54 protein-coding genes and 1 pseudogene (1 of these 55 only partly in view) are annotated in these 56769 nt (G+C 59.2%); 26 read left to right on the top strand and 29 right to left on the bottom strand.

Going from position 1 to position 56769, the window contains the following annotated elements:
• Positions 1-772, bottom strand: the 5' portion of a protein-coding gene (gene gabT, locus FB555_RS09870; protein WP_182485346.1) for a 4-aminobutyrate--2-oxoglutarate transaminase. The gene continues 578 nt to the left of window position 1, outside the view; 772 of the gene's 1350 nt are visible here — the first part of the coding sequence; it begins with the start codon at positions 770-772; the stop codon falls past the left edge of the window.
• Positions 773-922: 150 nt separating this feature from the next.
• Between gabT and FB555_RS09865 the strand changes: the two genes are divergently transcribed.
• The gene (locus tag FB555_RS09865; protein WP_182485312.1) at positions 923-2467 is read left to right on the top strand and encodes a PucR family transcriptional regulator; all 1545 of its coding nucleotides are present in this window, start codon (positions 923-925) and stop codon (positions 2465-2467) included.
• A gap of 11 nt (positions 2468-2478) precedes the next feature.
• Here FB555_RS09865 and FB555_RS09860 read toward each other — a convergent pair whose 3' ends face one another.
• From FB555_RS09860 to FB555_RS09840, 5 genes are read right to left on the bottom strand one after another with little or no spacing between them, the layout of a single operon-like run.
• The gene (locus FB555_RS09860; RefSeq protein WP_182485311.1) at positions 2479-3711 is read right to left on the bottom strand and encodes an NAD(P)/FAD-dependent oxidoreductase; all 1233 of its coding nucleotides are present in this window, start codon (positions 3709-3711) and stop codon (positions 2479-2481) included.
• Positions 3712-3723: 12 nt separating this feature from the next.
• Entirely contained in the window at positions 3724-3915 is a 192-nt protein-coding gene (locus tag FB555_RS09855; RefSeq protein ID WP_220475957.1) for a ferredoxin, read from the bottom strand.
• A 2-nt stretch (positions 3916-3917) separates the two neighbouring features.
• Positions 3918-4793, bottom strand: a complete 876-nt coding sequence (locus FB555_RS09850; RefSeq protein WP_182485310.1) for a fumarylacetoacetate hydrolase family protein — start codon at positions 4791-4793, stop codon at positions 3918-3920.
• Positions 4786-5694, bottom strand: coding sequence for a DODA-type extradiol aromatic ring-opening family dioxygenase (locus tag FB555_RS09845; protein ID WP_182485309.1), 909 nt, complete (start codon positions 5692-5694; stop codon positions 4786-4788). Before FB555_RS09845 ends, FB555_RS09850 begins: the two co-directional genes overlap by 8 nt.
• 2 nt (positions 5695-5696) lie before the next feature.
• Entirely contained in the window at positions 5697-7160 is a 1464-nt protein-coding gene (locus tag FB555_RS09840; protein WP_182485308.1) for an aldehyde dehydrogenase, read from the bottom strand.
• A 115-nt stretch (positions 7161-7275) separates the two neighbouring features.
• Here FB555_RS09840 and FB555_RS09835 point away from each other — a divergent pair, with 115 nt between their 5' ends.
• Entirely contained in the window at positions 7276-7968 is a 693-nt protein-coding gene (locus FB555_RS09835) for a gamma-glutamyl-gamma-aminobutyrate hydrolase family protein (RefSeq protein ID WP_182485307.1), read from the top strand.
• Here FB555_RS09835 and FB555_RS09830 read toward each other — a convergent pair.
• Positions 7950-8447, bottom strand: a complete 498-nt coding sequence (locus tag FB555_RS09830; RefSeq protein ID WP_182485306.1) for a MarR family winged helix-turn-helix transcriptional regulator — start codon at positions 8445-8447, stop codon at positions 7950-7952. The two genes, FB555_RS09835 and FB555_RS09830, sit on opposite strands and share 19 nt — an antisense overlap.
• A 181-nt stretch (positions 8448-8628) precedes the next feature.
• Between FB555_RS09830 and FB555_RS09825 the strand changes: the two genes are divergently transcribed.
• On the top strand, positions 8629-9876 hold the full coding sequence (locus FB555_RS09825) for a cytochrome P450 (RefSeq protein ID WP_182485305.1): 1248 nt from the start codon (positions 8629-8631) through the stop codon (positions 9874-9876).
• Positions 9873-10364, top strand: coding sequence for an HtaA domain-containing protein (locus FB555_RS09820; RefSeq protein WP_182485304.1), 492 nt, complete (start codon positions 9873-9875; stop codon positions 10362-10364). The genes FB555_RS09825 and FB555_RS09820 overlap by 4 nt, the downstream gene beginning before the upstream one ends.
• On the opposite strand, the gene FB555_RS09815 is transcribed toward FB555_RS09820, so the two are convergent.
• Complete coding sequence (locus FB555_RS09815; protein ID WP_182485303.1) at positions 10339-11046, bottom strand: type 1 glutamine amidotransferase; 708 nt, start codon at positions 11044-11046, stop codon at positions 10339-10341. The two genes, FB555_RS09820 and FB555_RS09815, sit on opposite strands and share 26 nt — an antisense overlap.
• Positions 11047-11180: 134 nt before the next feature.
• Between FB555_RS09815 and FB555_RS09810 the strand changes: the two genes are divergently transcribed.
• Positions 11181-12533 carry a glutamine synthetase family protein gene (locus tag FB555_RS09810; RefSeq protein ID WP_182485302.1) on the top strand — a complete coding sequence of 451 codons (1353 nt, stop codon included), beginning with the start codon at positions 11181-11183 and terminating at the stop codon, positions 12531-12533.
• Between the two features lie 71 nt (positions 12534-12604).
• On the opposite strand, the gene FB555_RS09805 is transcribed toward FB555_RS09810, so the two are convergent.
• Positions 12605-13417: an acetoacetate decarboxylase family protein gene (locus tag FB555_RS09805; protein ID WP_182485301.1), complete on the bottom strand. Its 813-nt coding sequence runs from the start codon at positions 13415-13417 to the stop codon at positions 12605-12607.
• Positions 13418-13586: 169 nt separating this feature from the next.
• Here FB555_RS09805 and FB555_RS09800 point away from each other — a divergent pair, with 169 nt between their 5' ends.
• Positions 13587-15098 (top strand): APC family permease, encoded by a 1512-nt coding sequence (locus FB555_RS09800; RefSeq protein ID WP_182485300.1) that lies wholly within the window; start codon positions 13587-13589, stop codon positions 15096-15098.
• A 66-nt stretch (positions 15099-15164) separates the two neighbouring features.
• On the opposite strand, the gene FB555_RS09795 is transcribed toward FB555_RS09800, so the two are convergent.
• Together FB555_RS09795 and FB555_RS09790 are read right to left on the bottom strand one after the other, a co-directional pair.
• Positions 15165-16673, bottom strand: coding sequence for an aldehyde dehydrogenase family protein (locus FB555_RS09795; protein WP_220475956.1), 1509 nt, complete (start codon positions 16671-16673; stop codon positions 15165-15167).
• 8 nt (positions 16674-16681) lie between these two features.
• A complete protein-coding gene (locus FB555_RS09790) occupies positions 16682-17665 on the bottom strand; it encodes a zinc-binding dehydrogenase (RefSeq protein ID WP_182485299.1) in 984 nt (327 codons plus the stop codon).
• A gap of 113 nt (positions 17666-17778) precedes the next feature.
• Here FB555_RS09790 and FB555_RS09785 point away from each other — a divergent pair, with 113 nt between their 5' ends.
• Positions 17779-19125, top strand: coding sequence for a glutamine synthetase family protein (locus tag FB555_RS09785; RefSeq protein ID WP_182485298.1), 1347 nt, complete (start codon positions 17779-17781; stop codon positions 19123-19125).
• A gap of 36 nt (positions 19126-19161) precedes the next feature.
• Positions 19162-19878, top strand: a complete 717-nt coding sequence (locus FB555_RS09780) for a glutamine amidotransferase-related protein (protein ID WP_182485297.1) — start codon at positions 19162-19164, stop codon at positions 19876-19878.
• Here FB555_RS09780 and FB555_RS09775 read toward each other — a convergent pair.
• Positions 19875-21353, bottom strand: a complete 1479-nt coding sequence (locus tag FB555_RS09775; protein ID WP_182485296.1) for an NAD-dependent succinate-semialdehyde dehydrogenase — start codon at positions 21351-21353, stop codon at positions 19875-19877. The two genes, FB555_RS09780 and FB555_RS09775, sit on opposite strands and share 4 nt — an antisense overlap.
• Positions 21354-21369: 16 nt before the next feature.
• Positions 21370-22524, bottom strand: a complete 1155-nt coding sequence (locus FB555_RS09770) for an acyl-CoA dehydrogenase family protein (protein ID WP_182485295.1) — start codon at positions 22522-22524, stop codon at positions 21370-21372.
• Between the two features lie 201 nt (positions 22525-22725).
• Here FB555_RS09770 and FB555_RS09765 point away from each other — a divergent pair, with 201 nt between their 5' ends.
• The 4 genes from FB555_RS09765 to FB555_RS09750 all read left to right on the top strand — a co-directional run bounded on the left by FB555_RS09765 (position 22726) and on the right by FB555_RS09750 (position 26190).
• Positions 22726-23397: a GntR family transcriptional regulator gene (locus FB555_RS09765; protein WP_182485294.1), complete on the top strand. Its 672-nt coding sequence runs from the start codon at positions 22726-22728 to the stop codon at positions 23395-23397.
• 95 nt (positions 23398-23492) lie between these two features.
• Complete coding sequence (locus tag FB555_RS09760) at positions 23493-24260, top strand: electron transfer flavoprotein subunit beta/FixA family protein (RefSeq protein ID WP_182485293.1); 768 nt, start codon at positions 23493-23495, stop codon at positions 24258-24260.
• Between the two features lie 17 nt (positions 24261-24277).
• Positions 24278-25258: an electron transfer flavoprotein subunit alpha/FixB family protein gene (locus FB555_RS09755; RefSeq protein WP_182485292.1), complete on the top strand. Its 981-nt coding sequence runs from the start codon at positions 24278-24280 to the stop codon at positions 25256-25258.
• On the top strand, positions 25255-26190 hold the full coding sequence (locus FB555_RS09750; RefSeq protein ID WP_182485291.1) for a cytochrome b/b6 domain-containing protein: 936 nt from the start codon (positions 25255-25257) through the stop codon (positions 26188-26190). Before FB555_RS09755 ends, FB555_RS09750 begins: the two co-directional genes overlap by 4 nt.
• Positions 26191-26202: 12 nt before the next feature.
• Here the strand turns inward: FB555_RS09750 and FB555_RS09745 are convergent, their stop codons facing one another.
• The 8 genes from FB555_RS09745 to FB555_RS09710 form a co-directional block, all read right to left on the bottom strand.
• Positions 26203-27342: a CaiB/BaiF CoA transferase family protein gene (locus FB555_RS09745; RefSeq protein ID WP_182485290.1), complete on the bottom strand. Its 1140-nt coding sequence runs from the start codon at positions 27340-27342 to the stop codon at positions 26203-26205.
• A complete protein-coding gene (locus tag FB555_RS09740; RefSeq protein ID WP_343046451.1) occupies positions 27339-28232 on the bottom strand; it encodes an HpcH/HpaI aldolase/citrate lyase family protein in 894 nt (297 codons plus the stop codon). Before FB555_RS09740 ends, FB555_RS09745 begins: the two co-directional genes overlap by 4 nt.
• A 32-nt stretch (positions 28233-28264) precedes the next feature.
• Positions 28265-28807 (bottom strand): MaoC family dehydratase, encoded by a 543-nt coding sequence (locus FB555_RS09735; RefSeq protein ID WP_182485288.1) that lies wholly within the window; start codon positions 28805-28807, stop codon positions 28265-28267.
• 73 nt (positions 28808-28880) lie between these two features.
• On the bottom strand, positions 28881-30539 hold the full coding sequence (locus FB555_RS09730; RefSeq protein ID WP_182485287.1) for a FumA C-terminus/TtdB family hydratase beta subunit: 1659 nt from the start codon (positions 30537-30539) through the stop codon (positions 28881-28883).
• Positions 30540-30602: 63 nt separating this feature from the next.
• Complete coding sequence (locus FB555_RS09725; protein WP_182485286.1) at positions 30603-32012, bottom strand: pyridoxal phosphate-dependent decarboxylase family protein; 1410 nt, start codon at positions 32010-32012, stop codon at positions 30603-30605.
• Between the two features lie 79 nt (positions 32013-32091).
• Positions 32092-32466, bottom strand: coding sequence for a rhodanese-like domain-containing protein (locus FB555_RS09720; protein ID WP_182485285.1), 375 nt, complete (start codon positions 32464-32466; stop codon positions 32092-32094).
• An 8-nt stretch (positions 32467-32474) separates the two neighbouring features.
• The gene (locus FB555_RS09715) at positions 32475-33536 is read right to left on the bottom strand and encodes an NAD(P)-dependent alcohol dehydrogenase (protein ID WP_182485284.1); all 1062 of its coding nucleotides are present in this window, start codon (positions 33534-33536) and stop codon (positions 32475-32477) included.
• 2 nt (positions 33537-33538) lie between these two features.
• Entirely contained in the window at positions 33539-35323 is a 1785-nt protein-coding gene (locus FB555_RS09710; RefSeq protein WP_182485283.1) for a glycoside hydrolase family 15 protein, read from the bottom strand.
• Positions 35324-35442: 119 nt separating this feature from the next.
• Here FB555_RS09710 and FB555_RS09705 point away from each other — a divergent pair, with 119 nt between their 5' ends.
• Together FB555_RS09705 and otsB are read left to right on the top strand one after the other, a co-directional pair.
• Complete coding sequence (locus FB555_RS09705) at positions 35443-36888, top strand: alpha,alpha-trehalose-phosphate synthase (UDP-forming) (RefSeq protein ID WP_182485282.1); 1446 nt, start codon at positions 35443-35445, stop codon at positions 36886-36888.
• The gene (otsB, locus tag FB555_RS09700; RefSeq protein WP_182485281.1) at positions 36885-37670 is read left to right on the top strand and encodes a trehalose-phosphatase; all 786 of its coding nucleotides are present in this window, start codon (positions 36885-36887) and stop codon (positions 37668-37670) included. The genes FB555_RS09705 and otsB overlap by 4 nt, the downstream gene beginning before the upstream one ends.
• Here the strand turns inward: otsB and FB555_RS09695 are convergent.
• Positions 37667-38677 carry a diacylglycerol/lipid kinase family protein gene (locus FB555_RS09695; protein ID WP_182485280.1) on the bottom strand — a complete coding sequence of 337 codons (1011 nt, stop codon included), beginning with the start codon at positions 38675-38677 and terminating at the stop codon, positions 37667-37669. The genes otsB and FB555_RS09695 overlap by 4 nt on opposite strands.
• 78 nt (positions 38678-38755) lie before the next feature.
• Between FB555_RS09695 and FB555_RS09690 the strand changes: the two genes are divergently transcribed.
• From FB555_RS09690 to FB555_RS09680, 3 genes are all read left to right on the top strand, one after another.
• Complete coding sequence (locus FB555_RS09690) at positions 38756-39541, top strand: DUF554 domain-containing protein (RefSeq protein WP_343046450.1); 786 nt, start codon at positions 38756-38758, stop codon at positions 39539-39541.
• Positions 39542-39639: 98 nt separating this feature from the next.
• The gene (locus FB555_RS09685; RefSeq protein WP_182485279.1) at positions 39640-41058 is read left to right on the top strand and encodes an NAD(P)/FAD-dependent oxidoreductase; all 1419 of its coding nucleotides are present in this window, start codon (positions 39640-39642) and stop codon (positions 41056-41058) included.
• Positions 41059-41075: 17 nt separating this feature from the next.
• Positions 41076-41420, top strand: a complete 345-nt coding sequence (locus FB555_RS09680) for a cupin domain-containing protein (protein WP_182485278.1) — start codon at positions 41076-41078, stop codon at positions 41418-41420.
• Positions 41421-41752: 332 nt separating this feature from the next.
• Here the strand turns inward: FB555_RS09680 and FB555_RS09675 are convergent.
• Positions 41753-43441, bottom strand: a pseudogene (locus tag FB555_RS09675) (amidase); the annotation flags it as partial.
• A 188-nt stretch (positions 43442-43629) separates the two neighbouring features.
• Here FB555_RS09675 and FB555_RS09670 point away from each other — a divergent pair.
• Entirely contained in the window at positions 43630-43773 is a 144-nt protein-coding gene (locus FB555_RS09670; RefSeq protein ID WP_182485276.1) for a hypothetical protein, read from the top strand.
• Between the two features lie 30 nt (positions 43774-43803).
• Here FB555_RS09670 and FB555_RS09665 read toward each other — a convergent pair whose 3' ends face one another.
• Both FB555_RS09665 and FB555_RS09660 read right to left on the bottom strand, forming a co-directional pair.
• Positions 43804-45084: an APC family permease gene (locus FB555_RS09665; RefSeq protein ID WP_182485275.1), complete on the bottom strand. Its 1281-nt coding sequence runs from the start codon at positions 45082-45084 to the stop codon at positions 43804-43806.
• Positions 45085-45132: 48 nt separating this feature from the next.
• Positions 45133-45609 carry a hypothetical protein gene (locus FB555_RS09660; protein WP_182485274.1) on the bottom strand — a complete coding sequence of 159 codons (477 nt, stop codon included), beginning with the start codon at positions 45607-45609 and terminating at the stop codon, positions 45133-45135.
• A gap of 65 nt (positions 45610-45674) precedes the next feature.
• On the opposite strand from FB555_RS09660, the gene FB555_RS09655 reads away from it, so the two are divergent.
• Together FB555_RS09655 and FB555_RS09650 are read left to right on the top strand one after the other, a co-directional pair.
• Positions 45675-46049 carry a hypothetical protein gene (locus FB555_RS09655; protein ID WP_182485273.1) on the top strand — a complete coding sequence of 125 codons (375 nt, stop codon included), beginning with the start codon at positions 45675-45677 and terminating at the stop codon, positions 46047-46049.
• A gap of 255 nt (positions 46050-46304) precedes the next feature.
• Positions 46305-47000, top strand: a complete 696-nt coding sequence (locus FB555_RS09650) for a DUF3800 domain-containing protein (RefSeq protein WP_182485272.1) — start codon at positions 46305-46307, stop codon at positions 46998-47000.
• 499 nt (positions 47001-47499) lie between these two features.
• Here FB555_RS09650 and FB555_RS09645 read toward each other — a convergent pair whose 3' ends face one another.
• Complete coding sequence (locus FB555_RS09645) at positions 47500-48306, bottom strand: class I SAM-dependent methyltransferase (protein ID WP_182485271.1); 807 nt, start codon at positions 48304-48306, stop codon at positions 47500-47502.
• A 125-nt stretch (positions 48307-48431) separates the two neighbouring features.
• On the opposite strand from FB555_RS09645, the gene FB555_RS09640 reads away from it, so the two are divergent.
• Entirely contained in the window at positions 48432-49205 is a 774-nt protein-coding gene (locus FB555_RS09640; protein WP_182485270.1) for a helix-turn-helix domain-containing protein, read from the top strand.
• A 252-nt stretch (positions 49206-49457) separates the two neighbouring features.
• On the opposite strand, the gene FB555_RS09635 is transcribed toward FB555_RS09640, so the two are convergent.
• Positions 49458-50045, bottom strand: coding sequence for a helix-turn-helix domain-containing protein (locus FB555_RS09635; protein WP_182485269.1), 588 nt, complete (start codon positions 50043-50045; stop codon positions 49458-49460).
• 90 nt (positions 50046-50135) lie between these two features.
• Between FB555_RS09635 and FB555_RS09630 the strand changes: the two genes are divergently transcribed.
• On the top strand, positions 50136-51080 hold the full coding sequence (locus FB555_RS09630; RefSeq protein ID WP_220475954.1) for an FAD-dependent oxidoreductase: 945 nt from the start codon (positions 50136-50138) through the stop codon (positions 51078-51080).
• 37 nt (positions 51081-51117) lie between these two features.
• Positions 51118-51378: a putative antibiotic biosynthesis monooxygenase gene (locus tag FB555_RS09625; RefSeq protein WP_182485268.1), complete on the top strand. Its 261-nt coding sequence runs from the start codon at positions 51118-51120 to the stop codon at positions 51376-51378.
• Between the two features lie 953 nt (positions 51379-52331).
• On the opposite strand, the gene FB555_RS09620 is transcribed toward FB555_RS09625, so the two are convergent.
• A complete protein-coding gene (locus FB555_RS09620) occupies positions 52332-53159 on the bottom strand; it encodes a helix-turn-helix domain-containing protein (protein ID WP_343046449.1) in 828 nt (275 codons plus the stop codon).
• Positions 53160-53237: 78 nt separating this feature from the next.
• On the opposite strand from FB555_RS09620, the gene FB555_RS09615 reads away from it, so the two are divergent.
• Positions 53238-53756, top strand: a complete 519-nt coding sequence (locus FB555_RS09615) for a VOC family protein (RefSeq protein WP_182485266.1) — start codon at positions 53238-53240, stop codon at positions 53754-53756.
• A 347-nt stretch (positions 53757-54103) separates the two neighbouring features.
• Here FB555_RS09615 and FB555_RS09610 read toward each other — a convergent pair whose 3' ends face one another.
• The gene (locus tag FB555_RS09610; protein WP_182485265.1) at positions 54104-54736 is read right to left on the bottom strand and encodes a TetR/AcrR family transcriptional regulator; all 633 of its coding nucleotides are present in this window, start codon (positions 54734-54736) and stop codon (positions 54104-54106) included.
• A gap of 127 nt (positions 54737-54863) precedes the next feature.
• On the opposite strand from FB555_RS09610, the gene FB555_RS09605 reads away from it, so the two are divergent.
• Together FB555_RS09605 and FB555_RS09600 are read left to right on the top strand one after the other, a co-directional pair.
• Entirely contained in the window at positions 54864-56321 is a 1458-nt protein-coding gene (locus tag FB555_RS09605) for an MFS transporter (RefSeq protein WP_182485264.1), read from the top strand.
• Positions 56322-56394: 73 nt separating this feature from the next.
• Positions 56395-56769 (top strand): hypothetical protein (locus FB555_RS09600; protein WP_220475953.1); only part of this gene is annotated, 375 nt, incomplete at its 3' end.

The following is a 56769-nucleotide window of genomic DNA, read 5'->3' as shown; positions in this document are numbered from 1 at the left end:
TTTCCGTCGCCCACTCGGCAAGCCTGCACAGGAATCCTGGCGCTGGGACAATGAACCCGCCTTCTCCCTGAATCGGCTCGATGACGATCGCGGCCAGGTTGCTCCCCCCAATCTGCTTCTCGATCTGGGTGATCGCAATCTCCGCGGCCGCCGGGCCCGAGAGGTTTCCGTCGCGGTAGGGGTAGGACATGGGCATGCGATAAATATCGGAGGCGAAGGGGCCAAAACCGCTCTTGTAGGGCATTGACTTGGCCGTGAGTGCCATCGTGAGGTTCGTGCGACCGTGATACGCGTGATCGAACGCCACGACACCTTGGCGGCCCGTGAAGTAGCGCGCCACCTTGATGGCATTTTCGATGGCCTCAGCACCGGAGTTGAACAAGGCGCTCTTCTTCGGGTGCGTTCCCGGGGTGATTCGGTTGAGAGCTTCCGATACGGCAACATACCCTTCGTAACCCGTCACCGAGAAGCACGTGTGAGTGAAAAGTTCTGCCTGGTCGGTGATGGCCCGTACGATCTCGGGGGCGGCATTGCCCACGGTGGTCACAGCGATACCAGAGCCAAGGTCGATGAGCGAGTTTCCATCAATATCGACCAGGATTCCACCCCCAGCGGCGGCCACGAAAACGGGCATCACCATGCCGACACCACTTGAAATTGCGGACTGCTTGCGCTCCAACATCGCCAGCGATGCGGGGCCAGGAATCGCTGTCTTGAGGACGCGTTCTTGCACGATGGCGGAGGTCCGAACGGGGGCAAGTTGAGGAGACATTTCCACAGGCAGCTTTCTCTATATTTTATACAATCGAATTACTCTCAAGGATAGAAATGATGCTGCGATTCCACGTCTGCCAAATTGGCAAATATCCTGCTGTTATCTCCGAATTGGCAGTTGCGTAGCGCACCGAATATGCTCGGTGAAATGGACCCAACGTTGCAGTCCCTCGTCCTTCACCGGCCACTCTCGCTTCGCGTGTTGCACCCCGGGTTATCACTGAGGCAGGACATCAGCTGGGTCGCGAACTCCGACCTCGCCGATCCGCGGCCATTCCTCTCCCCCGGTCAGGTGCTGCTGACCACGGGGCGGCAGTTTGCCGACTGGACCGGCCAACAGCCCTTCGATGAGTACGTCGCCAATCTCGCGGCGGATGGAATTGTGGGGATTGGATTCGGCACCGAAATCTTTGTGACCGGCACGCCCCCCGAACTCATCACGGCCTGCCAAACCGCCGACATGAGCCTGATCGAGGTGCCCTATGACACTCCCTTCATCGCGATTATCCGCTGGATTTCCGATGCCATCGCGAGCAAGGCAAAAGCCCGAGCGGAGTGGGGCCGCAACGCCCAAAGTTCCATTTCGCTCACGGTCATCAAGGGCAATGGAGTCGATGGCGTTTTGGCGGAGCTGGCTCGCCAACTCACGGCGCGGGTCTGCATCATCGAGGCGAACGGACGCCTAGCGAAGTCTTTCGGTGGCTCGCCGACCGCAGCCGGCAAGGAAGCCACTCAGGACCGGACGCCCGTGCAGAATCTCGCACAGGCATTGATGGCAGAAGCTACGCGCCTGCTCGGGAACAAACGGCGCGCGGGGAGCTCGCTCAGCACAGACGGCACGGAGTCCGTTTTTCAAACCCTGGGCGAGCAAAACGCAATGTTTGGCGTTCTGAGCGTCTCAGGTCCCGACCGTTTCGACCGAGCAGCGATGGCGGTCATCACAACTGCAGTGGCGCTCTGCGAGATCTCGTTTCGCGATGATGCAGAGCGGGCCACCGAGCGAATGACGGCACAGAGCGGCGTGTTGGCCATGCTGTTGGAGGGGCACTACGACGCTGCTCGGGAGTTTCCGCCGTTGGGAGATTCCTGGCTCCCCCGAACACCCACCCTCTGTTTCGCTGTCATCGGCGGCGGCGCCAACCGCAGTAACAGCGTGGAAGCCGCGTTGAGGGAGACTCCCGCCATGGCGCGCATAGAACGCCTCGTCGCGTGCCACGATGATGACCTCGTGCTCGTCTTCGCCAACACCCACCGCCGTCAGGTCGCAAACTTTCTCGCGCAGGGGGGAATGCGTGCGGGTCTTTCTGGCGCCGTCCCACCTCACAAAGCCCGGCAAGGCTTGGACCAAGCTGTCATGGCTCTCTCCAGCGCACGCGATGATGTCGCCGTTGTCGACTGGGGGGATGCGAACATCAAGGGTTTTTGGGAGCTTCTCGACCGCGAAGAGCTGGCCGATTACGCGACGCTGCGGCTTGCCGCACTGAAGGATCGTCCCGACGGGGATGAATTGATCACGTTTGCGCGGGCGTGGTTCGCCCACAACTGCAACGGCGATGCCGCCGCCAAAGAAGTCGGGCTCCACCGCCACGTTCTTCGCAACCGGCTCGAGCTGATCGAATCGACGCTCGGCCTGACCCTCAGCACCTTTGAAGGGCGTGCCGAGCTGTGGGCACTCCTGTCAACAGCACCCTAACTTCACCCCCATCAAGAAAGGGCGCTCGAGCCACCCTCAGGGGTGAGGCCCACGCTATTGCGGTAACCCATGATTTTTGATCTCATGCCAATGCCACACACGCCGACCATGGACTCGCCCTTGAAGTAACCATAAACACAGTTCCCCCCAACAGCTCCCTCAAGAAGGCGAATATCGTCGGCTTGATCAAGCAGGCCATAGGAGAGGAGGCTGACCTCGAACTGGTCGCTCCAGAAACTTGGAATGGGCGCGAAAGGTTTTGCGAGATGATCCGCCAAGGCGGGGTTTTCCGTCATGGTCGCGGAAAGAATTTGACCAACCTTGCGCGCCATCTCCGTGGGGATGTTCCAGTGCTCGACGCGCCTCGTGGTTTCGCAGAACTGGGGAATCGGGAAACGGGCCACATCACCGATGGCAAAGACGTTCTCCCACGGTTGGCCGTTTACACGAAGGGCATGCAGGGTGCCATCGACATGGATCCCGGATTCAATATCAATGTCATTGCCCTGCAAGAACTCTACATTCGGCTCCGAGCCAATTGCCTCAATCAGAACGTCACACGCCAGTGTGAGCCCCGAGTCAAGAACGACACCGGTAACAGTTTCGGTTCCCGCTATCCGCACGAGGTTCGAATTCATGACGAACTTCACGCCGTGCGCTTCCTGGCGGGACTGAATATCACGAGCTAGCTGCTCCCCCAAGGGACGCAACAATGGCACCGAGCCTTTACCAACCACGGTCACTTCTGCCCCGAGCTTGCGAGCCGTGGCAGCTGCTTCACAGCCGATGAATCCTGCGCCGTAGACCACGACGCGAGCGCCTGGCTTAAGCTCGGACCGCAGCGCCATAGCATCGTCCAGTGTGCGGATGGCATGGCTGCCCCGTGGCGGCATACCTTCAAATTCGAGGCGGCGGGGGCGGAGGCCCGTAGCAATAATCAGGGCGGAATAGTCGAGGACGCGACCATCCGCGGTTGTCACCGACTGGACCTGGAGGTCAGCGCTGGCAACGGGACTTCCCAAGGCCCACTCCACATCTTCGAGGATGGGAGGAATCGTAAAAGCCACGGCCGCGTGGTCCACGTGTTCCGCGAGAACCTCTTTGGAGAGCGGGGGTCGATTGTAGGGGGCATGGGACTCATCCCCAATAACGACGAGTCCACCCGTGTATCCGCCTTTTCGCAACGACTCCGCCGCTCGTAGCCCACCCATGGATGCGCCGACGATAACGATGGGACGGATCATAATGACGCGACCCTATTTGGCGAAGGCGATTGCCTGCATGGGGCAAACATCGATGGCGCGCTCAACGTTTTCCAACTCACTGTCGTCCGCGGTGGCGTGGTACTCGAGTTTGTCATCCTCATTGAGGGCAAAGACGGTGGGCGCTTCAAAAACACACTGTCCGTAGTGCTGGCACTTGTCCATGTCGACGTGAATCTTTATCATGGTTATTTTTCCTCCACAGTGGATGGGTATAGGTCTTTTGAGGGCGTGCGAATTCCACGGAACTCCCAATCGCCCCCCATGGCGGTCGAGATGACCTCTTCGCTTTCGGTGGGTTGCGCACCCACATCCTTGCGGATGGGCGTGGGGCCTACCACGATGGTATTACTCAACCGGCCGAGTCCTTCAACTTCAACCTCGACGACATCGCCGGGCTGCACCGGACGCGAGTTTGCGGGAGTACCGGAGAACAGCATGTCACCGGGAAGCAACGTGATGGTACGCGCAATATCGGCCACCAGATAATGCATGTCCCACTCCATGTTGTCGGTGTTGTCCTCTTGCTTAACCTCACCGTTCACGTACGTGCGGATGACTTTGTTGCGAAAATCCCAGTCCGTGATCAAGCCCGGACCAACCGGAGCAAGGGTGTCTGAACCCTTGACCCGCAACATGGATCCCGCATCCGTATCGCGAAAGTCATGGAGCCCAAAGTCGTTACCGATGGTGTATCCCGCAATGTATTCGCCGGCATCCTCGGGAGCGATGTTGCGGCACGTCTTGCCGATCACGATGACGATTTCACCCTCGTAGTTGAGCCACTTGCAGCCCTCGGGGCGCACAACGGCACCCTTGTGGCTGTTGATGGCCGTGAGGGGCTTCTGGAAATACGTGGGGGCAGCAGGAAGCTTCGTCATGAACTCCTGCGTGCGGCTGTCGTAGTTCAGGTGCACGGCGATGATCTTCGTGGGTTCCGCGGGAGGCAGGTGGTGGGCATCCGCAATGGCAACACGACGACCGTCAGCGGCCACCAACATCTCGCCCTCGCGCACGGTTTGCACGACGGCGCCATCCAGCAGAATTCTTCTATATTCAGTCACGCGAGAGCACCAAGTCCTTAGGGAGAGGGAAGCCGCCTTCGGGCTTCGGGAAATACATGTGAATCTGCGCGGTGCCGACCGAGTTTTCGTACTCGGAGTACATCACGGCCTTGGAGGTGTTGGCCTCTTCGCCGAGCGCGCCGGCCATCATCAGGTAATGACTGAAGTTGGCCTCTGGCTTGTACTTCAGGAACTCCGGCATAGTCTCAAGAACCTGCTTGTGATCTCCAGCCTTGAACCATTCAATGCGTTCCTCGTCGGCGGCGCGAGCCTCGGGCGAGAAGATATGAATCGGATCACTGGCCTCGTGCTTGCGCAAATCGCGCAGCTTATAGAACGTGTGTGACAAGGCGCCGGAGGCGAGAATCAACACCTTGCGGTCCGAGTCCCGAATCGCTTCGCCGAGCGCGCGGCCTGCACGAAGGTAGTCCTCGGTCGTTGCCGTCTGACAGACCGAGACGCTGACCCACTTCTTGTCGATTCCCTTGCCCAGGTAATCCCAGAGGTTAATCGTGGCGTAGAAGACGGGGAGGTACGGATCGGAGATGGGTGTGATCCATGTTCCGTTCTTTTCGTCATATTTGACGACGGATTCCGCGAACTCAGGGTCACCTTTAAAGGAATAAGGAACCTGTGACATGCCACGAGGTAGCTCCTCAGCGGTGTACTTGCCTTCGCGGTGCTCGTGGGCGCTGATGACAAACTCGACCGTCGTCGCCCAGTGACTGTCCATGACAATAACGGTGTCGTAATCCAGCGTCTCAAAGACGTCCTTGCGGAGCTTCTCTAGGCCCGGGACCAGCGATGTTTCTTTGCCCTCATTCAGTTCGTAACGAACCTCTTTGGGGAGCATGATCGTGGGAACGTGCGCCAGAATTGCTGCGCCTACTACTTCGCCCATGGTTATTCCTTCCATCCATTTGGTGAAACTACGGTGTTCTTAATATCTGCGTAAAAATCAAACGACCAGGTTCCACCATCGCGGCCAATGCCGGATTTCTTGGAACCGCCAAAGGGGGCCTTGAGGTCGCGCACGAAGAAGCAGTTCACCCAGATAGTGCCCGCCACAAGTTGTGAGCTGATCGCGTGGGCGTGCGCTCGGTCGCCCGAAACCACAATGGCTGCCAAGCCAAACTCCGTACCGTTGGCCATCGCAACGACTTCGTCATCGGTGACGAAGGTCTGCATGCACAGCACAGGACCGAAGACCTCACTCGTGAGAATTTCGGAATTCTGAGCAGGATTCTTGACCAGAGTGGGACGGAAATAGAGGCCGCCCAGTTCTGCGTTGGGCTCGCCTCCCATCACGATATTTTCGCCGTCGGCCTTCGCGCGATCGACGAATCCCTTGATGCGATCGAAGTGGACCTGATGAATCTGGGGCCCGATATCGGTGTCGGGATCGCGCGGGTCGCCTTGCTTAAGAGTTGCTGCCTTGGCCGCGAACCGTGCCGCGAACTCGACGGCAATGCTTTCGTGCACCAACAGGCGCGTTCCCGAAAGGCAAACCTGCCCGGCGTTGTCATACTGCTCGACGGCAATTTCTACAGCGAGGTCAAGGTCGGCATCGCCGAGAATGATGGCCGGACTCTTGCCCCCGAGCTCGAAGGAGCAGGGGGTGAGGTTGTCAGCGGCTGCCCGAGCAATGGTCTTGGCCGTCGGAACAGATCCGGTGAACGAAATGCGGGCGAGGTCGGGGTGGGCCACGAGCGCCGCGCCAGCCTCCTTGCCGAAACCTTGAACGACGTTGAAAACACCGGCGGGAATGCCGGCCTGAACCGTGAGGTCGGCGAAGAAGGACGCGCTGAGGGGCGTCCACTCGGCGGGTTTGAGAACGACGGTGTCTCCCGCGGCGAGGGCGGGACCGATCTTCCAGGTCGCCAGCATCAGCGGCGCATTCCACGGCGTAATCAGAGCAGCCACGCCCGAAGGGTCCCAGCTCACGTTGTTGGTGTGACCGCGCGTCTCGAAGACATCGTGGTGAAGCTCGTTGATGGCCCAGTCTGCAAAGAATCGAATGTTCATGGCCACGCGAGGCATGACCCCCCGGCGGTGCGAACGAAGAAGCGAGCCGTTGTCCATGGTCTCGAGCTGCGAGAGCGCTTCGTTGTTGGCTTCGATCAGGTCGGCCAGTGTGTGGAGGAATTCACCACGACCTTTGGCTCCCAACGCCGCCCATGCGGGGAAGACTGCTTTTGCTGCGGCAACAGCGGCATCTACCTCTGTCTGGCCGCCGCGGGCAATCTCGCCTAAGAAGCTACCGTCAATCGGTGAGGTGTTCGTGTACGTCTCTTTCGAGGCGACGCGCTGACCGCCGATGAAGTGGCGGGTGTCAATGGTGACTCCGGCAACGCTAACTTCATTCATATGGCTGTGCCTCACATCGTCGTGTAGAAGTAATCATTCGTATACTAATGATTATTCCTGAGATATAAAAGTCCGACCAGTAAAATCCTCACCAATTTTCCGAAAGGCTCTTCTGATGACAGCATCCCCACGCCCCCGGATTGCCATTCTTGGTCGCTTCGCTTCCAGCACTTCTGCGACGCGCTTCGAGGCGCTGGTGGGGGCCCGCAAACTTGTGCAGGGTGTCTGGAATGCCGGGGGCGAGCCGCTGACAATGCTGCCTGTCAGCGGCAGCGATTGGGCCGAACGCCTGCGCGGCATTGATGGCGTGCTGATGCCCGGCGGTGCCGACATGAACCCCGCTCGCTACGGCCAAGTAATCGAATCCCACGAAATTTATGACGTGGATGATCTTGCCGACGAAAATGATCTCGGCATGGTTACCTTCGCGCTGGAGGCGGGCATCCCCGTTCTCGCAATTTGTCGCGGTCTCCAAGTGGTCAACGTTGCCCGCGGGGGAACCCTTGTGCAGGACATGGCTGCGCCCCACCGCCATCACGTGGCCCCGGTCACGATCGATGCGTATGTTGCCGAATTGGGGCTCTCAACGAACGTCGTTCAAGCCTCGTGTTATCACCATCAGATGATCGACACGCTGGGGAAGGGTCTCGAGGTCATTGCTCGCTCAGCCGAGGGCTACATCGAGGCGGTAAAAATTGATTCCCCCGCCTGGGCGTTTGGCGTTCAATGGCATCCGGAAGACAACTTCGAAACCAACCTCGCCCAAGCGGAATTATTCGAAGGCTTTATTCAGGCCTGTTCGGTATAGGAAATCAACTGGCGAAGCATAGTTGCCAGTTCTGTTCGATTTTCAACCGGTACGTGGGAAACGAGGTCAACCTCCTGCAGGTTAAATGCCGGGAAGAGCTCCTCCATGAGGGCACGCCCAGCGTCAGTCAGGGTAACCAGTACGCGGCGCCCGTCTTCGGGACTCCGCGTACGCACGGCAAAATCTAGTTTCTCTAGAGTACTGAGCACTCCCGTCAGGGTGGCTTTTGAAATGCCACTTTCCAAAGCAACCACACGGGTTTCGACGGGTTCCCAGATCCAGGTCACCCAGAGAACCACGAATGCCGTCCAGCTCAGGCCGCTTTCCGAGAGAACATTGCGCTCAAGATGGTTGCGAACAGCGCTTGCCGCACGAAAGAGATTGTGGGTAACAGCCATCGCTTCGAAATCCAAAGTCATGTGGCTCAGGCGGTGTGAAACGCGGGCTTCGGTCTCCACCAAAGTGTGACTGCCGGTCATGATGCCTTCCTCTGGCCGAGTTTGTTGAAATCATCAGCCCGTGGCCACCTAAAAAGTAACCAGCCTTCACCATATGCGAGATTGATATTTATCGCGGCGATTTCTCTTGACAAGCCGCGAACTACGGAAGGTACTATTGTGTATATTATTCGTACCCGAACAATCTCAATGAGGAGCGCCCATGCCAACCACGACATCCATTTCGTTGGCCGACCTTGACCTGTTTGAAAAAGGTGCCCCCTGGGACGCTTTCGCCGAGCTTCGCGCAAAGTCCCCCGTTCACTGGAGCGATGAAACAGACGGCGGAAGTGGCTTCCACTCTGTTTTGCGCTACCACGACATCGTCAAGGTACTTCGCGACTCTGAGACCTTCACGAGCGAACGTTTTACCAACCTCGAAGAGGTAGACGCCGAACAAGAAGAAGCGCGTCGATCCCTCATCGAGACCGACGGCACCCGCCACCGTGCCATGCGCCGGCTACTTCAGGGCGAGTTCACGCCGTCCGCTGTCGCCAAGTATGAGACCTTCCTTCGCGGCCTAACGGCAACAACCCTGGACACTGCATTTGCGAAGAAAGAATTTGACTTCCTCGAAGAGGTTGCCGCCGATTTCCCCATTCGTGTTCTCGCCCGCCTCCTTGATGTTCCCGATAGCGACATCGGCAAACTCATCAAATGGGGTAACGAAATGGTCGGCAACACCGACCCCGAACATGCGCGCTTGCTCATCAGCGACCCAGAGAGCGAAAAGTATCGTCTCGTTCCTTTCCGTTCCCCCGCCGCGTTGGAGCTCTTTGCCTACGGCGACGAACTCAAGAAACAGCGCCAGGGCCACAACGGCACCGACCTCGTCTCGCTCTTGGTCAACACGACCCCCATCGACAACATCCCGCTCACGGATCGGGACTTCCACACCAACTTCCTCCTGTTGGTGGTGGCTGGCAACGAAACTACGCGCCAGACCATCGCCCACACCATGAACAACCTCATCAACAACCCTGAGGTGCTTGCCTTCCTGCAGGAAAACCCCGACAAGATCCCGTGGGCTGTGGAAGAGTTCCTCCGCTACGCAAGCCCTATCTACCACTTCCGCCGCACAGCAACACGCGACGTTGAGCTCAACGGTGTTGACATTAAGAAGGGCCAGAAGGTTGTCTCCTGGTTTGCCTCCGGCAACCGTGACCCTGAGGTCTTCAAAAACCCCGACATGTTGGATGTCTTGAGGATGCCGAATGAGCACATGACCTTTGGTCGTGGCGGACCTCACATGTGCCTCGGGAACGCGCTGGCGCGTATCGAGCTCATCATCATGTTCGAAGACCTCATCAGCCGCATTGACACGATGGAGCTCACCGGCGAAATTGACTACCTGCGGTCAAACTTCATCAACGGAGTCAAGCGCATGCCCGTTCGCGTCACCACGCGATGACCGACGGGCTCCACTGGTCGATCAAGGCGAGTTTCGTTCGCTACATCCTCGGAATGCAAGACGGCCTTTACGCCGTTACCGATGATGCTTCCGTCAGCCCGGAGTTCGTCTTCACCTTCCCTAAGAAAGACGTCTCCGGGTTCGACGCCGCAACAGGATTAGGCACTCTGAAGTTCGTCGGAGCTGTTCGCTTCGGCGGCCACGGCGGATCGCTCTACGTGATGATTGCCGACCCCATTGTGGAGATCACGGCGACCGGAGCAGTCCTCAGCGCCAAGGTCGACAACGACGGCGAGCGCCTCGATTTGGTTACTCTCGATTTTGGCAAGACCGCCAGCGGTACTCCGAGCTGGGACGCGGTGTCGACATTCTTGACCGCGAATGGTGCATCGCTGTTCATCGGTCAGTACCCTGCGGGAACGCCTTTCGACCCGTTGAACATCACTCTCGCGCAGCTCGACGCTACATCAGCCCCGCAACGCGCTTAAGGAAAGCATCCACCAAGGCGTTGGTGCGGACCTCGGCCGCGGGGTCTTCGGCGACCGTTTGCGCCATCATGACATCCGGATCTTGACCATCGTCGATAACTTTGACCGTTCCCCCCATGGCGAGCCAGCCCATCAACGACGCTGCCTCTAGCTCCGGATGGAACTGGAGCGCCAAAGTCTTGTTGATAACGAAGGCCTGTGAAGCAACCGGGTTGCGGGCAATTTCTCGGGCACCCGGGGGAACCTGCCACGCATCAAAATGGAACTGAAACCAGGGCCCGTTGCTGACAAGTTCGTGGTCATCGCTCCAGATGTTGGTCCATCCGATTTCTGGGTGGTCTCCCCGTGCCACAGATCCTCCCATGGCCCGTGCAACGAGTTGACCGCCAAAGCAAATGCCGAGGACCGGCTTGTTCGAGGTCACGGCATCGCGAATCATCTCGATTTCAGGCGTCAACCAGTTGCCAATGCACGCATCATCCCAAGCGCCCCATGGCGCCCCCAGCGGCACGATGAGGTCAAAGTCTTCGATACTGGGAAACACAACGGCAACATTGGGCTGATCAAATGAGTCTTGCGGGACAACGAGAAATTCCGTGACGTCAAACCCATGATGAACGAGGCGTCGGCCCACCGCGCCTGTCGGGCTTGCATGGTCGTGTTGGATAATGAGTGCCCGCATAAAAGCTCCTTCGCCGGACGGAATTTCTTCAACGAATCGTCGGGCAATTTACTAAAAATGGGCACCGAAAGGTAGTATTCGTTTGTTCCCTAACGATATCGTTGTTGAACAAAACTTGCCACAAAGGAGTAGCAATGGTTCAGGATTTGGCCAAACTCAGGGACGACCTGAAAGAACGCGGCATCGACGTGCTCCGCGTTGTCTATGCCGATGTCTTAGGTATTCCTCGCTCCAAGGACATTCTGGTGAGCCAACTGGACAAGGCCGCCGAAAATGGGCCCGCCTTTAGCCAGGGCGTCTGGATGACCACCACCGGCGGTGACTTCCACGATGCAAACGATGTCGCCTCCGATGGCCTGCAGGACTTTGTCACCAAGATTGTCGCCAACACGATCTCTCCTTTGGCGTGGGAGCCCGGCGTGGCCTATGTCATCGGTGACGCCTTCAATCCGGACGGCAGTCCCAACCTCATGTCGCCCCGCTCGGTGCTCAAGAAGGTTATCGAGGGCTACAACAAACTGGGACTCCAGCCGGTGGTAGGGCCCGAATTGGAGTTCTACATTGCCAATCGCACCGCGGAGGGTGGCTTTGAGCGGGCACTGACGCAGACGGGCCGTGTCTACATGACCGGAGCACTCGTCGATCCCGACGGCGACGTCCTTCACCTCCTTCGAATGCTTGATCGCCTCAACATCGGTGCCTTCGCGAGCAACCATGAGTTCAGCCCCAGCCAGTACGAGATCAACCTCTGGCACAGTGAAGCTCTCGACGCAGCTGACCGGACCTTCTTTTTCAAGACCGCCGTCAAGGACATCGTCTCCCTCCGGGGTAAGCACGCTACCTTCCTGGGCAAGCCGTGGAGCGACGAGGGGGGAAGCGGATTTCACCTTCACCTCTCGGTCACCAGCATGGACGGCACGAATCTCATGCATAACGGAAACTCCACACTCTCAAAGGTTGCCCACCAGATGATTGCGGGAATCACAAAACACGCCGCTGGCCTGACCGCACTGACGAATCCGACCGTAAATGCCTTCAAGCGTTTGGGGCCCGATACTTTGGCCCCATACCGCTCCAACTGGGGCTACGACAACCGCAGCTGCATGGTGCGCGTTCCTCCCGAACGTGGTCAGGGAACTCGCCTCGAGGTTCGTGTCGGCGACGGAGCAGCCAATCCCTACCTTGTGATTGCCGGCGTTCTCGCAGCAGCTCTCGACGGCATTGTCAACGATCTTCCGTGTCCGGACGATGCGGTTGGAATGGCCTACGACAACGAAGGTGCCGCCATCCTGCCTGAAACCTTCTCGCAGGCCCTGGATGCTCTCGACTCCGATGATGCCCTGCGCACTCAGCTCTCCCAAGAGCTGATAAACGTTTTCATGACGCTCAAACGTGACGAAGTAGCCCGCTATGAGGCGTCTACCGAAGACCCCATGACGCGCGATGTCACGCAGTGGGAAATCACGGAATATTTCGAGGCGTACTAGCGTTACCCGAAGTCAAAAAGGATGGCCGGTGCTTATGCGCCGGCCATCCTTTTTGACTCATTATTGTGTGCTCAGACCGACGGGTTGGAGCGATCCGCAATCAGAGTGCCGCCATTGAAGGTAGTTCCGACCTCGCGGTAGTAACCACCGAGAATCTTGCTCACCGGCAAAATCGAGCCCAACTCATCCCACTGTGAGTCGCCAAGAATGAGTTCTGCGTTACCGCCCCAGGCCTGACCAAGATCGAGATCGACCCCGCCCATGGTGATGAGTTGATCGAGGGAGTTACCGGCGCCCGGAGTAATAGAGGGAACCCAACGGTTGTGCAACATCTTATGACCGTTGACGAAACCATTGCTCTCAACGGGGCCCGTCAGGGTCACTTTGGCCGTCGCGAGACGGTGGTCGTAGGCCGCGAGGCTCGCACCGAACGTTGCACCCGCTTCGAGACGAGGGGTGGCCTTTCCCCGGTTATACACACGGGTGACGTGCATCGAACCCAGCTTCTTGGGGTAGCCCTGGAACCATCCGCGAGCCATGGCGAAGTCTTTCGTGACCCAGATGGCCACGCAGCGGCTGTACGTCACGCCTTCGAACTTGCAGCGCACCACGACAAAAGTCTCGAGGTACTGCGAGCGGTCCGGGTCCAGAAGTTCCTCGAAGTCGCTGCTGCACGACTGCCAGTCTGCCCAGATGAGGGCCACAGCGCCGGGCTCGTCATCGGCGAGGTCCAGCTCAGGAGGAAGTAGTGCCCGAACGTTGGCGGCATCGGTCAGGTACTCGACAGTAAGCAGGGTGCCCGAGTAGTGCCAGGGCATTTCGGGAATGATCGCGCTATTGCCCGAAGGGGTCTTCGGCGCAAGGAATCCGTTGAGTTCAGTCATGCGTCCACAATATAGGTCATTCGGGTACAAACAAACTATGATTAGAATATTCAATATTTTCTATCTAATATCGGTATGGTGAGCTTGACGTAAGTCAGTTCTGTTGCCACTGTTAGGTATTCGTTTTTATCCGAACGATTTTTTTAGAACTCAATGAGGAGATCACCCCATGTCCACCACTCAGAAAACTGAGCGCAGCTCCCTTCGCAAAGGCCGCCTTGGCGTAGCGGGAATCGTGTTCTTCGTCGTCGCGGCTTCCGCGCCAATGGCGGGTATGACCGGCGTTGTTCCTGTAGCCGGCGTTCTCGGCAACGGCGCCGCCGTTCCTGGCGCCTACGTCTTCGTCGGCCTCATCCTGCTTCTCTTTAGCGTTGGTTTTACCGCCATGAGTCACCAGGTCACCAACGCTGGCGCATTCTTTGCCTACGTCGGCAAGGGTCTCGGAATCAACGTCGGTGTTGGTTCAGCATTTGTTTCAATTCTCGCCTACATCACGGTGCAGCTGGCGATTTACGGCTTCTTCGGTGCGATGATGGAGCTCACCTTTGGTGCCCTCGGTGTCAGCATCCCCTGGTACATATGGTGTGCTCTCGGTTGGATTGGTGTCACGGTTCTTTCGCTCCTCAGCGTTGATATCGGCGCGAAGATCTTAGGAGTCCTCACCGGTCTTGAAGTTCTCTCCATGCTCGTGGTGGCCGCTGCCATTCTTTTCAGCACCAATCTCCCTGAGGGCCTCAACTTTGAGGCTTCTTTCTCCCCTGCCAACGTCTTTGCTGGTGGTTTTGCCGGCACCGCCGGCATCGCCATCACCTTCGCCTTCGCCTCCTTCATCGGCTTCGAATCGACGGCCATCTACGGTGAAGAATCGGTTAACCCGAAGAAGACCGTGCGTCGCGCAACCTACTGGGCCATCGGCATCATTGCCGGGCTCTTCACGATTGTCACCTTTGCCATGATGAGCGGAATGGGATCCTCCGCCGTTGTCGACCAGATTCTGGCTCGTTCGACTGTAGACGGAAGCCCGCTTGCAAACCCTGCAGCAGTGCTGTTCTCTCTCGCCACCGAATTCGTCGGCCCCTGGATGGCTCAGCTGATGAGCTGGTTGGTTCTCACGAGCCTCTTCGCTGGCCTTCTCGCCTTCCAGAACGCCACGTCGCGATACTTCTTCGCAATGGGTCGTGGTGGCGTGCTTCCCGCTCGCCTCGCAAAGACCAACCGTCGTGGAGCCCCCTGGATGGGAGTCACCCTGACCTCCGTCATCGCCATCGTGGTCATTGCAATCTTTGCAATCTTCAAACTTGACCCCGTACTGAACCTGTTCTACTGGTTGAGCTCGGTTTCGGTTCTTGCCATCGTGCTCGTCGAGATTCTCGTGAGCGTTGCCGTCATCGTCTACTTCATCAAGAACGAAGGCGCCAATGTGTGGCAAGGCAAGATTGCCCCAGCCCTGGCCGTCTTGGGCATGGCCTTGGCTGTCTACCTGCTCATTGCGAGGTTCAACCTTCTGGCAGGAACCTCTGCAGACGGTGTCGACCCTTCGCTTCCGGACAGCGAGTTTCAGATGAACCCACTCGGGTGGGTTCTTGTTCTTCTCCCCTTTGTGATTTTCCTCGTCGGCCTCATCGTGGGCGTCGTCAACAAGAAGGAAAATGCCTCGCTCACGGAAGACATTCTTTCCTAGAGCAGACAGTTACCAAAAACGCTCGGCCTCTTGAGAGGCTGGGCGTTTTTTGGAGAAGGATGCGTTCTACAGCTTGATGTACGTGGTCTTCATCTCGGTGTACTTGTCCAGGGCGTGACGTGACTTGTCCCGGCCGTTACCCGACATCTTGAAGCCGCCGAACGGCACAGTGAGGTCACCCTCCTCGTAGCAGTTCACCCACACCGTTCCCGCGCGAAGTTGGCGGGAAAGCTTGTGAACGCGCGAGACGCTACCTGCCCAGAGGCCCGCAGCCAGCCCGTAATCGGAGTTATTGGCAACACGGATAGCTTCATCCTCGTTGTCGACAGTGATCACCGACAGGACGGGGCCAAAGACTTCCTCCTGCGCTAGCGCGGAGTCCGGGTGCACATCGACGAAGACCGTGGGCTCGTAATAGGCGCCGCCAGTGAGGGGCGCACCGAGATCAACGGAGTGACCCCCAGTGGCCAACGTGGAACCATCGGCCAGAGCGCGGTCAACGTGAGCTTGCACCTCGCCGCGACGTGACATCGAGGCGAGTGGTCCCATCTGAGTGTCCGGGTCAAAGGGATCACCGGGCTGAAAATTACGTGAGGCGGCGAGGACACCGGCAATGACTTCCTCGGCAATGTCCTTGTGCAGAATGAGGCGCGAGGGAGCCGTGCACATTTGGCCGGAGTTGAAAAAGATTCCCCACGCGGCGGTGTCGATGGCTTCTTGAAGGTTTGGGGCATCCGGAAGGATGATATTCGCAGACTTGCCACCCAGCTCAAGCCAGACGCGCTTGAGGTTGGATTGTGCGGCGTACTCCATGTACGCACGACCCACCTCGGTAGATCCAGTGAAGGCCAGAGAATCAACGCCGAGGTGAAGGCCAAGACCCTTACCAATAACGGATCCGCGGCCGGGCAGCACGTTGAAGACGCCAGCAGGAATTCCGGCTTCGAGTGCCAGTTCGGCGATGCGAACGGCCGTCAGTGGTGTCAGATCGGCGGGCTTATGCACGACGGTGCATCCCACGGCGAGCGCGGGAGCAATCTTCCACGCGGAGAGCGTGAGGGGAAAGTTCCAGGGGGTAACCACGGCAACGACACCGACGGGCTCGCGCGTAATCAGGGCAAGGTCGTCGCCACCCACGTTGGAGATCTCATCGAGTTCTTTGTCAGCAATTTCTGCGTACCACTTATAGGTGTTTATGAGGGCGCGAAGTTCGATTCCCCAGGCATCGGAGATGGGTTTGCCCATCTCAATGCTCAGCATCATTGCCAATTCAGTGCGGTTAAGCTCCATGAGCGCAACCCACGCCAGGAGCAGCTCCTTGCGCTCTTTGGGTGCCATGCGCGGCCAGGGACCGTCATCGAACGCCCGACGAGCCGCCGCCACTGCATCGTCCATGTCTGTCGCCGAGGCATATGGCACCTGAGTGACGGTACTGCCGTCTCGCGGCGTAACGAGAGCGACGTAAGAATCATCACGGGCAGCCCGAGGCTTTCCGTCAATGATCATGGCTTTCGGCCACGAAATGGTTGTGGAGTACTTCGTCCATTCCTGAACGGTTTTAACGGGCATATTCATGGTGTGGGTCAACCGATCCTGTCAGGGGAAGTTGTGGTGAGTACCACTCGTCCACGGATGTCGCCGCGGCGAAGGCGATCGAGCGCCTCTTGTGCTTTCTCAAGGGGCATCGTCTCGACGAGGTGCTGGAGGCCGCGCGTTCGCACAAACTCCAGAAGTTCCTTGAGCTCGTCTAGGCTGCCCCAAATGCTGGTCGTCACGACCGCTTCGCTGGGAATGACCCCGACGCCGAACTCGAGGCGTCCGCCGGCAAGGCCGACGACAACAACAATTCCCTGGCGACCGACGGCACCAGCCGCGGCCTCCATCGTGGGCTTTGCTCCCACGAAGTCAATAATGGCGTCATACTTCTCGCCCGCGGGCAGGACCTTCACGGCGTGGTCCGCGCCAAGCTCCAGCGCCGCCGCCAGCTTGTCATCCGACATGTCGAGAACGGTGAGCTCTACGTTGGCCAGCTTCTTGATGAACTGAATGGCGAACTGCCCGAGACCACCGGCGCCAATAATGACGGCCTTGGCCCCAGGGACCTGCAGGTGAGGGAGAGTTCGCTTCACTGCGCGGAAAGCAGTGAGTCCACCACACGCCAGCGGCGCCGTGGTTACGGGATCAAGGTCACCAATGGGGATCAAATAGTCCCGGTTAGGAACGCGCATGTACTCGCTGTAACCGCCATCGTCGACGACGCCCGCTTCGTGACTGTTGGCACAGATCATCTCGAGGCCCGCGTTGCACTGACGGCAGTCGCTCCTGCGGCAGCCCCAGGGCGCGTAGAGCAAAACCCTGCCCAGCTCAGCGTGCTCGCCGACAACTTCGTGGCCCAACACGAGCGGCAAGGGACCACCGAAGTGGCCATCGGCTACGTGAAGATCAGAGTGACAAACGCCACAGGCGATGACCTCGATGATCTCTTCCTCCGGCGTGCGCGCCACGGGAATTTCTCGCTCCTGAACGACAAGGGGCTGATTGGCTTCCACCAAGACGACGGATTTCACGAGACCTCCACAATGAGACTTGCCGGAAGAGTTGCCGGACGTGTAACCCTCGGTTACAGTTATAAAATATTGTATATCCGATTGATGGATTACACACTCAAAGATGAGGAACCATGGCATCCCACACCACTGCGGCCCCCCAAACGATGGCTGACTGCGCCAAAATCATCGCGGACAACAACATCCACACAGTTGAATGTTTGTTCACCGATACTTGGGGAATCCCCCGTGGAAAGCGTCTCCCCGTGGCGCAATTTCTCTCCGGTGCGGGCTTCTCCATTGCCGCCGTAGCTTTCTCGTGGAACTTTCGCAGCGACATCGAGCCCACCCCCTGGGCCGAACTCGACAGTGAATTTCCCGATATGAAGGCCGTTCCCGACCTGCAGTCCTTCCGCCTCGCGGGTTGGAGTGAAGGCATGGCCACGGTCATGTGCGATATGACCGACGGCCACTCCGGTGAGCCCATTGCGCTCGACGGCCGCGGCATGGTTAAGAAGACCATTGCTCAGTATCGCCAGCTGGGCTATGAGATCAATTTGGCGACCGAACTGGAGTTCCACCTCTTCGATGAAGATTGGACTCCCATTTCTGACAAGTCCTTCTGCTACTCGATGGATCGCGCCGATGAACTCGAGGCCGTCATTGGTGGAATCCGTAAAGCCTTGACGGACTCGGGGATTGAAGTCGAAGCCAGCAATGTCGAATACGGACCCTCTCAGGTTGAAATCAACCTGAAGTATGACCGAGCCCTCGCAATGCTCGACAACACCATCCTGTTTCGCCACATTGTGCGTCGTGTTGCCCGGCAGCACGGACTGAATGCAACATTCATGGCCAAGCCCATCAACGGTGGCGCCGGATCCGGAATGCACGTTCACCAAAGCATCACCGACGGCAACGGCAAGAACTTGTTTGCGGCCAAAGACTCCTCCGATCATCCCGTGCATTCCGATTTGATGCGCCGCTACCTGAGCGGGGTCATGGCACATCACCTCGACCTCCAGCTCATCGCATTGCCAACGATCAACGACTACAAGCGCATTGTTGATTACTCCTTCTCCCCCACGCAAGTGTGTTGGGGCCTCGATAACCGTCTCGTTGGTGTTCGTTGCATAACGGATGCCGGCCCCGGCACCCGCCTCGAAGTTCGGTGGGCCGCCGCCGACGCCAACCCCTACCTCGTGGCCCAGGGATACCTGCAGGCGGGTCTGGATGGCATTCTCAATGACCTTCCGCTCCAGCAGGCGTCTTCGGGAGACCCCCACGCTGATGTGTCCCTGACTCGTGTGGCACCGTCTCTCGATACCGCATTGCAGAACTTCACCGCGAGCACCTGGAACGTCACGTGCTTCGGGCAAGACTTCGTTGACACCTACTCCGTGATGCAGGCCAACGAACTCGCGTCCTTTGCCGCGTGGGTCACCGACTGGGAAACGCAGCGCTACCGCGACGTCATCTAAGTTCCGCAGCATCCAACACCAACAAAAGGACCCCTCGTGGCCAAGAATGTTTTGCTCATCACGCACGAACAGACCGATGCCTCCGACTATGGGTACGTCGCCTCGTACCTGACCGAACTCGGTCACGATGTTCGCCACCACACGGTGCTCGAAGCAACGGTGAACAAGGACGGCTTTCTTGCGGCCAACACCAACTTCCCCGCGCTGGATGACCTGGACTCGGTCATCATGTTCGGCTCGTTCACTCACGCCTACGCAGAACACACGCGTCACTGGGTAGAGGAAGAGGTCGCCTATGTCACTCAAATTCGCGATCGAGGGATGCCCTACCTGGGAATCTGCTTCGGCGCCCAGATTTTGGCCGAGGTACTCGGGGGTCGAACGGTGAAGGCCGATCACCTCGAGGCCGGAATGATTGAGTTCAGTGCCGACCCAACGTGTCCCGTTGCCGCCGGACCATGGTTCTCGTGGCACAACGACAAAGTCGAGCTGCCCGCCCACATTGAGGTGCTCGCGGCGAGCGACGTCGCCCCGCAGGTCTTTCGCGACGGCAACTCGTTGGGTGTCCAATTTCATCCTGAAGTCACCGACGAGCTCATGACGGAGTGGCTCCGTGTCGGCGGAGCCGAACTTATTGGCAAGCTCGACCCCGATGAGTTTCGACGCCAGTGGCAAGAAAGCGGCAAGACTGCTCAGCTTCACGGCCGTGAACTTCTCGACTGGTTTATGAAGGTCGAACCCGTCGCCTCCTAGAAGGTCTCGCGACGCTTCATGGTGAAGTACCGAAGCTCCTGGTATTCCTCGAGGCCTTCGGCTCCACCCTCGCGACCGGTTCCCGACTGCTTGACGCCGCCGAACGGTGCCGCAATGTTGGAGAGGAGGCCGTTGTTGATGCCGACCATGCCCGTCTCGAGCGCCTCAGAGACGTTGATGGCGCGATCCAAGTTCTCAGTGAAGACGAACGCAGCCAAACCGAACTGAGTGTCGTTGGCACCGTGTACAGCTTCTTCTTGGGTCTTGAAGCGGGTGATGGCCGCAACGGGTCCGAAGATCTCTGTTGTTGCGATATCGGCGTTGGCGGGAACGTTGTCCAGCACGGTGGCCTCGAAGAAGAAACCGGGGCGATCGGGTGACGAACCGCCGGTGAGCAGCGTGGCGCCCTTGGCAACGGCGTCATTCACCAAGCCTGAGAGGCGGTCGACGGCACGCTTGTCGATGACCGGCCCGAGGTCTACCTCGGAGTTCAAGGCGTTGCCCAGTTTGAAGGCGGCCATGCGCTCCGTGAAACCTTCGATGAAGGCATCCGCAATGCCATCTTGAATGAACATGCGGTTGGCCGCGACACAGGTCTGACCGCCGTTACGCATCTTTGCCAAGATGGCACCTTCGATGGCGCGCTCCAGATCGGCATCATCGAAGACGAGGAGCGGGGCATTTCCACCGAGCTCCATCGAACTCTTGACGATGTTGCGCGCGGCGAGACCCATCAGAGTGCTGCCCACCGGAGTGGATCCGGTGAAGGAAATCTTGCGCACACGCTCGTCGTTGAGAACGGCTTCGCTGAAGGCCGAGGCATTTGTGGTCGTGATGACCTGAACGAGGTCTTCGGGAACGCCGGCCTGGATCATCAGATCCAGAACGATGACCGTGGTGAGAGGCGTCAGAGTGGCGGGCTTGACGACGGCGCCACAACCTGCGGCAAGCGCCGGGGCAATCTTGCGGGTCGCCATAGCCATGGGGAAGTTCCACGGGGCAATGAGAATGGCAAGGCCGACAGGCGAGCTGCGCACCAAGATCGTGGCGTCGCCCGAAGGAGAGTCGCGGTAGCTTCCCTTTGCGCGTAGTGCCTCCTCAGCAAACCAGCGCACATAGTCGGCCGAGTACTGAACTTCGCCGTACGCCTCCGCCAGTGGCTTTCCCATTTCGCGCGAAATGACCAGCGCGAGGGTGTCTTTGTTCTCGATCAGCTTGGCGTAGACGGCATGCAACACGTCGGAGCGGTGCCGGGGGCTGGTCTTGGCCCAGGCCTTCCCCGCCGCGTCGGCCTTGGCAACGGCCTCGATGGCGTTGACGGCATTGTGATCGGGTAACGAAGCGATGACCTCTTCTGTCGCAGGGTCATAAACGTTAAGCGTTGCCGAACTGGTCAGCAAGCGGGTCTTATTGACACTCGCCAGGGCGGTGTTGGACTGGGCCAGAAGCTCGGCGTTGGGCGTGAAATACGACATTGTTTTCCCTTGAGGTTTAGAGTCCGCCGCGAGCGACGAGTTGCTGGGCGATGACGTTCTTTTGAATTTCGTTGGTACCTTCGCCGACAATCATCAGCGGGGCATCGCGAAAATAACGTTCCACGTTGTACTCGGTGGAGTAACCATAACCACCATGGATGCGAACGGCATCCAAAGCAATCTCCATCGCGACCTCAGAGGCAAAGAGTTTGGCCATGCCAGCTTCCATGTCGCAGCGTTCGCCACTTTCATATTTCTCGGCAGCAAACCGGGTCAGCTGGCGGGCAGCCGTAAGCTTGGTGGCCATCTCGGCGAGGTAGTTGCCAATGGACTGGTGCTTCCAGATGGGCTTGCCGAATGTTTCGCGTTGCTGGGCGTATTCGAGCGAATCTTCAAGAGCTGCCGCAGCTACTCCGAGAGAGCGGGCGGCGACTTGAATGCGCCCTGTCTCGAGTCCCTTCATGAACTGAACGAAGCCCTTGCCCGCAACGCCACCGAGAATGGCTGTTTTTGCGATGCGGTAATCTTCGAAAGCAATTTCACAGGACTCAACGCCTTTGTAGCCGAGCTTGGGAAGGTCTCGGGAGACCGTGAGGCCCGGGCCGTGCTCAACAAGAACAATAGACATGCCAGAATGGCGGGGCTTCGCGTTGGCGTCTGTCTTGGCCAACAAGGCGATGAGCCCAGAACGGCGGGCATTGGAGATCCACGTCTTCGATCCGTTGATGACGAGATCGTCGCCGTCTTCGCGCGCAACGGTCGTAATGGCTTGCAGGTCTGAGCCGCCGCCGGGCTCGGTGAGGGCCATTGTGGCCCGCAGTTCTCCTGTGGCCATGCGCGGGAGGTAATGCTGCTTTTGTTCTTCGGTGCCAAACATGGTGAGAAGTTTGGCGACGACGGTATGTCCGCCCGCCGCACCGGCGAGACTCATCCAGCCGCGCGCGAGTTCCTCGGTTACCTGCACGTAGCAGGGCATCGACACAGGCATCCCGTCATATTCTTCGGGAACGGCCAGGCCGAAAATGCCGATGTCCTTCATCTGCTCAATCCACGCCTCGGGATACTCATTGGCGTGCTCAACGTCACGAACCGTCGGCCTGACGTCTCGATCGATAAAGGCCCGCACGGTATCGACGAGCATTTGCTCTTCTTCGCTGAGGTTGTAGGTCATCAGATTCACTTCCTTTGCAGAGAACGACGTGGTTCAAGGGGATCCGGGATGCTTTTTCCGTGGAAACCGGGGGATCTTAGATACAAAATATATCATATCTGAAGGGTCGAACGAGGGTCTAGGCAATATTATGTAGGTCACGCCATCATTAGCGGGACCGTGGCACGCCTGAGGATTTTTACGCAAGGAGCACATCAGATTATGGGCACGATTAATCGTCCAGTTCGACCCCAGCTTGGGGATGAAGCCGCATCCTTCCTTCGCGACCAGATTACGTCGGGCACGCTCGCTGCCGGTGCTCCCGTGCGCCCCGAGACCGTTGCCGACGAGCTGGGGATCTCCACGACCCCCGCTCGGGAAGCGCTTCAAGCCCTTCGCGCCGAAGGATTCCTTGACCTCGCTCCCCGCAAGGGCTTCACGGTTGCCAAGGTCACGGGCGACGACGTGCGCGACATGTTCCTCGTGCAGTCGATGGTTGCGGGCGAGTTGGCCGCACGGGCGGCAACCAATGCCTCCGAGCCCCTCATCACCACACTGGATCAAATCCATGCTGACTTAATGGCGGCGGAGAAGAATGGTGACCTCGCTGCCTTAGAAGAGTTGAACCACGCTTTCCACCGTGAAATCAACCTCGCAGCTGGTGCCCCCCGATTGGCTTGGGTCATCAAACTCGTCTCGCGCTATGCCCCTCGCCGTTTCTACGCTTCTATTCCAGGTTGGCCCGAAACCACCGTGCATGACCACACCGATCTCCTACAGGCAATCCGCTCCGGCGACAGTGAAAAAGCTCGCCGCGAAATGAGCGATCACGTTCGTCACGCCGGCGATCAGCTTGCAGCGCACATCGACGAGCGCATCGCTTCCCAGACGTAAACGCCGTCTCCCCGGCGAGTTTTTCTGAGCGTTTTCCCCGGCGCTCCGTTTTCCGTATATAATATTTTCTAGTGCTCTAGGAGAGGAAAGCGGCCATGAAAATCGTCGTACTAATGAAACAGGTTCCCGATACCTGGGGTGACCGTAGCTTAGATATTACAACCGGCTGGGTCGATCGAACCTCAGACGCTCAGGTCATCGATGAGATCAACGAACGCGCTCTCGAAGTCGCTCTCTCCTACAAAGACGGCGACAAAGCCACCGAGGTCATTGTGCTGACCATGGGCCCCGCGGATGTCACTGATTCGGTTCGCAAAGCCCTTGCCATGGGATGCGATTCCGCCGTGCACGTGCTCGACGACACTCTGGCTGGTTCAGATGCTGCCGCCACCGCAGCCATGCTGGCGGCCGCCCTCCGCGAGCTCAACGCGGACCTCATTATTGCCGGCAACGAATCCACCGACGGTCGCGGCGGAGTGGTTCCCGCGATGATCGCGGAACATCTCGGACTGCCGCACTTAGGCATGCTCGGCTCCATTGAAGTCTCCGCATCGTCCGTCTCCGGCATGCGCCTGATCGAAGAAGGTACCCAGAGCGTTCGCTCCACCCTCCCCGCCGTTATTTCCGTCAACGAAAGCACTCCCGACGCCCGCTTTCCCAGCTTCAAAGGAATCATGGGCGCCAAGAAGAAGCCGGTTGCCCGGCGCTCCGTTGCCGAACTTGCGGTCAGTCTTCCGCAAGCCTCCACCATCGTCGTGTCGACGAAGGTGCGCCCTGCGCGATCCGCGGGAATCACAATCGTTGATGACGGCACCGCCGGCGATCAAATAGCGGCATTCCTCGCCGAAAACCGACTGATCTAAAGGGACGGATATTACTCATGCCGAACATTGTTGCCCTCATTGAGCTCTCCAGTACCGGGTCGATCAGCACTTCGACTCCCTCGCTCCTGGCCACTGCCACAAAACTGGGAACTCCCGTTGCTATCGTGTGCGTCCCCGCCGGTTCCAGTCCCGCTGTGGTAACCGCACTGGTCGCCGAGCTCGGATCTCACGGCGCCGCCCACGTGGTGATCGCCGAATCTGAAGACGCCCTCACGGCCCTCGCCACTCCCGCCGTTGCCGCGCTCCAGGCGTCCATCGATTCTCACGCTCCGCTCGCCGTTCTCATTCCCAACACCGTCAATGGCCGGGAGGTCGCGGGACGACTGGCCGTTCGGTTGGGATCGTCGGTTCTCATCGATGCTGTTGACCTCGAGAACACCGCATCCGGCATCGTCACGACGCACTCCGTCTTCGGTGGCGGGTACACCGTTGAAGCGCAGGTCACCGGCGGCCTCCCTATTGTGACGGTTCGTCAAGGCTCCCCCGACGGCCACATTCCCGTTGCTCAGCCCACCGTGACGACCATCCAGATTTCCGTGGACATCAACCTGGCCGGTAGCATCCTGGACACCACGCCCCGGGAGTCAAATTCCTCTCGCCCCGAGCTTCGTGGCGCCGAGAAGGTAGTTTCCGGTGGACGCGGGCTTGGTTCGGCCGAGAAGTTTGTTTTGGTCGAAGAGTTAGCGGATGCCTTGGGAGCGGCCGTTGGCGCCTCCCGCGCAGCGGTCGACGCCGGCTACATTGCGCAGGCCCATCAGGTCGGCCAAACCGGCGTGACGGTTGCCCCACAGTTGTATGTGGCTCTGGGAATCTCCGGGGCCATCCAGCATCGTGCGGGAATGCAAACATCCGACACCATCATTGCGATCAACAAGGATGCCGACGCACCCATTTTCGCCGTCGCCGACTTCGGTGTAGTTGGAGACATCTTCACGGTCGTTCCCCAACTGTTGGCCGCCATTGGGGCGCGTCGATGAGTTCGCCCTGGAGCTCGCTCCGGGTTTCCCCCGCTACGCGCAAGAAACTGCTCTGGGTTCTCCCGTCGGCTGTCGCGGTGCTCACACTTGTTGTTTTTGCCGCCAGGATTTTTCGCGACTCCGCAACCGGCCAGGCTTTTCTGACGGACTTCCCGGGGCAGTCCGAACTTCCTGCCGGAGCTCCGACCGGTTTTCCGGCTTGGCTCAACTTTCAACATTTTTTGAACGCTTTTTTCATCGTGCTCATCGTCCGTACCGGGTGGCTCGTGCGCACGACGCAACGTCCCGCGGCCTATTGGATGCGCAAGAACACTGGTCTCATTCGCACAAAGAAGGCCCCCACCAAGATCAGCATCCACCTCTGGCTCCACCTGAGTTTGGACGCCCTGTGGACCCTCAACGGCGTGATCTTCATTGTGCTGCTCTTCATCACCGGCCAATGGATGCGGTTGGTGCCTACCACCTGGGCCGTTTTCCCCAACGCCGTCTCGAGCGCCCTTCAGTACGCCTCGCTGAACTGGCCTCTAGAAAATGGTTGGGTTAACTACAACAGCCTGCAACAACTCGCGTACTTCACCATCGTTTTCATCGCCGCACCCTTAGCCATTCTGACCGGGTTGCGGATGTCGGCTATTTGGCCCCAGCCGTCCTCCACAGCCAGCAAGGTCTTTCCGCTGGAGCTGGCGCGGGCTATCCATTTTCCCGTCATGCTGTTCTTCGTTCTCTTCGTGATCATGCATGTCACCCTCGTGCTCACCACCGGCGCCTTGCGCAACCTGAACCACATGTATGCCACGAATTCCGGCGAGAGCTGGCTGGGTTTTGGGATCTTCGCGGGAACCCTCATGCTGACAGTTGCGGCCTGGATTCTGGCCAAGCCCGTCTTCTTACAGCCCTTGGCTTCACTGGGGGGCAAGGTCACGCGCCAGTAACTCACTGCTTTCTTAGATCAGGCCGAACTCTTTCAAGACACTCGTTGTGTGCTCGCCGAGGCGAGGGACAGCATCCATGCGCGGCGTAAACGAACGCGCGGTCACGGGGGGAAGCAAACTCCGAACGTCCCCACCGGGGGTAGCCACCTCGCGCCAACGTTTTCGGGCCGCAAGTTGCGGGTGAGCCGAGAAGTGCTTCATGTCCCTGAGTTGAGCGTTGGCGATCCCAGCATCGTCGAGGCGATCCAACGCGGCATCCGTGGTCAGTGTCGAGAAGACCTCGTCTATGCGCGCGTGCAGCTCGACCCTGTTGTGCAGTCGCAGGGAACCCGTCACAAAGCGCTCATCGGTGGCGACCGCCTCATCACCCAAGACGCCGGCGCAGAACTTGACCCACTCGCGTTCATTCTGAATGGCAAAAAATACGGTGCCGTCGGCGGTATTGAAGGGGCCGTAGGGCGCAATGGTCGCGTGCTCGGCGCCGGTGCGTGGTTGCTGAATGCCACCGTATTCCGCGTAGAGATAAGGCTGGCTCATCCATTCACCAAGGGCTTCGAGCATCGACACTTCGAGGATGTCGCCGCGACCGGTGACACCGCGCTGAATTAGCGACGCGAGCACCCCGGTGTACGCGTACATACCCGCCGCAATGTCGGCGACGGAAATTCCGACTTTCGAGGGAGTTTCGGGAGTTCCGGTAACACTGAGAAGCCCCGTTTCACACTGGATCAGAAGGTCATAGGCCTTCTTGTTTTCATAAGAACCTCCGCGACCATATCCCGAAATGGAAACGTGAATCAGCCGCGGATTCATCTCCAGCGCCTGCTCGGCGCTCAGCCCTAGCCGATCGATGGCACCGGGTGCCAGGTTCTGGATGAACACGTCGGCGCCAGAAACCAGCGTTTTCAGCGCGTGCATACCCTCTTCGGTCTTCAGGTCGAGTTGGATGCTTTCCTTGCCACGGTTCAGCCAGACGAAGTAGCTCGCTTCACCCTTGACTTTGGTGTCGTAGGCCCGAGCAAAGTCACCAGCATCCCGCTCAATTTTGATGACCCGCGCTCCCAGATCGGCGAGCTGTCGGGAGGCGAAGGGTGCCGCCACTGCCTGCTCGAGCGAGACGACGGTGATGCCCTCAAGGGGAAGTCTGCTCATGGTGTTTTCTCCTCGGCCGTCGCCGAAGCCGCCCCCTGGGTCACGGCCAGAATTTTCTTTGCCCGCTCGACGACGGGGCGGTCAATCATGGCGCCCTCGAATGCAGCGGCCCCGCCTTCCAATTCGACGACCTTGTGGGCCCACGCAATCTGCTCCGCTGTCGGGAGGAAACTTATGCGAACGGCAGAAATTTGGCTCGGGTGAATGCACAGCTTGCCCCCGCAACCGAACTCACGAGCCCGCAGAGCTTCAGCAGACACAACCTGCAGGTCGGTGAAATTCACACACGGGGAGTCTAAGGGCGCCGCGATCCCGGCGGCTGCTGAGGCAATCACCAGTTGGGCCCGCGCATAATCGAAGACGCCGGCATGCGTGGCATCAATATCCAGCCCAAAGTCGACGGCGCCGAACGCCAAGCGGGTTACGCCGTCAACGCGCGCAATCTCGGTTGCGTTGACGAGCCCCATGGCAGATTCGATGAGGGGAATGCAGGCCAATCCCGTGGGAAGCATTTTGAGAACGGACGCGATCTGTGCGGCCGATTCTGCCTTGGGCACCATGATGCCCAGCAAGCCATGCCCTGAAGCAGCGGCGACCTTAGCTAGCGCCGTGATTTCATCAGAGGAGTCGGCCCCACTGATGCGAACCATTGCGTTGAGCCTGGGCCCCACCGCCGTCGTAGCCGGAGTCGGGGTGCCGCTCGGGGTGAGGGCCGCAAGTACCTCGGCAAGGGCAGCGGCCTTATTTTCGGTGCTCACCGCATCCTCAAGGTCAAGAATGACGATATCGGCACCGGAACCCTGGGCCTTGAGAAAGCGCTCGGGCCGATCCCCGGGAACGAACAGCGCCGAGACGGCGTGAGCCACGAGGGCTATTGCAGAAGTCGTCACAGAAGTCGTCGCAGATGCTGTCGACTGGGTCATCAGCTGGCGGATACCGCGGGCAACGACGACTCGTCGGGACGTGAACCCGCAACGCTGGGCAAGAAGCCAATCTTGTAAATCATGAACGAGCGACGAAAGCTGACGACGATCTTGCCGTCTTGGTTGAAGCCCTCGGTGGCCACGGTAACAACACCCATCGTGGGGCGCGACGCGGATTCACGCAGGTTCAAAACCTTGGAGCGTGAGTAGATGGTGTCACCTTCAAAGACGGGGGCGGGCATGCGCACATCGTCCCAGCCAAGGTTCGCGAAAACATTCATCGACAGGTCCATCGTGGACTGGCCCGTCACCAGAGCCAGCGTGAAGGTCGAGTTGACCAACGGAAGTCCGTATTCGGTTCCCTTGGCGTAGTTGCGGTCCACATGCGTTTTCGAGACGTTCTGAGTCATCAACGTAAAAGTTTGGTTGTCCGCTTCGGTGACGGTCTTGCCGAACGGGTGGTAATAAATGTCACCGATGGCGAAGTCTTCAAAAAGACGGCCGGTCCAACCTTCAACAACACGGGAATCGTTCTGGCTCATGTGACTCATCCTTCACTTGTTCGGCGCTCACGGCGTCTTGACTATATTATGCATTCTAATCGAAATGCGGCCGCTAGGGGAGGAGTCGCGTGGGTCCAAGATTGAGCGGTTTGCTCGCGTGCAAGTTGAAGAAGTCATTGCCTTTATCGTCGACGATGACAAAGGCAGGGAAATTCTCGACCTCAATCAGGAAGACCGCCTCCATGCCCAACTCCGCGTAATCGATGACCTCAATTGACCGGATGTTGTCCTGAGCGAGACGCGCCGCCGGACCACCAACCGACCCGAGATAGAAGCCGCCGTGAGCCTTGCACGACTGGGCGACGGCCGGAGCTCGGTTGCCTTTAGCAAGCATGACCAACGATCCGCCCGCCGCCTGAAGTGCCTCGACGTAGCCGTCCATGCGTCCCGCCGTCGTCGGCCCGAAGGATCCCGTGGCCATGCCTTCCGGTGTCTTGGCGGGGCCCGCGTAGTAAACAGGGTGATCCAGAAGGTACTGTGGCAGACCCTCGCCCGCTTCGAGCCGTTGCCGGAACTTGGCGTGCGCAACATCGCGAGCTACGACCATTTTTCCGGTCAGAGAGACACGCGTGCCCACTGAGCACTCACTGAGCTGCGAACGAATTTCGGCCATGGGACGACCAAGGTCAATCGAAACGGCAGCGGATTCATCGGTGATTGCATCGAGGCCCGTCTCAGGAATAAACCGGGCGGGGTCATGCTCGAGTTCTTCAATGAAGACACCATCGGCATTGATCGTGGCGAACACCTGGCGATCGGCGGAGCACGACACGGCGATGGCAATGGGCAGCGAGCCCGCGTGACGGGGCAGGCGAATCACCCGCACGTCGTGGCAGAAGTACTTGCCCCCAAATTGAGCGCCGAAGCCAATTTTTGTGGTGAGGTCGAGAACCTTGGCCTCAAAGTCAACATCCCGGTAGCCATGGCCTTCCGCACTGCCGGTCGTGGGCATGGTGTCGAGGTAGTGAGTCGAGGCAAGCTTCGCGGTCTTCATCGCGAACTCCGCGGAGGTGCCACCAATGACGACTGCCAAATGGTACGGCGGGCAGGCTGCCGTTCCGATGCTCTCGATTTTCTCGCGCAGGAAGGCCAACATTCTTTCTTCATCCAGAATCGACTTCGTCTCTTGGTAGAGGAAAGATTTGTTCGCGCTGCCACCGCCCTTAGCCATAAAGAGCAATTCGTAGGAAGGGCCTTGCCCCAAACTGATGTCGATCTCGGCTGGGAGATTAGATCTCGTGTTGACCTCGTCCCACAAAGTCGTGGGCGAGAGCTGTGAGTAGCGCAGGTTGAGATCTTTGTAAGCGTTGTAAATGCCGCGCGACAGTTGCTCAGCGTCGGTGCCATCGGTCAGGACACGATGGCCACGCTTGGCATAGATAATCGCCGTCCCGGTGTCTTGACACATCGGCAGCACTCCACCGGAGGCGACATTTGCGTTCTTGAGAAGGTCAAGTGCAACGTACTTATCATTGGCCGATGCCTCAGGATCGTCAAGAATTTTGCGGAGCTGAGCCAAGTGGTCGGGGCGCAGAAAGAAGTTGATTTCTTTGAAGGCCTCGTACGCCAGGGCCTCAAGCACGCCGGGGTCGATCTCGAGGGCGGCAGCGGCACCCTCACCGGATAGATGAACGCCCTCGGCGGAAAGCCTCCGCATCTTCGCCCCGTGCGGCGCGCGGGGAAGGAGCTCCGTGAAGCGAAAATTATCCATGGGGCGATACATCCATTCAGAGTGGCCCTCGGCGGCGCTGAAACTCGCCCATATTCTATCGAATTAGGCCAACGAGGCCCCGAGCTCCTCAATGACAGCAAAGAAAACATCCACGTCGCTGGGGCGGGTCCGGAAGTTGGTGAAGCAGGGTCGCAACCATACCTCCCCGTCGATGACGGCCGGCGAAAGGTAGACGCGACCATCCGTCACGATCGCTTCACAGAGTTTCTTGTTGTGCGCGCTGATGAGGGCGGGGTCGGTCATGCCGTGTGGAATGTGTTGGAGGGGCACGATCGATAACTGCGGCGCGTGCGCCAGCGTGCGATATAACGTCGAGGCCACCGCCCGCTCATAGGTCATGCGCGCCAACCAAATGTTCTTCTCGATGGCATCCCGAAACTCACTCGCGCCGTGCGCTTTGAACCCTAGCCACATCTTCAAGGCTCGAAGGGGCCGTGAGTACTCCAGCGTGACGTCCACGGGGTTTGGTTCCTCGCCCGCGTGAGGCATGTACGCCTCATTGTGCCCAAAGGTCGCGGCAAGGGCCGCATAGTCCTTCACGAGAACGACGCTGCAGGCTTTGGGAACGAATAGCCACTTGTGGGCATCGATGGTGACGGAGTCGGCGAGATCGAGCCCGTCAAAGAGGTCCCCGACGAGAGTCGTACCGGCTGCCGGAACCCCATAGGCGCCATCAACATGGAGCCAAACGCTGTGACGGGCCGCAACCTCCGCGATCGCGCGCAGGGGGTCAATGGCACCCGTGAGGGTGGTGCCCGCGTTTGCAATGATGGCCATGGGCTGAACTCCCTGGGCGATATCGGCGAGAATGCAGGCCTCAAGCGCCTCGGGAATCATGCGGCGGTGGTCGTCAATAGGGATCGAGCGAATCGCGTTCGACCCCAGGCCAAGGAGTTCCACTCCGCGCTTATTGGAATAGTGTGCTTCAGCGGAGCAATACACCGCCATCGGACTCGTGATCCCTCGTTCGCGAACAGTGGGCTGGGCGCGATGCCGGGCGGCGGCGAGAGCCGTGATGTTACTGATGGTTCCACCACTGGTAAACAGGCCTCGGGCGTTGGAATAGCCGATGAACTCCCCAAGCCACCGGCTCGTCTGAATTTCGAGAATGGAGGAGGCACGAGCATCTAAGGCCACGTTAATGTCGTATGAGGCCGCGAGGAAATCCGCAATGGCTCCGATTTCGAGGCCCGACGACCCGATGTACGCCAAGAAGCGCGGGCGGGACTGGGCCATGGACTGGTCGAGCACCTCGGTCGCCTGGTTCAGTGCCACTTGGGGCGCGATACCGTGTTCAGGCAAGGTTTCGCTGAGCAGTGCGACGGTGGACGCCGTTATCTCCGTCTCAACCTCGCGCGCAGTGTCGAAGCCTTCCCAGATCGTGCGGACAATCTCCAGGGTCTCCTCGAGGACAGCCTTGCGGGCGTCGCCGAGCGTCAAATTACTCTTCATGAAAGGTCAACTTTCTCGAACATCATCGTTCACAGTTTCGCAACCAAGCGTCGCGAGGTTTACCGCTAAAGGGCGGGCACTAGCTCGTTGGCAGTCCCGCCTCACGCCAAGCGGCAAAACCGCCGTCGACGTGAGAAACGTTGGTGTGTCCGTTCTCTAAGAGCCACTTCGCCATCGGCGCCGAGCCATTGACCGAACCGCACATCACGACAATTTCACGTTCGGGATCTAGCGCTGCCCCCAGATAGTTTGCGCCACCTTCAAGAAACTGATCGGCCATAGTGTACCGATCCACCCACGTTGCAACGGTGGTGCTGCCATCACTGGCAAGATACTTTTCGGGTCGAACGTCAATGAGCAGGGCGCCACCCTCCACGCGCGCTGACGCTTCGATGGGCGTTATCAGCTCAGGTTCGCGAGAATCGTCTCGCACGGGGAGAGAGTCTGTTGTCATAAAGACAACTATGCCGCGGGGATGGTGGCTGTGTCGATGACGAAGCGGAATTGGATGTCGCCCGCGACGACGCGCTTGTAGGCCTCGTTTACGTAGTCGGCGTTGATGAGCTCGATGTCGGCGGTGATGCCGTGTTCGCTGGCGAAGTCGAGCATCTCCTGAGTCTCCTTGAGGCCACCGATGTTGGAACCGGAAATGCTCTTGCGGCGGCTAATGATGGCCGGCAAGTCAAGCGGGTAGGTCATGTCGTTAATGGCGCCAACAATGACATAGGTGCCTTCGAAGGCCAATAACTCGATGAAGGGGTTCATGTCGTGGTCCCCGGGCAGGGTCGAGAGGATCACGTCAAACTTTCCGCGCCAAGCCTTCATGGCATCCGCGTCTCGCGTAATGAGAACCTCGTCGGCTCCGAGGCGCTTGGCCACCGCAACCTTCTCATCGCTAGTGGTCAGCGCTACAACGTGGGCGCCCAGTGCGTGCGCAAACTTGACGGCCATGTGGCCGAGGCCACCAATTCCGGCGATGCCGACCGTCATGCCGGGACCGACACCCCAATGCTTCAGCGGCGAGTATGTCGTGATGCCGGCACAGAGCAAGGGGGCAACGGCAGCCGGATCGAGGTTTTTCGGGATGCGCAACACAAATTTCTCGGTGATCACAATGGACTGCGAGTAACCGCCCTGCGTGATGTGGCCAGGCAGGTCAGGGTCGGGGCTCCCAAAGGTGAGCAGCGCACCCTTGTCGCAATAGTTTTCGAGGTTGTTGAGGCACTTTTCGCATTCGCCACAGCTCTTGACGATGACGCCAACGCCAACCAAGTCGCCGACAGAGTGCGTCGTGACGCCCGCACCAACCTCAGCAACGTGACCCACAATTTCGTGCCCGGGAACCAGCGGGAAATGCTGAGGTCCCCAGTCACCCTTTACGGAGTGAATGTCGGAGTGGCAAATACCAGCGAATTCGATGTCGATACGAACGTCGTGCTCAAGAAGATCACGGCGTTCAATCGTGATGGCAGCGAGGTCATCAGAGGTGTTCTGAGCGGCAATGGCGCGCGTCGTAAAAGTCATAGTTACAAGCTTAAGGACTTTGCCGTTGCCAAAGCATCCGCAGCCCGCACCAAGGTCAAGTGCGAGAACGCTTGTGGCGTATTTCCGGTTTGCTGGTGTGTCTCTACGTCGTATTCCTCCGACAGAAGACCAACATCGTTCGCAAAGCCTGTGACAAGATCCATCAGACCTTCGGCATCCTTCAGACGCCCCGTCCGGGCGTACTGCTCCACCAACCAAAACGTGCACGCCAAGAAAGCGTTTTCAGGCTCAGCCAAACCATCAATTCCCGACTCTGTGCGGTAGCGCTGTAGAACGCCGCCCACCATGAGCTCTGCCTCAATGCGGGCCACCGTTCCGAGCATCCGCGCGTCGTCATATTCGATGTAGCCCACCTGGGGCAGCTGGAGCAATGCTGCATCAACCTCAGGGCTTCCGTACGACTGGGTATAACTGCCAAGAGCCTTGTTATATCCCTGTTCCTCAATTTCTTCGGCGATGCGAGCCCGGATCCGTTTCCACCGCTCCACAGGCCCCGTGAGACCAAATTCTTCAATACCCCGGATGCCGCGGTCGAAGGCCGCCCACGCCATGACCCGCGAGTGCGTGAAGACACGCTGGGGGCCGCGGATCTCCCAAATCCCGTTGTCGGGCTTTGCCCAGTTTGCTTCGAGATGGGACAGGAGGGAGAGTTGAAGGGACCACGAGAACTCGTCTTCGGTCACCCCGATTTCGCGCGCGCGATGCAGCGCCACCAAAACCTCGCCGAAAATATCGGCTTGATACTGTTTGTAGGCATCGTTACCCACGCGCACCGGCGACGAACCCCAGTGGCCAGGCAGAGATTCAAGTTCATACTCGTCGAGGCAGCGCTCGCCCGAGATGCCGTACATAATCTGCACGTCGCCGGGGTCGCCGGCGATAGCGCGCAACAACCAGTCACGCCACTTTCGCGCCTCACTCCGGTAACCATGAATCATCAGCGCCTCCAGCGTCAACGCCGCATCCCGGAGCCAGACGTAGCGATAATCCCAGTTGCGCGATCCCCCCAGTTGCTCGGGGAGACTCGTCGTGAGCGCCGCGATGATGCCCCCGGTTTCGGCGTGCGTCAGGGCATTCAGAACCAGCAGCGAGCGGCGCACGAGATGGTCATATTTACCGCCGGGCACCTTGATGTCTTGCGACCAACTTTGCCAATAATCTAACGTCTCGGCGAGCGCCGCTCCCACATCCAGCTCGGCGGGGGGCTTGCGGTGCGAGGGATACCACGTCAGTACCGTGTCAACGATTTCACCGGCCTGCACCGTGAACTCAGCACGATGGTGATGTTGACTCGCCTCAAATTTGGGGCCGTGAACGACGATGGAATCGGGGCCAGCCACAGCCAGGAGCGCGTGGGTCTCGTCGCCAATCTGTCGCATCCACGGCATGGAACGGGCGTAATCAAAACGGATGCGCAGCAGCTGCTCCATTTTGACCTCACCGGAAATACCACGGATGCGCCGAATTACGGCGGCGCGGCTCATGTTCGTCGGCATGAAATCGAGCACCTCAACCTCGCCCGTTTCCGTCACCCAGCGCGTCGCCAAAACAAAAGTATCGACGCGATATTCGCGGGACGTCGAGTGAAAAGTTCCCACGGGGTTTATGCGCCAGTGGCCGTGATCATCGTCGCCCAGGATGCCGCCAAAGACGGAGGCGGAATCAAATCGGGGCATACACATCCAGTCGATGCTCCCGTTTGTTCCCACGAGAGCACCCGTGTGACGGTCCCCAATCAGGGCGTAATTTTCGATTGCCTGTGACATACATCCAGCATGTCATGCCTGCCGGAGCGCACAAGATTTTTTCAGGCCGTTCTCAACCAGGCTGTTATGGTGGAAAGACTGAGCGCCCAGCCGTGAGCCGGACAGGGAAAACATTGACAATGAAAAATACTGATTTATCAGGGATTTCAACATTTGGTCCGTCGACCATGATCGTCGTTTCTAACCGCTTGCCCGTCGACGCCACTGAAAATGAGGACGGCAGTATTTCTTGGGGTCTCGCTCCCGGGGGCCTCGTTACGGCTCTTGAGCCCTTCATGCGAGAGAACGCCAGCACGTGGGTTGGCTGGGCCGGAATCTCCGATCTGGTGCTCGCCCCGTTTGAACGTGACGGCGTGAAGCTTGTCTCCGTCACTCTGAGTGAAAATGACGTCGAGCTCTTCTACGAGGGCTTCTCGAACGACACATTGTGGCCGCTGTATCACGACGTCATCGAAGCCCCGAGCTATCACCGCGCCTGGTGGGAGGTCTATCGTTCCGTCAACCAGAAGTTCGCCGATGTTGTTGCTGCCGAAGCCGCCGAGGGAGCCACCGTCTGGGTGCACGACTATCAACTACAGCTCGTGCCGCAGATGCTGCGGGAGCTCCGTCCCGACCTCACCATTGGGTTCTTTCTGCACATCCCTTTTCCTGCCTATGGCCTCTTCTCGCAACTGCCCTGGCGACGCCAAATCATCGAAGGTCTGCTGGGCGCTGACCTCGTTGGATTCCAACGGGCGCAGGATGTTGATAATTTCCTGCGCATCGTGCGCCGCATCATGGCCTACAAAGTCATCGGCGGTCACGTGACGGTTCCCAGCCGCGGAGAGGAAAACCGTTACGTCGTTGCCCGAAACTTTCCCATCTCGATTAGTTACCCGGATATTCAGAAACTCATCAAGGACCCGGCCGTCATTGCCCGCTCCCGGGAAATTCGGGAGTCCATCGGAAACCCGAAAATCATGATCTTGGGCGCCGACCGGCTCGATTACACCAAGGGCTTTCTGCACCGACTCAAGGCCTACGACGAGTTGCTGTCCGACGGAGATCTTGACCCCACCGAAGTGGTGATGGTGATGGTGGCCAGCCCCTCGAGAGAGCGCGTTGACAGCTATATCAAGTTGCGGGATGACGTTGAGCTCGCGGTTGGCCGCATCAACGGCCAATACGGGGAACTCGGGCATTACCCCGTGGTCTACCTGCACCACAACTACCCGCGCGAAGAAATGATGGCACTTTTCCTCGCCGCCGATGTGATGCTCGTGACCCCCCTGCGCGATGGAATGAACCTCGTTGCCAAAGAGTTCGTGGCGGCACGATCTGACGGTGACGGTGTGCTGGTTTTGAGCGAATTTGCGGGCGCGTTCGACGAGCTCAAAGCGGCCGTAGCGGTGAACCCGCACGACATCGACGACCTCAAGAAACAAATTCTGCGGGCCAAAGACATGGCGCCGGCCGAGCGCCGGCAACGCATGCTTTCGATGCGTCGCCGGGTTCGCGAACACGATGTTGAGAAATGGTCTCGTGATTTTTTGAAAGCCCTCGCCCACACCAACCGCGTTTCATGAGTCTTTCCCCCGCGTTGCGCGCTGCGCTGCGCGCCTTTACCGAGAACGAACGCATTCTCGTGCTGACCGACTTCGATGGTGTCCTCTCCGACCTCATAGACAACCCGCACGATAGCCGCATGCGCGAGGGAAGCCGCGTGGCTCTCACGGCCCTCAGCCAACTACCGTTGACCGAGGTGGGAATCGTCACGGGGCGGCCTTTGGCCGACATCCTGGAGGTTGGAATGCCGCCGCAGGATGTACTCGTCGTGGCCTCACACGGTCTGGAATTTTTGCAGACGAGCCCGGGCGACGACATCTACCGCCCCACTGCCCGGGACACAGAAATTCTCGACGCACTGAAGGCCTTCCTGACGCCGCTCGCCGAGGCCGTTCCGGGCGCGTGGCTCGAAATTAAGCCGGCCGGAATCGCCGTGCAGACACGACTATGCGAGTCGCAGGCAGGAATCCAGTTGCTGGCCATCGTGCACGAACTTCCCGAACACCTCGCCTCGCTCACGATTCGTGGGGGAAAAGATGTGTTGGAGTTCTCGGTCAGCAGTGCGACAAAGGGCACAGCTCTGACATTTTTAGCCGAACTGAAGCAGACCGGCAACATCCTCTTTATGGGTGATGACGTTACCGATGAGGATGCTTTTGCCGCCCTGCCTCCGACGGGCATTGGTATCAAGGTTGGGCCGGGAGAAACACTGGCGACGCACCGGATCGCCGACACGACGGAGGTAACCAAAGTGTTGGAGTTGATGGTCGCCCTTCGCACTCCCGATGAGCCTGTTGCCTAAAAAATAGTTTCCGGGGGGACACGAACAGTGAGCCCGTTATGAACGATGCTCACCCGAAGCGTCGAAACCGCACCGAAGCTGTCGCCGTCCAACTCAATGCGCTGGGGGGAATGAAGCCGAACCTCAAGTGTTCGAGCCTGCGTGTAACGAAGAGCATGAAATGTCGGTGCCGCCCGAAGGATCTGCGGGCCGCCCTTGACGCGATGCAGCACTCCCCCGACCGCCAGACGCGACCAGATGCGGGCCCAACCGCCAGGGCCTTTGGGGCGCAGGATCACGGCATCCAGCAACCCGTCATCGATGACTGCTTCCGGGAGGAGCAGAAGATTGCCCGGCAACGAACCGCAATTACCCACAATCATGGTGTGCGCTTTGATTGGACGAGCCTCACCGTCATCCACGACGACGACCGCTTCGTGGTGCCGATTGCGGCCCACCGACTGAGCGATGGGGGCGACGTAGGCAAGCCATCCGATATGTTTCTTCAGGCGGCCATCTGTTTCGGCGGCCATGTCGGCATCCAATCCGATGCCGGCCATGACCAGAAATACGTGTCGGCGGGTGTGGCCGTCCAGGCCCAAATCGGCCACGACTGCGTCGATCAGGCGATCCGCCCCATTGAGCGCAACGTGGATGGCACGTTTCATGTCCATCAGGGGTATTCCGAGCGTGCGAGCAAGGAGATTGCCGGTACCCGTGGGGATAATTCCTAACGGAATGTCTCGCCCCTGAATCGTCTCAGCGACAGCCCGAATCGTTCCGTCTCCGCCTATGGCCACGATGACGGATGGGTTGCTTTCCAAGGCTTCGCGCGCGGCAACGATCGCCCCGTCATCAGCTGCGGTTGTCGCGATAAAGATGGTGGGACCGAGGCTGGCAATTTTTTCTTCACGAGTAAAGGCGTCACGCAAACTAGCAACGTTGACGCTATGGGGGTTGTAAATCACGGCGGCGTGTGAATCGACAAAAGTTCGTTGCTCCCTCACAGAAAATCCACTATCTGTCATGTGCTCAGCATAGGAAGAAACGCAGGACCGTGGCTGAGCGAGCGATGTGAGTGGGAATCGATAGGGTTATCTTCGACCGTGAGGGGTACCGCCGTGATTGGCTTAGGCACAATTTTGAATATTGCCACGATCCTCATTGGGGCAACTCTGGGTGTGCTAATCGGTAATCGTCTCCCCGAACGAACAACGCGCGTCGTGACCGATGCCTTAGGGCTCATCACCGTCGTGCTCGGGGGCCTGAACATCATGGCGCTTGCGGATAAGGACTTCACAGCAGCTGTCGGCACCGGCTTTACGTTGCTCATCGTGTTGGGGGCCCTGCTCATTGGCGGGATTGCTGGTTCGCTCCTGAACATCGAGGCGACGTTGGAACGATTTGGCGCCTGGCTGCAACGACGGTTCTCCTCGGGCAACGTCAACACCGGCAATTCGGCAGGCAAGGTGCGCTTCATCACCGGTTTTGTCGACTCCTCTCTCGTCTTCTGTATCGGGCCCTTGGCCATTCTCGGGGCGCTCAGTGACGGGACGGGCAACGGCATCGATCAGCTCGCGCTGAAATCCACTCTCGACGGATTCGCGGCGCTCGCGTTCGCCGCATCGCTGGGGTGGGGCGTCGCGGCTTCGGCCCTGCCGGTCGGGCTCTGGCAAGGGTTCTTGACCTTGCTGGCATTCTGGATGGGCTCAGTCATGTCGACGGCTGTCATCGCCTCGATTACCGCCACCGGTGGTGTTCTTCTCCTGGGGGTGGGCTTGCGTCTACTGAAGATCCGCCAGATTGCCGTGGGTGATTTGCTCCCGGCGCTCGTGGCCGCGCCGTTGCTGACGCTCTTAGCCGTGACACTAACGCCCCTTTTCGCCCAATAACCCATTAGCCCTTTAACCCTCTGTGAGCTGTTGCGGGGGAGCGACCCCGCATAGGCTGGGATATACGTTATTCGACAGACTCAACTGAGGTGATAGTCATGGGCTCAACCGTTTTTGAACGACAGCCTGCAGCAGCCAGTGTGGTGACACACTCGCTCGCAAAAACAATTCTGGCCCCCTTCTGGACCCATGACGCGCCGCGGGCAGCAGCCATGCCTGCCCTCGTCGGCCAAGAAAAGGCATCCCTCGTCATTGTGGGCGGCGGCTACACCGGGCTCTGGACGGCCTTGCTCGCCAAGGAAAGGGAGCCAGACAGGCGGATCATTGTGCTCGAAGGCAAGACGTGCGGCTGGGCAGCCTCCGGTCGAAACGGTGGCTTTGTCGAATCCACACTCACACACGGTGAATCAAACGGGCGCACCCGTTTTGCCGCCGAATACGATCAACTTGACCGTCTCGGCTTGGAAAACCTCGACGAGATTGAGGCGACCGTCGCCAGGCTCGGGTGGAACTGTGACTTCGAGCGAAATGGTTCCTTCGCCGTCGCGACCGAGCCACACCAAGCCGAAGGCATATCTGAGGATGCTGATGGTGACCGCACGGTCTTTCTCAACGAGAAAGAAATCCAGAAAAAGGTAGCCTCCCCCACGTACCTCGCGGCAATCTTCGAACCGCGAGAGACTGCCCTGGTTCACCCCGCCAAGCTAGCGAACGAGCTGATGACCTCGTGCCTAGCCGCCGGTGTCGAGATATTCGAGCACTCGCCCGTGAAATCCATCACAGCAGAGCGTGACGGCATCCGCCTCACCCTTGCCGACGGTGAGGTCCGCGCCGATCGCGTGGCATTGGCCACCAACGCGTTCCCGTCGCTGCTGAAGCGCTACCAGCTGCACACGGTTCCGGTCTATGACTACGTTCTCATGACCGAGCCGCTCACCGCCGCTCAGCTGAAGAGCATCGGCTGGAAGGGCCGTGAGGGCATCGCCGACATGGCCAACCAGTTCCACTACTACCGTCTCTCCCCCGACAACCGCATCCTTTTTGGCGGCTACGACGCGATCTATCACTACGGTGGCCGTATCCGCAAAGAATACGACGACCGCCCCGAAACCTTCACCAAGCTCGCGAGCCACTTCTTCACGACCTTTCCTCAACTGGAGGGCCTGCAATTCAGTCACCGCTGGGGTGGGGTCATCGACACGTGCAGCCGGTTCAGCGCCTTCTTTGCGACTGCCCATCAGGGCCGGGTCTCCTATGCCGCGGGCTTTACCGGTCTCGGGGTTGCTGCCACGCGCTTTGCGGCCAACGTCATGCTCGATCAACTTGCGGGACTCACCACCGAGCGCACGCAGCTCGAGATGGTGCGCAAGATGCCCCTGCCGTTCCCGCCGGAGCCCGCTACATACCCGGCTGTTCAGGCCACACGTTTTGCCTTGAACCGGTCGGACCACAATGGCGGCAAACGTGGCCTGTTCCTCAAGACACTCGACTCCGTCGGTCTCGGCTTCGACTCCTAATGAAAGTAACGTCCACAATGTTTCCTGAAACCTTCATGGCGGATGCTGCCAGCCTCACGCTCTCCAATACTCCCGTTCCGGCAGCTCAGGTTGTCGCCGGCAGCCCGTTCACAGGTTCGGCGGTGTTGGGCGATTGGGGCGGTAAGGAACTCGGCGTCTGGCAGATGACTCCCGGCGAGATGACGGATGTCGAGGCCGACGAGCTCTGCGTGATCCTCAGCGGCTCGGGCATGGTTCATCGTCAGATTGGTGGAGAGACTGTTCAACAGCCCCTCGTTCCCGGTGCCGTCTTCGCCCTTCTCGACGGCGAAGAGACCCTCTGGGTTGTCACCGAGACGGTGCGCAAGGTGTATTTAGCCTAGGCGACACCGCCAACGACAACGAACTGCCCAACGACCTCACCACGCGCCCAACGAGCGAGGGCGACAACAATCGAACCGTAGCCTCCGCGCCACTCACTGTGCACGCGGGTGAACTCCGCCTCGGCCACGAGGGTATCGGCAACAAAACCTGTCGGTGTCGCTTCGCCCGCAACGGGAGCTCCGTTGACCGTGACGGCAACCTCAGTGGCATTAGTGATGAGTTCTACGTGCACGGGAACCATGCCGTTTGCGACCTCGCCCATCGTCACGTTCACCACCAGTTCGGGTGTGTCAACTACAGTCACGCCATCACGCGCGTTCCACCGAATGCCCCCAAGCTCCGGCGTGCGTGGGGGCGCGATACGGCGATTGCGCTGGTGGTCAAACGCCCACGCGTAGCTAAGAAGGTTGGTGTCGTCGTAGCCGCGGCCGGCGAAGGTCAGCCCCACGGGCATCCCGATATCGTCCATGACCCCCATAGGCGTTGTGACGGTTGGGATGCCGAGGTGCCGCAGAACGAGGTTGCCGTTGGCCACCCAGGTTCCATTGCGCCAGCCCAATTTGGTGGAGGCGGGATTCACGTCCATGTCAGCCGGGCCGACATCCGCGACGGCCGGAAAGACCACGGCATCGAGGCCGAGGCCATCCATCCACTGCTCAAGATCGAGATGACGTGCCTTCTCCAGACCTCGGATCCCCTCCGCCAGATCCGGAATCTGCTCCAGGGCGGTGATGCCGTCACGCTTGGCGCGGTCCACGTACTCCTCCAGCGGCACGTCTTCGGGGGCGAAGCGGTGCAGGTGGTCGTCGTAACGACCGGGCAATGACCCTGTCGGAACCGGAAAAATTTTGTCGCGATCGACCTGCGCTAAAGCGTTCAGGTGTGGATCATTGTTCGCTTCGAGAAAGTCATGCCAGCCGAACATCGCAAGTTCCCAGAGCTCGTGCTCCGCGAAGTGCTCCGGCACTAGCCCACGCGCCACGAGACTCTTGGCACCTTCGCCATGGCTCTCGTAGTTGGTCACCACGGGAAAGTCGGTCTCGATAACCTCGGCACCGAGCGCTTCGAGGTCGGCACGTGCGGTTTCCCACAGGGTCACCACCGAGGCCCGCGTCTCGATGGGATCTGTGGTCTCCGTGTCGGCATTGATGTACAGGCGGGGAATGGCGATGCGCTTGCCGCGAAGGGCATCCGGATTCATAATTTCTGGATACGACGTGGGCCGCAGCGCAGAGGCGGGAGGTGTCGTTATCCAGGGTTGAACCCGCCAAAAATTTCCGCGGAGAACAGGGTCATCGACGACCACGGTATCGAGCACCGCGAGTATGTCGTCCATGGTGCGGGTGTGCGGAACCACAACATCCATGGTGGGAACCAGCGGCCAGTTACCGCGCGTGGAAATGATGCCACGGGAGGGCGTGTAGGCGCAGAGCCCATTATTGGAGGCGGGGGCGCGGCCCGAGGACCAGGTCTCCTCCCCCAGACCGAAGGCCGCAAAACTGGCACCCGTTGCCGTGCCTGATCCGTTGGAAGACCCTGACCCAAAAGCGGCGGTCAGAAAGTTCGCGTTATACGGGCTCTCCGCGCGACCATACACACCGCGTTGCATCCCACCGTTTGCCATCGGCGGCATGTTGGTGAGTCCGAGAAGAATGGCGCCGCCCGCCCGCAGTTGCGCGATGGTGAAAGCATCATCCGTTGCCACAAGATCTGCAAAGGCTGGCGACCCCGCCGCTACGGTCAGCCCCTTAGCCTTGTAGCTGTTTTTGGCTGTGTAGGGAATGCCGTCAAGGGTGCTCCGGATCCCACCGTTTGCTCTACGTTCATCGGCGGCTCGGGCTTCCTCAAATACCGTGGGACTCAAAATGGGGATGGCATTGAGCGTAATGCCGTGACGGTCGTAAAACGCGATGCGGTTGAGATACTCGGCCACGAGTTCGACGCAGGTAATGTCTCCCGCGTCGAGGGCCCTCCGAAGCTCAGCGATGCTCTTCTCAACGACAGGGAATTCAGTGGACATTTTTATCCGATCGCTCGTTTTTGCACGTCTGCGAGGCATGCACAACATTCCGCCGCGCAGTGTGCCCGTGGAGGGCCGTACCGCGTGCTCTACGACATCCTAGAAGACCCGGCTCGCTTCATTATTCTTCCTATTTGGCGAACGCGCGGCTAAGTTGTACCAAAGAACTCACTTTAGGAGCCGACACTATGGTCAAGAACAACCGAACGAATGAGAATGACCTTCGCGATGCCGTCAAGGTTAAGGCGCAACTTGCCAAGGAGCAGGCCGCGCAGATGAAGGTTCGCGAGGCCGAAGAAGAAGAGCGCGAGGGCGGTCACCCCGTGTCGTAGGTTGTGACGGCCCATCTCACTGCGGCAATTTTAACCAGTAGTTTTCTGAACGCGGAGACGGATAACGCGATAGAGAATACCGGCGACGATCACGCCGAGGCCAACAATGCTGGAGAGCGGCGGGAGCGTGGCCACCAGCACAAGGCAGCTGATAGCACCGAGGACTTGCAGCACTTTCGGGTAGCGGCGTTTCTCTGGAGTTTGCGTAAACGCAGCGACATTGGCGATGACGTAATACAGCAGCACGCCGAAGGACGAGAACCCGATTGCGTCACGGAGGTCGATTGTGAGCACGAGAACGCTCATGATAATCGCGAGCGCGATCTCGGCGTGATGAGGCACTTTGTGAACCGGATGCACCGCTGCTAACCACGTGGGAAGGTCACGGTTGCGAGCCATCGCCAGCGCTGTTCGGCCGACCCCGGCGACCAGACCGAGAAGCGCGCCAAGGGCCGCCGCGGCCGCGCCAATTCGAACGAGGGGTGCCGCCCAAGCGGCGTTCGAGGCGTTCACGATATCCACGAGTGGTGCGACAGCGCCCGCCAGTTGAGTGGGCCCGATGGTCAGCAAAGCCGTGATGGCGATGAGCGCATAAACCACCAAGGTGATACCCAGTGCCATCAGGATGGCGCGTGGGATTGTCGTGGCAGGGTTTCGCACCTCTTCGCCCATGGTCGCGATGCGGGCATAGCCGGCGAAGGCAAAGAATAAGAGACCCGCGGATTGCAGAATCCCGTACCAGCCGTTATCCAAAAGACCGACGGGGAACACCGGGGCATTGGCGGTAGCACTGCTTTGAGGGCTACCGATACTAGTGAGTCCGGTGATCACGACGATGGCGAGCACGATCAGAACAATCACCACGATCACGCGGGTCAGCTTGGCGGTGCGCGTGATGCCGAAGTAGTTCACGGCGGCGAGCGCCACGATGGCCGCAACGGCAACGGGCTTCTCCCACCCGGCGGGCGCCGCGTAAGCGGCGAAGACGAGCGCCATGGCGGCTCCGCTGGCCGTCTTGCCGATTACGAAACTCCAGCCCGCAAAGAACCCCGACCACTCGCCGAGCTGCTTTCGGCCGTACACGTAGGTTCCCCCCGACGTCGGGTATTGGGCTGCAAGCTGCGCCGAAGCTGTGGCGTTGCAGAATGCGACACCCGCGGCAATGGCGAGGCCGATCAGCAGTCCGGCACCAGCGGCAGCAGCGGCCGGAGCAAACGCGGCAAAAATTCCCGCCCCCATCATCGACCCGAGACCGATCACGACGGCGTCTGTGGTGCCGAGCTTTCGGGCCAGTGTTGGGCTAGATGTCATTTGTTGAGAATGCTACCTTGCCGAGGTAAACCAGCATCCGCAGTGTTGCTATTTTGGCCGGATGGCACTCTCGATGGATTTAATCTTGTCAAGGAGAGCACTGATCATGGCATCCTGAGATTCTAAATGCACCTGGATTTCCTTGGCTTCCTCAAGGATTGCCCCAGCATCTTCGTAGGTTGCCGCCGAGCGTTGATCCGAGGCCGCTGCTTGCAGGTTCTGGCCGACAATAATGATGGGAAGTAAGACGAGCTGCAGAAAGGTTTGGGCGATCCACGCAACGATGATGATGGGTTGCCCGCTCACAATTGCCGCCGGGAGGCTCACCAACGTGATGGCCGCGAAGACATAGGCGGCCCACATGGTGCCCACCGACTTCGTGACCGCCAGACCAATCCTGTTATTGAAGCGCGCTATCGCCGTGTCCCCATGAAGCGAAAGGGCTGCCTCGCGAACTTTCGGAGGCCCCTTAACGGCGCGGTCGGTGATGTGCTGGGGCTGAGAATAGTTATAGATATCACTCACTGCGCGTTCTCCTTCAATCGGCACGATGCACTCATCGTAGGGGCCCGCAGTCGTGAATTCGCTCAGTGGCATCAGCGCCTGCCGAAGTAGTCCTTCTCCTCACGCTCTTCGTGAAGGCGGGGAGCACCAAGGGCTCCTCCCCCAACGTGTCGGAGATGTACGCGGTCCACGAGGCGCAACGCGAGTTTGCGCTTTTGCTCAGCTGGTCCGGCGGCACCGTCGCCAACAAGAAGACTGGAGGTGCACGCTGGAACCTGGAGGACAAGTTTCGCCTCGCTGAGATGTTCTGCGTCTCTCTTGGTTACATGGTCGGCGAAGAGCCCCTCGAATCGGCCGTGGCTGTGAACGCAAAAACCGCCGAAGGATCTTCGACGGTTTTTGCTGGTGGAGCTTCCTTTGTAGCTGGAGCGGGGTACGATCCCGCGACCTCACGATTATGAGTCGTGACCGGATGCTGTTCAATCACGGTGATACTCATCAATTCGCGTCAATTGTGGGCAAAATGTGGGCACGGAATGGGGCTACTGTGTTGGGTCTTCCAACTCGATTCACGCGTCTGACCTGGTGGGCCTCCGTGGGAGTTCGTCCTAAGGGTGGGGTACAAGAATGTTCACGACAACTCAAAATGAATTTCAGTCTCGTTACCAAGGCACATTGGCGCTGTGCCGCACGTTTCCAGCTGAGAGGATAAGTCTATGCTTCATGCCTTTATCGACGAGTCCTACACAGACAAGCGCTACTACCAAGCAGCACTCGTCATCAAGGAAGAGAACCTCCACCGCCTTGGAGAAGCCATGCTCAAGGCTAGCGAGTACGCCCAAGGGTTTGGCATTAGTCCCGGCGTGGAGTTTCATGCCCATTCGCTCATGTCTGGGCAGGACGGCTGGGAACCCGTGGCGCAAGCCGCAAGGGCAAGCCTGAAAATTTATTCATACACGCTTGATTTGATTTCGAAGCTGCCCGCACGGATATTTATCGAAGGTGTTGATATTCCTCGGCTAAATGCCCGTTACAGTTACCCTGATTTCCCACACACCGTCACTCTCAGACACTTGTTTGAGGAAATAAACGACTTCGCTGGCAGTGAAAACCGTCGAGTTCACGTCACATGTGATGACATCGGTGACTATAAGACCCACCTTAGAGATTTTGATTTCTACAAAAAGGCGAACACCCCGGGTTATAAGCCAAATGACTTGCAGTACCTTGTGTCGCTCAAGTTTGATGATTCAAGAAAGCATGACGGGCTTCAAATCGCTGATCAAATCGTCTATCTATATCGGCGAATGGATGCTCACACTGAGACAAACCCTAAAACCGACATGGCAATCAGCAAAATGTGGGGGTCGATCCGGCCCATCGTCAAAAAGCATCGAAGGTGGGACCCCTAGCCTTTAAGCACTGACGGCCCCGCATCGCGGGGCCTCAGGCATACAACGCCTCGGTAACCGATTCGTCGTACATACAGATTAACACGGTTTTATCCATGATGGAAGTATTGAATTCCCGAACATTCCGGAAAAGACGCGTGTGCCGACCGCAATGATAGCTCTTGGACCAAAACCGTTCGCTCAACGACAGGAAGCCTGGCTGCAAACAATCGGGGCGCAGGTTCACCCGAGCTATTAAGATCTTCGGAATCCAATGGCGGGACCATTCCAAATTATCGACTGAGAAAATTGTCCTCCACGGACCTTGCGTGCGAAGCGACAATCGAATCATTTCGCGGGCTAAAACAGTCCGCAAACGATGGTTTACAGACACCGCGAAGACAGTGATTCCGTTGCCTGTGAATCGCCGCGATATGTAGCCGTTTTCTCTCAGCGCTAAATGTCACCTCGCGGCCTGCGCGATGAGGATTTTGGAATGAGAGTTTCGTCGTGGGACTGTTCAGTAGGCGGTGGGGATCACGCGGTAGATCAGTTCGCCGTGGAGGATGGAGATCCAGCCGTCTTTGCTCGCGGCCCATTCTTTCCACGCGTCGCCGATCTCCTGAAGATCTTCTGATGTCGCTAGTCCCGATTCGATGAGTTGCCCTGCAATCGCCGAGTTGAGGATGCGGTCGGCCCACATGCCTCCCCACCAGGCTCGCTCGGCGGGGGTGGAGTAGCACCAGGTGCTCGAGGTAGCGGTGACTTCCTCAAGCCCAGCGGCGTGAGCCCACGAAAGTAAGCGGCGTCCAGCGTCTGGCTCACCACCGTTGGCTCGCGCAGCGGCGCGATACAGCTCAAGCCACCTATCGAGAGCCGGGATCTGCGGCCACCAACAGAAGCCGGCGTAATCGCTGTCGCGCACCGACACGATGCCGCCAGGCTTAGTGACCCGCGCCATCTCGCGCAATGCCTGCACGGGGTCGGCGATGTGCTGCAGCACTTGATGCGCGTGGGCTACGTCGAAGGTGGCATTGTCGAACTCAAGAGCGTGAATATCTGCACGCGAAAAATCGATATTGGTCACGCCTCGCTCGTTCACTGTCGCCCGGGTCAAATCGAGCTCGTCTGTGCCGATCTCGGTCGCGGTGACGCGCGCGACCAGGCCGGCAAGATCTGCCGTGATCGTTCCGGCTCCGGCGCCGACGTCAAGCAGATGGTCCGTTGGCTTCAGCAGCGGGAGCAGGTAAGCGGCGGAGTTCTCGGCCGTGCGGGAACGGTGCGACCGAAGAACGGAATCATGGTAACCGTGCGTGTAGATCGTCATGGAAGCTCCTTCAACTTTTCGGGTCTCGTCTCCCTCAGCTTGGCGAGCCAACCGGGGAGAGAGAAGACCGTAATCTTCCTAGGAGCGCCGCACCCTTGTTTGGCGAATGCAGAGGAGACCGACTGATGTCCAATGAGCTTGGTGAATTCCTTCGCGCTCGACGAAGAGACGCAGAACTGGAGCCTCTGACGAACACCGGTGCGAACCGCCGCCGGGTAGCTGGATTGCGCCGCGAAGAAGTAGCGGCCGCATCGGGCATTAGCGTCGACTACTACACGCGCCTTGAGCAAGGACGAGAAACACATCCCAGCGATGCAGTGCTAAATGGTCTCTCGCGCGCACTCCAGCTAGGCGTCGATGCCAGCGAGCATCTCTACCGACTCCGTTCGGCGATCTTGCCGCCCCGGAGCGTGCGCGGAGATGAGTTCATACTCGGTCAACGCATGGCGGCTCTGGTCGAGGCCGTCCGGCCAAACCCGGCCTACGCACTCGACCGGCTGAGCAACATGGTCGCGGCGAATCCTGAGGGCCTGGCGCTCTACGACGGGTTTGCCGATCTCCCGCACGGGGAGCGAAATACGTGTCGTTACCTCATGACTGAAGATCGGGCGCGAGAGATCTTTGTCGAGTGGGAGGAAGTTGCGCGCGGGGCCGTCGCCCACCTCCGTGCGGCCAACGCCGACAACCTTCACGACACCGAGTTGCAGGCGCTTGTTGCTGAGCTACGCGAGCATAGCCCCTTGTTCGAGGAGTGGTGGGACGAGCACATCGTAGAGCGCCGACGAGCGTCGCTCAAGCACCTACGCACCCAAGACGGCGGGACAATTGCCCGCCGCTACGAAGTACTGCATCTCCCCGACGAAGGGGTGCGCGTAACTATTTGGCTTCCAGGAACTTAGCGGGGTCGGAAAACTTCTGAGTCCTTGTCGCGACATAGTCAACCGCTTCGGGTACAAGCGGGCCGTGACCGCTCCTGCTCCCATCGGCTGTACGCAAACAACCGTTTATATTACAGTTGTCAAGATTACAATCCAACGCATGGTTATGGGAGTTGAACCCGGTTTCTTGGACACTTCCAGTTAGGTGACTACGGTCATCTTTGAAGCGGTTTTCATGCCTAAGGCTCACCCAATGGAGTTTCGGCGAGGCGCTTATTGTGCTCCTGTGCTTCGAGCTCGAAGGTGAATTCGTTCGCCTTGTTTGCCGAACATGCTCAATATTTCGACCGGACCGTTTCCTGAAGCTCCAAACCAGTGCGGATTTTTGGTGTCGAACTCTGCAGCCTCACCGGAACCCATCACAATGTCATGTTCGCCCAGGACGAGTCGTAGTCGTCCTTGAAGCACATAAATCCATTCGTAACCGCCGTGGGTGCGGAGGATGGGTTTGAGATCGTCGGCCGCGATCGTGATTTTAAACGCTTGAGGCTCACCTGGTTGCTGCGACAGCGGAGTCAGAATCCGCCCATCTGTACGAGTGGACTTCTGAGGGACCCGCGGGTCCTCAACTCGGGGCGAGGAGACGATCTCATCGAGAGCAACCCCCAGCGCCACCGCGAAGGGAAGCAGAAGTTCGAGGCTCGGCTTCCGCTGGCCCGACTCCAGTCGCGACAACGTGCTCTTCGAGATTCCCGTTGCCGCGGCAAGCACTTCCAGCGTGATGTCTTTCTTGTGTCGCAGTTGGCGAAGACGGGGAGCGATCTGAGTGAGTTCAGTCTCAATACGTTGAGAGGCACTCATGACCTCATCAAACCAGCTTTTTCCTATTTTGGCAACAACACTCCCACTTTTTCGTTGACTGCTGAGACAGTAATCGTGGAGGTGATAATCGTGACTAATCAAGAACATCACGACGTCATAATAATTGGAGCGGGCGCTGCTGGTCTCAGCGCCGGACTTGTATTGGCCAGAGCGCAAGCCAACGTATTACTGATTGATGCCGGGAATCCACGCAACGGCGGAGCGGCAGAGATGCACGGCTTCGTGTCCCGCGATGGGCTTTCGCCGACGGAATTCCTTGCTATCGCGCGAAACGAAGTGATTGGCTACGGCGCAACCGTACTTTGCGCATCCGTGCGCTCTATCGAGCGGGAGATCAACGGCTGTTTTACCGTCACCCTCAGTACGGGGTTGGTGACATCGGCACGAGCACTATTGATAGCGACCGGACTGACCGATAAACTGCCCGCCATCGCTGGGGTGCAAGACCGGTGGAGCACCCTGGTTCACTACTGCCCGTACTGTCACGGTTTCGAAGTACTCGATAAGGCCATCGTGGTCATTGGCGGTCCGGTTCGCGAGATGTCGATCAAACAGGCTGGCCTTCTTCGAAAGTACAGCGACCGAGTCACCTTCGTGACTCACGGCATCGAACTCACCGATTCGGAACGCCATCGCCTTGAGGCGTTTGGAGTCTCTGTGGTCGACGGGGCGATATCCCGCCTCGTCGGCCATACCGGCGAGATCGATGGTGTCGCACTGGCCGGAGGAACGATCATTGCGTGCGAAGCGGTGTTCATTGCGCCACCCCAGCGGCCGAACGACGAACTCCTTCGAGACCTCGGCTGCGCTGTCGATCCCGATTCTGATTTCATCACCGTCAACCAGATGGGCCAAACCACTGTGCCCGGTGTCTGGGCGGCCGGCAACGTCGTGACCCCAACCGCCCAAGTCATTACTGCGGCAGGAGCCGGAAGTGCTAGTGCCATCGCAATCAACGGATGGCTGCTGAACAAGGATCTCGACGACGCATCCGCGCACGTCGCCCACAGCTGAGATCCCTCAGCTACCACCCAACGAAAGGACCATCACTATGTCACTCTCAACCGAAATGGTCGCTGCTCAAATCTCGGCGCCCAAGCCGCCATCCGTCCATGCCCGCGCCATCATCACCTGGATTGCAATCTTCCCCCTCGTGACTCTCGGTTTCTTTGCTATCGCCCCATTCGCTGGCCAATGGAACCCAGTGCTCCGCGCTTTCGTTCTCTCTATCGTCGTCGTCCCAGTTGCGGTCTACCTCGTAGTACCGCAACTCATGCGGATCTACGGAAAGATCCGAACCGTCCGGCGCTAGCTTCTTAAGCCGGTCCTAAAGTGCACCCCACCGCAACATAGCCAGCGGCTTGAGTGCTAGCAAATGGAGCTGTTAGAAACCTCTAAATTGCGCAACGTGACCAGAATGGATCATCTGAGGACACCTCTCAACGTGGACCGTCCCTGATTTCTTAACGATTTCTTTCTGATAAAAGGATGCAGTTATGCCTAAGAAATTCCCAACAGAGGTTCGTGGTCAAGCAATTTGCAGACTACAGATAACGCCTGAAAATGCAACCGGCAAGTCTTGCAAGGAATGCTCGGTCATGCGTCTGTAGCCATAGCTCTCGATGTGTACTCAGGTCTCTTCGACGATGACCTACAGCGTTTCAACTGCCCTAGATACTGCCTAACGCGCAGCAAACGTGTTCATTTGTGTTCAGCCTGTCCTTTTAGGACAAAGACCCCTCTACTCCCTCTTATACAAAGAGATGTAGAGGGGTAAGACTTGGCGAAGGCAGAAGGAACCGTCCCGAGGCCCTTTTAGCGTGGTCACGTTTCTGGAAAATACAGTAAATACAAGGCTTAACGGCATATTTGGGTTTGTGCGAAGTGGCACGGTTTCAGAAAAGTGTGTTCATTTCGTGTTCATTTCTTTGCCTGAATCGTAGAGGCGCCATAATTCTGATCCGAGTGAGCCCGACAATATCTTTATAGCACGGGGCTACGGGACGTCAACCTTGCCTACCGCCGAAGAACAGGCAATACGAGGCGATCTGTACCTTGTGGCTTAACACCCACGTGCGTAGTCGTTGATTGAATTTGAGATAAGTCCGTCGGAAAGGTTTACCAAAACATAGGGGACATGCAACGTTTCACGAAACTGCCTATCTGTTGATAAAGGCGAGGCTCTCCCGGAGCAGATCATCATTACTCTCGCGCCTACGGAGTGCATACTAACGGGCGGCTTGTGAATTCGTGAAATATCCGACGTTAGCGGCTGGTGGGGTGCTGACCCGAATTCTGGGTGGTCCGAGGTTCGTGTCCGCGCCGGTAGCTGCTCGGTGTCGAATCGAGGGTGTCGCGAAACTCGTTGGTGAGGTGTGCGTGGTCGGCGTATCCGAGGTCCGCAGCGATCGCTGCGACAGCGGTGCTCGGTTGGGTTCGGAGGGTTTCTGCGGCGGTTTGGAGGCGGCGTCGGCGGATCAGTGTCAGGGGTGATAGCCCGAAGTATTTTTCCGCTATTCGTTGCACTGTCCGCACCGAAACGTGGAGTTGTTTTGCTATATGTTCGACGTAGATGAGCGAGGGGTCCGCGTCTATGAGGTCTGCCATCGTGTTGGCCTGAATTCCAGCTGGCGTGGGTAGGGTGATGTTGTTGACGATCCATGCGCTGTATGCGGCGACTGCGCGAGAACGGTTTGTCTGAGCTTCTCGCGGTGCGGTCATCTCGGCCGAGATCGCATCGCACAGGTCGGGCGCATCGATGTTCATTTGGGTATCACGTATGGTGCTCGGTTTTGTGAGGAAATGGGGCATGGCTGCTGGTCGCAGTAGTGCCCCGACGGCCCACCCTTGGCCGGTGAGTTCCCGAAAGGATGGCCCGGTTGGGGGGCCGACGAGTGCGACAGAGCCGGCTTCAACTACGAGGTTGGAGGCTGCGAACGGGAGAAGTTCCTGGCGTGACACGAGCCCGTCCGCGATGTTCCATTCCGGGATCCAGAACCACCGGACGAGCCCCGAAACGTGGGGTGGTGCTGGGATTCGGTGCAGAGTCGGAAGTCGTGTCGGGTACAGAATGCCACGCCATTCGTTTTCCACAGTCTGCTCTCCTGATAGTCGAAAATACTGTCGTGAATGATCAAGCGGGTTCGGCAGGCGCCCGGCTAGTTTCATTTTATGACTGAATCCATTGCCCAGACAGTAGCCGCGCACGGCGAGCACACGACGAACGGTGTTCCACACGGGTCTTCGAGCCTGACACCATTTCTGACGATCCCGAGAGCGAAAGAAGCGGTCGAGTTTTATCGTGACGTGTTCGGCGCGCGAGTGGTTGATGTCGTTGAAATGGGCGGCAATATCGTACATGCGGAGCTCGATTTCGGTGAGGGCCGACTACAGCTCGGGGAACCGAACGAAGCCTACGGGCTGGTACCCGCACCGGCGGGCGACGGGGATTGCTATTCCATAGGTCTTTATCGCGATGATGTCGACGCTGTCGTGAAACGCGCGGAGGCCGGTGGCGCGGTCATACGCGAGCCGCTCAGCACTTTCGTCTCCGGAGACCTATTCGCGAGCATCCGTGATCCTTTTGGTGTTCGCTGGTCGGTCATGACGCGGGTTGAAGACATATCTGAGGAAGAGAGCGCGCGCCGAGTCGCCGCTTGGGTACAGACCCAAGCGGACGCCCAGAAGTGACGGGCACCCGTTCAAGACATCAATCTCGGGACACAAACCGCAGACCCGCGATCACCATCAATGCCGCCCCCACGTCTCGATTTCGATCATTTGCGGACAACAACGAGCGTTACAAAAGAGGTGCCTTGTGGAGTTTGACGCACTGTGGCGGTTTTCTGTGATTGCTTCGTGGCGGGCTCATCAGGCGCAGGCTTGTTCCTGATCGGAGTGTTTGATTGGCGAGTGGGGTTCAAGGTGCCTGCTGCGACGCAAAGTAGTGCCAGGGTCCGCTCTCTTTGTCCCGAGGGCCGTGTGCCTCGTCGTAGCCGGCTACTGCTTCCGGGTCCGAGGCTTGGGTTTCGTCGCTCCTAGAGCTTGGCTAGCCCGGTGACGATCCGTTGGGCGACGTCGTCGGGCCAGGGGAACTCTTTCGTGACCGGGCGTACGGATGCATAGCCGTGCAGGCCTGCCCAGAGGGCGGCCGCGTCGGCGAAGGTGTTGGTGCTCGCGGAGGAGCCTTCCGCTGCGCACCGATCAAGGGCGGAAACAAACAGGTTGAAGGCGTCCTGGCCGAGGGTCGCCACGGCATCGTCGCCGACCGATGCTGAGGACTTAGCCCGCGACGCATCCCACGTCCCGCCGAAGAGGATCCGGTATCGCTGGGGCCGTTCGAGCGCGAAAGAGAGATACGCGTCGCAGATCGCTCGCAATTCGTCGGCGGCGGACTCGGTGCCCCTGGCTTTCGCGGTGGACAGGTGGACGCTGAGCTCGTCGAAGGCCGCTCGGACGACTTCGAGCAGGATCGCATCTCGATCGACGAAGTGCGCGTAGATCGATGGTGCAGCGACGCCGACCCGTCGCGCCACCGCGCGCAACGTGATGCCGTCCTCCGTCGCACCCTCGTCGAGCATCGCGGCCGCGGCCTGGACGATCTCCTCGCGCAGGCGGGTCCCCTCGCCCCGCCGGTTCCGGGCTCGTTGGTCAGCTGTCGAAGTGGTCATGAAAAAAAACTATCAGATGACTTGACACAGCATAAGGTTACGACTGTAAGGTTACGAATGTAAGAACAACCAGTCACCTTCACTTCGAAGATTTCGTCCGCATTCGCCCTCTCTGAAAGGCACGATCATGACCACGTTGACAACCGCCCCGACACCGATCTCCACAGGCGTCCCAGCCGTTACGCCGCGAAGCACCCGACGCTGGGTTGCGCTCAGCTTCCTGGCGCTCGCCCAGTTCCTGGTCATGCTCGACGCCTCCATCGTCAACATCGCCCTCCCCGTCCTCGGCGAGCACCTCCGGATGGACACCGTGGCACTGGCGTGGGTCATCACCGCCTACGTCCTCCCGTTCGGCGGGCTGCTCCTCCTCGGTGGCCGCCTCGCCGACCGTTACGGGCACCGCCGGCTGTTCCTCATCGGCACCATCGGGTTCGTGAGCGCGTCGATGCTCGCCGGACTGTCCATCTCGAGCGGGATGCTGCTCGGCGCACGAGCAATCCAAGGGGCATCGGCAGCATTGCTCGCCCCCGCCGCCCTGGCACTCGTCACGCAGCTCTTCCCCACCGCTGCGGACCGCACCAAGGCGCTCGGCATCTGGGGCGCCGTCGCCGGCATCGGCTCGGCAGCAGGAGTTCTCCTGGGCGGCGTCCTCACCGCAGCCATCGGCTGGCAAGCGGTCTTCTTCGTGAACGTGCCCATCGGCCTCATCGTCATCGCCTTCATTCCTCGCCTTATCACCCGCGACCCCGCCACCACCCGCACCCCGCTCGATTACCCGGGTGCTGCGACCATCACCAGCGCCCTGGTCGCCGCCGTCGGCGCACTCAGCGCGGTCGATCAGCTCGGATTCCTGCACCCGCTGACCCTCGGACTCGCCGCTGCCGCGGTCATCCTCGGTGCCGCCTTCGTTCTCATCGAGCGTCGGACCGCCGCCCCTCTGGTCCCACTCACGGTCTTCCGCAACCGCAACCTCACAGCAGGAAACCTCGTGATGCTGCTCGTCGGAGCAGCGATGGTCGCACTGTTCTTCGCACTCTCCGTCTACATGCAGGCCGTCCTCGGCTACGACGCCCTGACCGCAGGACTCACCCAGCTCCCCCTCGCCGGCGCACTCGTCGTCGTCGCCGGAATCGTCCCGACCGCCATCGCCAAGGTCGGTGCCAAGAACACTCTGATCGGCTCGCTCGTCGTGCTCGCCGGCGGCCTCAGCTGGCTCGCCACCTCCCCGAGCGACGCATCCTTCGCCATCAACATCCTCGGACCGAGCCTCCTGATCGGCATCGGCCTCGGTGGAGCATTTGTCACCGCGACCCAACTGTCAGTCGACGGCATCACAGGCGGCGAAGCAGGTCTCGCCGGCGGCCTCGTGAACACCAGCCAGCAGATCGGTGGCGCCCTCGGCCTCGCCATCCTCGCGACCATCGCCACCGCCCGCACCGGCGCCCTCGAGGCTGCAGGATCCCCGGCAGCCGACGCCCTCACCGCCGGCTTCTCCTGGCTCTTCCTCGGAGCCGCGGCATTCGCAATCACCGCAGCAATCATCACGGCACTCCTCGCCCGCCTCGCACGGAAATCCCTCGCCTGAGCCGATCCCACAGCCGAGCTGCAACCCAACCCCTCCCACACCCCATAACCACCAAAGCCGAAGGAACATTATCATGAACATCACCACCAAGAACAGAAAGACCACCCCCGTCCCCGAGCGCGGCTCGGCATTCACCGCCCGGGCATCGTCGGACCATTCAGCTGCAGCCCACCACCGGACACCGCTCTTCATCCACATCGCCGCCTGGAGTGTCCCCGTCCTGCTGCTCGGCCAGTTCGCGCTCGTCGCGGTCCTCCCGGTCGCCGCCATCGTGATCGGCTCATTCGCCTCCCCACGCGCCCGCGCCCTGCGCTGGCGCGCTGGCCTCCTCGCGGCCGTCTACGCAGCACCACTCGCCCTCTGGATCATCCGTCCAGACGGTGCGCAGAGCCTCTCCAAAGACATCAGCCCCGTGTCCGTCGGCCTCATCGTCGCAGCCTCGGCGGTG

It is taken from the genome of Alpinimonas psychrophila (genome assembly GCF_014137865.1).
In the GTDB taxonomy this organism is placed as follows: Bacteria; Actinomycetota; Actinomycetes; order Actinomycetales; family Microbacteriaceae; genus Alpinimonas; species Alpinimonas psychrophila.
This window is presented reverse-complemented; position numbering and strand designations above follow the sequence as displayed.

Excerpts from the sequence above, each read along its gene's own strand:
- FB555_RS09645 (WP_182485271.1), bottom strand. The coding sequence starts at position 48,306 with ATGACGATCTACACGCACGGTTACCATGATTCCGTTCTTCGGTCGCAC.
- FB555_RS09625 (WP_182485268.1), top strand. The coding sequence starts at position 51,118 with ATGTCACTCTCAACCGAAATGGTCGCTGCTCAAATCTCGGCGCCCAAG.
- FB555_RS09865 (WP_182485312.1), top strand. The coding sequence starts at position 923 with ATGGACCCAACGTTGCAGTCCCTCGTCCTTCACCGGCCACTCTCGCTT.
- otsB (WP_182485281.1), top strand. The coding sequence starts at position 36,885 with ATGAGTCTTTCCCCCGCGTTGCGCGCTGCGCTGCGCGCCTTTACCGAG.
- FB555_RS09670 (WP_182485276.1), top strand. The coding sequence starts at position 43,630 with ATGGTCAAGAACAACCGAACGAATGAGAATGACCTTCGCGATGCCGTC.
- FB555_RS09730 (WP_182485287.1), bottom strand. The coding sequence starts at position 30,539 with ATGGATAATTTTCGCTTCACGGAGCTCCTTCCCCGCGCGCCGCACGGG.
- FB555_RS09810 (WP_182485302.1), top strand. The coding sequence starts at position 11,181 with ATGGTTCAGGATTTGGCCAAACTCAGGGACGACCTGAAAGAACGCGGC.
- FB555_RS09735 (WP_182485288.1), bottom strand. The coding sequence starts at position 28,807 with ATGAGCCAGAACGATTCCCGTGTTGTTGAAGGTTGGACCGGCCGTCTT.
- FB555_RS09795 (WP_220475956.1), bottom strand. The coding sequence starts at position 16,673 with ATGAATATGCCCGTTAAAACCGTTCAGGAATGGACGAAGTACTCCACA.
- FB555_RS09855 (WP_220475957.1), bottom strand. The coding sequence starts at position 3,915 with ATGATAAAGATTCACGTCGACATGGACAAGTGCCAGCACTACGGACAG.
- FB555_RS09820 (WP_182485304.1), top strand. The coding sequence starts at position 9,873 with ATGACCGACGGGCTCCACTGGTCGATCAAGGCGAGTTTCGTTCGCTAC.
- FB555_RS09705 (WP_182485282.1), top strand. The coding sequence starts at position 35,443 with ATGAAAAATACTGATTTATCAGGGATTTCAACATTTGGTCCGTCGACC.
- FB555_RS09725 (WP_182485286.1), bottom strand. The coding sequence starts at position 32,012 with ATGAAGAGTAATTTGACGCTCGGCGACGCCCGCAAGGCTGTCCTCGAG.
- FB555_RS09835 (WP_182485307.1), top strand. The coding sequence starts at position 7,276 with ATGACAGCATCCCCACGCCCCCGGATTGCCATTCTTGGTCGCTTCGCT.
- FB555_RS09815 (WP_182485303.1), bottom strand. The coding sequence starts at position 11,046 with ATGCGGGCACTCATTATCCAACACGACCATGCAAGCCCGACAGGCGCG.
- FB555_RS09775 (WP_182485296.1), bottom strand. The coding sequence starts at position 21,353 with ATGTCGTATTTCACGCCCAACGCCGAGCTTCTGGCCCAGTCCAACACC.
- FB555_RS09755 (WP_182485292.1), top strand. The coding sequence starts at position 24,278 with ATGCCGAACATTGTTGCCCTCATTGAGCTCTCCAGTACCGGGTCGATC.
- FB555_RS09760 (WP_182485293.1), top strand. The coding sequence starts at position 23,493 with ATGAAAATCGTCGTACTAATGAAACAGGTTCCCGATACCTGGGGTGAC.
- FB555_RS09610 (WP_182485265.1), bottom strand. The coding sequence starts at position 54,736 with ATGACCACTTCGACAGCTGACCAACGAGCCCGGAACCGGCGGGGCGAG.
- FB555_RS09615 (WP_182485266.1), top strand. The coding sequence starts at position 53,238 with ATGACTGAATCCATTGCCCAGACAGTAGCCGCGCACGGCGAGCACACG.
- FB555_RS09720 (WP_182485285.1), bottom strand. The coding sequence starts at position 32,466 with ATGACAACAGACTCTCTCCCCGTGCGAGACGATTCTCGCGAACCTGAG.
- FB555_RS09695 (WP_182485280.1), bottom strand. The coding sequence starts at position 38,677 with ATGACAGATAGTGGATTTTCTGTGAGGGAGCAACGAACTTTTGTCGAT.
- FB555_RS09680 (WP_182485278.1), top strand. The coding sequence starts at position 41,076 with ATGTTTCCTGAAACCTTCATGGCGGATGCTGCCAGCCTCACGCTCTCC.
- FB555_RS09710 (WP_182485283.1), bottom strand. The coding sequence starts at position 35,323 with ATGTCACAGGCAATCGAAAATTACGCCCTGATTGGGGACCGTCACACG.
- FB555_RS09785 (WP_182485298.1), top strand. The coding sequence starts at position 17,779 with ATGGCATCCCACACCACTGCGGCCCCCCAAACGATGGCTGACTGCGCC.
- FB555_RS09650 (WP_182485272.1), top strand. The coding sequence starts at position 46,305 with ATGCTTCATGCCTTTATCGACGAGTCCTACACAGACAAGCGCTACTAC.
- FB555_RS09805 (WP_182485301.1), bottom strand. The coding sequence starts at position 13,417 with ATGACTGAACTCAACGGATTCCTTGCGCCGAAGACCCCTTCGGGCAAT.
- FB555_RS09830 (WP_182485306.1), bottom strand. The coding sequence starts at position 8,447 with ATGACCGGCAGTCACACTTTGGTGGAGACCGAAGCCCGCGTTTCACAC.
- FB555_RS09605 (WP_182485264.1), top strand. The coding sequence starts at position 54,864 with ATGACCACGTTGACAACCGCCCCGACACCGATCTCCACAGGCGTCCCA.
- FB555_RS09745 (WP_182485290.1), bottom strand. The coding sequence starts at position 27,342 with ATGAGCAGACTTCCCCTTGAGGGCATCACCGTCGTCTCGCTCGAGCAG.
- FB555_RS09750 (WP_182485291.1), top strand. The coding sequence starts at position 25,255 with ATGAGTTCGCCCTGGAGCTCGCTCCGGGTTTCCCCCGCTACGCGCAAG.
- FB555_RS09860 (WP_182485311.1), bottom strand. The coding sequence starts at position 3,711 with ATGATCCGTCCCATCGTTATCGTCGGCGCATCCATGGGTGGGCTACGA.
- FB555_RS09715 (WP_182485284.1), bottom strand. The coding sequence starts at position 33,536 with ATGACTTTTACGACGCGCGCCATTGCCGCTCAGAACACCTCTGATGAC.
- FB555_RS09825 (WP_182485305.1), top strand. The coding sequence starts at position 8,629 with ATGCCAACCACGACATCCATTTCGTTGGCCGACCTTGACCTGTTTGAA.
- FB555_RS09685 (WP_182485279.1), top strand. The coding sequence starts at position 39,640 with ATGGGCTCAACCGTTTTTGAACGACAGCCTGCAGCAGCCAGTGTGGTG.
- FB555_RS09770 (WP_182485295.1), bottom strand. The coding sequence starts at position 22,524 with ATGACCTACAACCTCAGCGAAGAAGAGCAAATGCTCGTCGATACCGTG.
- FB555_RS09635 (WP_182485269.1), bottom strand. The coding sequence starts at position 50,045 with ATGAGTGCCTCTCAACGTATTGAGACTGAACTCACTCAGATCGCTCCC.
- FB555_RS09800 (WP_182485300.1), top strand. The coding sequence starts at position 13,587 with ATGTCCACCACTCAGAAAACTGAGCGCAGCTCCCTTCGCAAAGGCCGC.
- FB555_RS09845 (WP_182485309.1), bottom strand. The coding sequence starts at position 5,694 with ATGGGCGAAGTAGTAGGCGCAGCAATTCTGGCGCACGTTCCCACGATC.
- FB555_RS09840 (WP_182485308.1), bottom strand. The coding sequence starts at position 7,160 with ATGAATGAAGTTAGCGTTGCCGGAGTCACCATTGACACCCGCCACTTC.
- FB555_RS09765 (WP_182485294.1), top strand. The coding sequence starts at position 22,726 with ATGGGCACGATTAATCGTCCAGTTCGACCCCAGCTTGGGGATGAAGCC.
- FB555_RS09640 (WP_182485270.1), top strand. The coding sequence starts at position 48,432 with ATGTCCAATGAGCTTGGTGAATTCCTTCGCGCTCGACGAAGAGACGCA.
- FB555_RS09665 (WP_182485275.1), bottom strand. The coding sequence starts at position 45,084 with ATGACATCTAGCCCAACACTGGCCCGAAAGCTCGGCACCACAGACGCC.